Origin of the sequence: Actinomycetospora endophytica (genome assembly GCF_021026375.1) — a bacterium.
GTDB classification, from domain to species: Bacteria; Actinomycetota; Actinomycetes; order Mycobacteriales; family Pseudonocardiaceae; genus Actinomycetospora; species Actinomycetospora endophytica.
Genome location: NZ_JAJNDB010000005.1, coordinates 455039 through 509811, shown reverse-complemented (window position 1 = coordinate 509811; position 54773 = coordinate 455039). Strand labels below are relative to the sequence as shown.

General features: G+C 72.4%; 60 protein-coding genes and 2 tRNA genes (1 of these 62 cut by a window edge). 34 read left to right on the top strand and 28 right to left on the bottom strand.

Annotated elements, in window-relative coordinates; translation table 11 throughout:
- Both LQ327_RS23395 and LQ327_RS23390 read left to right on the top strand, forming a co-directional pair.
- Nucleotides 1–447, top strand: partial view of a hypothetical protein gene (locus LQ327_RS23395; RefSeq protein WP_230738172.1) — the 3' portion only. The gene continues 282 nt to the left of window position 1, outside the view; 447 of the gene's 729 nt are visible here — the last part of the coding sequence; its start codon lies off the left edge, out of view; it ends in the stop codon at nucleotides 445–447.
- 50 nt (nucleotides 448–497) lie between these two features.
- Nucleotides 498–1025 (top strand): gamma carbonic anhydrase family protein, encoded by a 528-nt coding sequence (locus LQ327_RS23390; RefSeq protein WP_230738171.1) that lies wholly within the window; start codon nucleotides 498–500, stop codon nucleotides 1023–1025.
- Here the strand turns inward: LQ327_RS23390 and LQ327_RS23385 are convergent.
- Nucleotides 1022–1675, bottom strand: coding sequence for a GntR family transcriptional regulator (locus LQ327_RS23385; RefSeq protein WP_230738170.1), 654 nt, complete (start codon nucleotides 1673–1675; stop codon nucleotides 1022–1024). The two genes, LQ327_RS23390 and LQ327_RS23385, sit on opposite strands and share 4 nt — an antisense overlap.
- 253 nt (nucleotides 1676–1928) lie before the next feature.
- Here LQ327_RS23385 and LQ327_RS23380 point away from each other — a divergent pair, with 253 nt between their 5' ends.
- From LQ327_RS23380 to LQ327_RS23355, 6 genes are all read left to right on the top strand, one after another.
- Nucleotides 1929–3683 carry a 2-hydroxyacyl-CoA lyase gene (locus tag LQ327_RS23380; protein WP_230738169.1) on the top strand — a complete coding sequence of 585 codons (1755 nt, stop codon included), beginning with the start codon at nucleotides 1929–1931 and terminating at the stop codon, nucleotides 3681–3683.
- Nucleotides 3683–5080, top strand: coding sequence for a phenylacetate--CoA ligase family protein (locus LQ327_RS23375; RefSeq protein WP_230738168.1), 1398 nt, complete (start codon nucleotides 3683–3685; stop codon nucleotides 5078–5080). The genes LQ327_RS23380 and LQ327_RS23375 overlap by 1 nt, the downstream gene beginning before the upstream one ends.
- A gap of 130 nt (nucleotides 5081–5210) precedes the next feature.
- The gene (locus tag LQ327_RS23370) at nucleotides 5211–6716 is read left to right on the top strand and encodes an aldehyde dehydrogenase family protein (RefSeq protein ID WP_230738167.1); all 1506 of its coding nucleotides are present in this window, start codon (nucleotides 5211–5213) and stop codon (nucleotides 6714–6716) included.
- 84 nt (nucleotides 6717–6800) lie between these two features.
- Nucleotides 6801–7442, top strand: coding sequence for a gluconate 2-dehydrogenase subunit 3 family protein (locus LQ327_RS23365; RefSeq protein WP_230738166.1), 642 nt, complete (start codon nucleotides 6801–6803; stop codon nucleotides 7440–7442).
- 10 nt (nucleotides 7443–7452) lie between these two features.
- On the top strand, nucleotides 7453–9105 hold the full coding sequence (locus LQ327_RS23360; protein WP_230738165.1) for a GMC family oxidoreductase: 1653 nt from the start codon (nucleotides 7453–7455) through the stop codon (nucleotides 9103–9105).
- A gap of 90 nt (nucleotides 9106–9195) precedes the next feature.
- Nucleotides 9196–9543 (top strand): thioesterase family protein, encoded by a 348-nt coding sequence (locus LQ327_RS23355; protein WP_230738164.1) that lies wholly within the window; start codon nucleotides 9196–9198, stop codon nucleotides 9541–9543.
- 32 nt (nucleotides 9544–9575) lie between these two features.
- Here the strand turns inward: LQ327_RS23355 and LQ327_RS23350 are convergent, their stop codons facing one another.
- A complete protein-coding gene (locus LQ327_RS23350; protein ID WP_230738163.1) occupies nucleotides 9576–10130 on the bottom strand; it encodes a TetR/AcrR family transcriptional regulator in 555 nt (184 codons plus the stop codon).
- A gap of 116 nt (nucleotides 10131–10246) precedes the next feature.
- On the opposite strand from LQ327_RS23350, the gene LQ327_RS23345 reads away from it, so the two are divergent.
- The 3 genes from LQ327_RS23345 (at nucleotide 10247) to LQ327_RS23335 (ending at nucleotide 13998) form a co-directional block, all read left to right on the top strand.
- Nucleotides 10247–11443 carry an alpha/beta fold hydrolase gene (locus LQ327_RS23345; RefSeq protein ID WP_230738162.1) on the top strand — a complete coding sequence of 399 codons (1197 nt, stop codon included), beginning with the start codon at nucleotides 10247–10249 and terminating at the stop codon, nucleotides 11441–11443.
- Nucleotides 11444–11569: 126 nt separating this feature from the next.
- Nucleotides 11570–13486, top strand: coding sequence for a DNA primase (dnaG, locus tag LQ327_RS23340; RefSeq protein ID WP_504766382.1), 1917 nt, complete (start codon nucleotides 11570–11572; stop codon nucleotides 13484–13486).
- On the top strand, nucleotides 13474–13998 hold the full coding sequence (locus LQ327_RS23335; RefSeq protein ID WP_230738160.1) for a hypothetical protein: 525 nt from the start codon (nucleotides 13474–13476) through the stop codon (nucleotides 13996–13998). Before dnaG ends, LQ327_RS23335 begins: the two co-directional genes overlap by 13 nt.
- 138 nt (nucleotides 13999–14136) lie before the next feature.
- On the opposite strand, the gene LQ327_RS23330 is transcribed toward LQ327_RS23335, so the two are convergent.
- The 3 genes from LQ327_RS23330 to LQ327_RS23320 all read right to left on the bottom strand — a co-directional run bounded on the left by LQ327_RS23330 (nucleotide 14137) and on the right by LQ327_RS23320 (nucleotide 15980).
- Nucleotides 14137–14367 carry a hypothetical protein gene (locus tag LQ327_RS23330; protein ID WP_230738159.1) on the bottom strand — a complete coding sequence of 77 codons (231 nt, stop codon included), beginning with the start codon at nucleotides 14365–14367 and terminating at the stop codon, nucleotides 14137–14139.
- Nucleotides 14364–15515, bottom strand: a complete 1152-nt coding sequence (locus LQ327_RS23325; protein ID WP_230738158.1) for an inorganic phosphate transporter — start codon at nucleotides 15513–15515, stop codon at nucleotides 14364–14366. Before LQ327_RS23325 ends, LQ327_RS23330 begins: the two co-directional genes overlap by 4 nt.
- A 192-nt stretch (nucleotides 15516–15707) precedes the next feature.
- Entirely contained in the window at nucleotides 15708–15980 is a 273-nt protein-coding gene (locus tag LQ327_RS23320) for a hypothetical protein (protein WP_372460727.1), read from the bottom strand.
- 103 nt (nucleotides 15981–16083) lie between these two features.
- On the opposite strand from LQ327_RS23320, the gene LQ327_RS23315 reads away from it, so the two are divergent.
- Nucleotides 16084–16156 (top strand) — tRNA-Asn (locus tag LQ327_RS23315).
- 80 nt (nucleotides 16157–16236) lie between these two features.
- Here LQ327_RS23315 and LQ327_RS23310 read toward each other — a convergent pair.
- Nucleotides 16237–17238 carry a helix-turn-helix domain-containing protein gene (locus LQ327_RS23310; RefSeq protein WP_230738157.1) on the bottom strand — a complete coding sequence of 334 codons (1002 nt, stop codon included), beginning with the start codon at nucleotides 17236–17238 and terminating at the stop codon, nucleotides 16237–16239.
- Between the two features lie 148 nt (nucleotides 17239–17386).
- Here LQ327_RS23310 and LQ327_RS23305 point away from each other — a divergent pair, with 148 nt between their 5' ends.
- Nucleotides 17387–17950 (top strand): dihydrofolate reductase family protein, encoded by a 564-nt coding sequence (locus LQ327_RS23305; RefSeq protein ID WP_230738156.1) that lies wholly within the window; start codon nucleotides 17387–17389, stop codon nucleotides 17948–17950.
- Nucleotides 17951–17999: 49 nt separating this feature from the next.
- Here LQ327_RS23305 and LQ327_RS23300 read toward each other — a convergent pair whose 3' ends face one another.
- From LQ327_RS23300 to LQ327_RS35300, 6 genes are all read right to left on the bottom strand, one after another.
- A complete protein-coding gene (locus LQ327_RS23300) occupies nucleotides 18000–18494 on the bottom strand; it encodes an SRPBCC family protein (protein ID WP_230738155.1) in 495 nt (164 codons plus the stop codon).
- A complete protein-coding gene (locus tag LQ327_RS23295; protein ID WP_230738154.1) occupies nucleotides 18491–18847 on the bottom strand; it encodes an ArsR/SmtB family transcription factor in 357 nt (118 codons plus the stop codon). The genes LQ327_RS23300 and LQ327_RS23295 overlap by 4 nt, the downstream gene beginning before the upstream one ends.
- A 66-nt stretch (nucleotides 18848–18913) precedes the next feature.
- A complete protein-coding gene (locus LQ327_RS35305; RefSeq protein WP_504766379.1) occupies nucleotides 18914–19729 on the bottom strand; it encodes an AraC family transcriptional regulator in 816 nt (271 codons plus the stop codon).
- 26 nt (nucleotides 19730–19755) lie between these two features.
- Nucleotides 19756–19899 carry a hypothetical protein gene (locus LQ327_RS23280; protein WP_230738252.1) on the bottom strand — a complete coding sequence of 48 codons (144 nt, stop codon included), beginning with the start codon at nucleotides 19897–19899 and terminating at the stop codon, nucleotides 19756–19758.
- A gap of 96 nt (nucleotides 19900–19995) precedes the next feature.
- Nucleotides 19996–20997, bottom strand: a complete 1002-nt coding sequence (locus LQ327_RS23275) for a helix-turn-helix domain-containing protein (RefSeq protein WP_230738153.1) — start codon at nucleotides 20995–20997, stop codon at nucleotides 19996–19998.
- Between the two features lie 6 nt (nucleotides 20998–21003).
- A complete protein-coding gene (locus LQ327_RS35300; RefSeq protein WP_372460725.1) occupies nucleotides 21004–21162 on the bottom strand; it encodes a helix-turn-helix domain-containing protein in 159 nt (52 codons plus the stop codon).
- A 132-nt stretch (nucleotides 21163–21294) separates the two neighbouring features.
- Here LQ327_RS35300 and LQ327_RS35295 point away from each other — a divergent pair, with 132 nt between their 5' ends.
- Nucleotides 21295–21714: a hypothetical protein gene (locus LQ327_RS35295; protein WP_372460724.1), complete on the top strand. Its 420-nt coding sequence runs from the start codon at nucleotides 21295–21297 to the stop codon at nucleotides 21712–21714.
- Between the two features lie 574 nt (nucleotides 21715–22288).
- Here the strand turns inward: LQ327_RS35295 and LQ327_RS23265 are convergent.
- On the bottom strand, nucleotides 22289–23269 hold the full coding sequence (locus LQ327_RS23265; protein WP_230738151.1) for an AraC family transcriptional regulator: 981 nt from the start codon (nucleotides 23267–23269) through the stop codon (nucleotides 22289–22291).
- A 188-nt stretch (nucleotides 23270–23457) separates the two neighbouring features.
- Between LQ327_RS23265 and LQ327_RS23260 the strand changes: the two genes are divergently transcribed.
- Nucleotides 23458–23637, top strand: a complete 180-nt coding sequence (locus tag LQ327_RS23260; protein WP_230738150.1) for a hypothetical protein — start codon at nucleotides 23458–23460, stop codon at nucleotides 23635–23637.
- A gap of 229 nt (nucleotides 23638–23866) precedes the next feature.
- Here LQ327_RS23260 and LQ327_RS23255 read toward each other — a convergent pair whose 3' ends face one another.
- Nucleotides 23867–24325, bottom strand: a complete 459-nt coding sequence (locus LQ327_RS23255) for an SRPBCC family protein (RefSeq protein WP_230738149.1) — start codon at nucleotides 24323–24325, stop codon at nucleotides 23867–23869.
- Nucleotides 24326–24414: 89 nt separating this feature from the next.
- On the opposite strand from LQ327_RS23255, the gene LQ327_RS23250 reads away from it, so the two are divergent.
- Nucleotides 24415–25584 (top strand): SGNH/GDSL hydrolase family protein, encoded by a 1170-nt coding sequence (locus tag LQ327_RS23250; RefSeq protein ID WP_372460730.1) that lies wholly within the window; start codon nucleotides 24415–24417, stop codon nucleotides 25582–25584.
- A gap of 28 nt (nucleotides 25585–25612) precedes the next feature.
- Here LQ327_RS23250 and LQ327_RS23245 read toward each other — a convergent pair whose 3' ends face one another.
- From LQ327_RS23245 to LQ327_RS23235, 3 genes are all read right to left on the bottom strand, one after another.
- A complete protein-coding gene (locus tag LQ327_RS23245) occupies nucleotides 25613–26014 on the bottom strand; it encodes an STAS domain-containing protein (protein WP_230738147.1) in 402 nt (133 codons plus the stop codon).
- Nucleotides 26011–26196 carry a hypothetical protein gene (locus LQ327_RS23240; protein WP_230738146.1) on the bottom strand — a complete coding sequence of 62 codons (186 nt, stop codon included), beginning with the start codon at nucleotides 26194–26196 and terminating at the stop codon, nucleotides 26011–26013. The genes LQ327_RS23245 and LQ327_RS23240 overlap by 4 nt, the downstream gene beginning before the upstream one ends.
- Before the next feature lie 291 nt (nucleotides 26197–26487).
- Complete coding sequence (locus tag LQ327_RS23235; protein ID WP_230738145.1) at nucleotides 26488–26976, bottom strand: Clp protease N-terminal domain-containing protein; 489 nt, start codon at nucleotides 26974–26976, stop codon at nucleotides 26488–26490.
- Between the two features lie 142 nt (nucleotides 26977–27118).
- Here LQ327_RS23235 and LQ327_RS23230 point away from each other — a divergent pair, with 142 nt between their 5' ends.
- Entirely contained in the window at nucleotides 27119–27892 is a 774-nt protein-coding gene (locus LQ327_RS23230) for a DUF1097 domain-containing protein (protein ID WP_230738144.1), read from the top strand.
- A 46-nt stretch (nucleotides 27893–27938) separates the two neighbouring features.
- Here LQ327_RS23230 and LQ327_RS23225 read toward each other — a convergent pair whose 3' ends face one another.
- Together LQ327_RS23225 and LQ327_RS23220 are read right to left on the bottom strand one after the other, a co-directional pair.
- Nucleotides 27939–28832, bottom strand: a complete 894-nt coding sequence (locus tag LQ327_RS23225) for a hypothetical protein (RefSeq protein ID WP_230738143.1) — start codon at nucleotides 28830–28832, stop codon at nucleotides 27939–27941.
- A 27-nt stretch (nucleotides 28833–28859) separates the two neighbouring features.
- Nucleotides 28860–29507 (bottom strand): class II aldolase/adducin family protein, encoded by a 648-nt coding sequence (locus LQ327_RS23220; RefSeq protein ID WP_230738142.1) that lies wholly within the window; start codon nucleotides 29505–29507, stop codon nucleotides 28860–28862.
- A 197-nt stretch (nucleotides 29508–29704) separates the two neighbouring features.
- Between LQ327_RS23220 and LQ327_RS23215 the strand changes: the two genes are divergently transcribed.
- The 3 genes from LQ327_RS23215 (at nucleotide 29705) to LQ327_RS23205 (ending at nucleotide 31889) form a co-directional block, all read left to right on the top strand.
- A complete protein-coding gene (locus LQ327_RS23215; RefSeq protein WP_230738141.1) occupies nucleotides 29705–31063 on the top strand; it encodes a hypothetical protein in 1359 nt (452 codons plus the stop codon).
- Between the two features lie 86 nt (nucleotides 31064–31149).
- Nucleotides 31150–31611, top strand: coding sequence for an SRPBCC family protein (locus tag LQ327_RS23210; RefSeq protein WP_230738140.1), 462 nt, complete (start codon nucleotides 31150–31152; stop codon nucleotides 31609–31611).
- A gap of 50 nt (nucleotides 31612–31661) precedes the next feature.
- On the top strand, nucleotides 31662–31889 hold the full coding sequence (locus tag LQ327_RS23205) for a hypothetical protein (RefSeq protein WP_230738139.1): 228 nt from the start codon (nucleotides 31662–31664) through the stop codon (nucleotides 31887–31889).
- A 209-nt stretch (nucleotides 31890–32098) separates the two neighbouring features.
- Here the strand turns inward: LQ327_RS23205 and LQ327_RS23200 are convergent, their stop codons facing one another.
- On the bottom strand, nucleotides 32099–33283 hold the full coding sequence (locus LQ327_RS23200; protein WP_230738138.1) for an adenylate/guanylate cyclase domain-containing protein: 1185 nt from the start codon (nucleotides 33281–33283) through the stop codon (nucleotides 32099–32101).
- An 83-nt stretch (nucleotides 33284–33366) separates the two neighbouring features.
- Here LQ327_RS23200 and LQ327_RS23195 point away from each other — a divergent pair, with 83 nt between their 5' ends.
- A complete protein-coding gene (locus LQ327_RS23195) occupies nucleotides 33367–34269 on the top strand; it encodes a metallophosphoesterase family protein (RefSeq protein WP_230738245.1) in 903 nt (300 codons plus the stop codon).
- A complete protein-coding gene (locus LQ327_RS23190; RefSeq protein ID WP_230738137.1) occupies nucleotides 34257–34928 on the top strand; it encodes a 4'-phosphopantetheinyl transferase family protein in 672 nt (223 codons plus the stop codon). The genes LQ327_RS23195 and LQ327_RS23190 overlap by 13 nt, the downstream gene beginning before the upstream one ends.
- A gap of 115 nt (nucleotides 34929–35043) precedes the next feature.
- Here LQ327_RS23190 and LQ327_RS23185 read toward each other — a convergent pair whose 3' ends face one another.
- Nucleotides 35044–37908, bottom strand: coding sequence for an AAA family ATPase (locus LQ327_RS23185; protein WP_230738136.1), 2865 nt, complete (start codon nucleotides 37906–37908; stop codon nucleotides 35044–35046).
- The gene (locus tag LQ327_RS23180) at nucleotides 37905–39047 is read right to left on the bottom strand and encodes a metallophosphoesterase family protein (protein WP_230738135.1); all 1143 of its coding nucleotides are present in this window, start codon (nucleotides 39045–39047) and stop codon (nucleotides 37905–37907) included. The genes LQ327_RS23185 and LQ327_RS23180 overlap by 4 nt, the downstream gene beginning before the upstream one ends.
- Nucleotides 39048–39241: 194 nt before the next feature.
- Between LQ327_RS23180 and LQ327_RS23175 the strand changes: the two genes are divergently transcribed.
- Nucleotides 39242–40042, top strand: a complete 801-nt coding sequence (locus tag LQ327_RS23175) for an enoyl-CoA hydratase/isomerase family protein (RefSeq protein WP_230738134.1) — start codon at nucleotides 39242–39244, stop codon at nucleotides 40040–40042.
- A 94-nt stretch (nucleotides 40043–40136) separates the two neighbouring features.
- Here the strand turns inward: LQ327_RS23175 and LQ327_RS23170 are convergent, their stop codons facing one another.
- The 5 genes from LQ327_RS23170 to LQ327_RS23150 form a co-directional block, all read right to left on the bottom strand.
- Nucleotides 40137–40433 (bottom strand): nitroreductase family protein, encoded by a 297-nt coding sequence (locus tag LQ327_RS23170; RefSeq protein WP_230738133.1) that lies wholly within the window; start codon nucleotides 40431–40433, stop codon nucleotides 40137–40139.
- Nucleotides 40434–40529: 96 nt separating this feature from the next.
- The gene (locus tag LQ327_RS23165; protein WP_443611919.1) at nucleotides 40530–42167 is read right to left on the bottom strand and encodes an alkaline phosphatase D family protein; all 1638 of its coding nucleotides are present in this window, start codon (nucleotides 42165–42167) and stop codon (nucleotides 40530–40532) included.
- A 70-nt stretch (nucleotides 42168–42237) separates the two neighbouring features.
- Nucleotides 42238–42897: a hypothetical protein gene (locus tag LQ327_RS23160; protein WP_230738131.1), complete on the bottom strand. Its 660-nt coding sequence runs from the start codon at nucleotides 42895–42897 to the stop codon at nucleotides 42238–42240.
- A gap of 109 nt (nucleotides 42898–43006) precedes the next feature.
- Complete coding sequence (locus LQ327_RS23155) at nucleotides 43007–43165, bottom strand: hypothetical protein (protein ID WP_230738130.1); 159 nt, start codon at nucleotides 43163–43165, stop codon at nucleotides 43007–43009.
- A gap of 226 nt (nucleotides 43166–43391) precedes the next feature.
- Nucleotides 43392–43592 carry a hypothetical protein gene (locus tag LQ327_RS23150; protein WP_230738129.1) on the bottom strand — a complete coding sequence of 67 codons (201 nt, stop codon included), beginning with the start codon at nucleotides 43590–43592 and terminating at the stop codon, nucleotides 43392–43394.
- Nucleotides 43593–43953: 361 nt separating this feature from the next.
- On the opposite strand from LQ327_RS23150, the gene LQ327_RS23145 reads away from it, so the two are divergent.
- The 6 genes from LQ327_RS23145 to LQ327_RS23120 all read left to right on the top strand — a co-directional run bounded on the left by LQ327_RS23145 (nucleotide 43954) and on the right by LQ327_RS23120 (nucleotide 49808).
- Nucleotides 43954–44340 carry a VOC family protein gene (locus LQ327_RS23145; RefSeq protein ID WP_230738128.1) on the top strand — a complete coding sequence of 129 codons (387 nt, stop codon included), beginning with the start codon at nucleotides 43954–43956 and terminating at the stop codon, nucleotides 44338–44340.
- A 92-nt stretch (nucleotides 44341–44432) separates the two neighbouring features.
- A tRNA-Ile gene (locus tag LQ327_RS23140) sits at nucleotides 44433–44510 on the top strand.
- Nucleotides 44511–44950: 440 nt separating this feature from the next.
- Nucleotides 44951–45307, top strand: coding sequence for a hypothetical protein (locus LQ327_RS23135; RefSeq protein WP_230738127.1), 357 nt, complete (start codon nucleotides 44951–44953; stop codon nucleotides 45305–45307).
- 637 nt (nucleotides 45308–45944) lie between these two features.
- Nucleotides 45945–46214: a hypothetical protein gene (locus LQ327_RS23130; protein ID WP_230738126.1), complete on the top strand. Its 270-nt coding sequence runs from the start codon at nucleotides 45945–45947 to the stop codon at nucleotides 46212–46214.
- A gap of 562 nt (nucleotides 46215–46776) precedes the next feature.
- Nucleotides 46777–47190, top strand: a complete 414-nt coding sequence (locus LQ327_RS23125; RefSeq protein WP_230738125.1) for an ANTAR domain-containing protein — start codon at nucleotides 46777–46779, stop codon at nucleotides 47188–47190.
- Between the two features lie 1649 nt (nucleotides 47191–48839).
- A complete protein-coding gene (locus tag LQ327_RS23120; protein WP_230738124.1) occupies nucleotides 48840–49808 on the top strand; it encodes a helix-turn-helix transcriptional regulator in 969 nt (322 codons plus the stop codon).
- Nucleotides 49809–49839: 31 nt separating this feature from the next.
- Here LQ327_RS23120 and LQ327_RS23115 read toward each other — a convergent pair whose 3' ends face one another.
- Nucleotides 49840–50151 carry a hypothetical protein gene (locus LQ327_RS23115; RefSeq protein WP_230738123.1) on the bottom strand — a complete coding sequence of 104 codons (312 nt, stop codon included), beginning with the start codon at nucleotides 50149–50151 and terminating at the stop codon, nucleotides 49840–49842.
- A gap of 459 nt (nucleotides 50152–50610) precedes the next feature.
- Between LQ327_RS23115 and LQ327_RS23110 the strand changes: the two genes are divergently transcribed.
- The 5 genes from LQ327_RS23110 to LQ327_RS23090 all read left to right on the top strand — a co-directional run bounded on the left by LQ327_RS23110 (nucleotide 50611) and on the right by LQ327_RS23090 (nucleotide 54690).
- A complete protein-coding gene (locus LQ327_RS23110) occupies nucleotides 50611–51417 on the top strand; it encodes a hypothetical protein (protein ID WP_230738122.1) in 807 nt (268 codons plus the stop codon).
- A 232-nt stretch (nucleotides 51418–51649) separates the two neighbouring features.
- Nucleotides 51650–52264: a hypothetical protein gene (locus LQ327_RS23105; RefSeq protein ID WP_230738121.1), complete on the top strand. Its 615-nt coding sequence runs from the start codon at nucleotides 51650–51652 to the stop codon at nucleotides 52262–52264.
- Between the two features lie 518 nt (nucleotides 52265–52782).
- Nucleotides 52783–53166: a hypothetical protein gene (locus LQ327_RS23100; RefSeq protein WP_230738120.1), complete on the top strand. Its 384-nt coding sequence runs from the start codon at nucleotides 52783–52785 to the stop codon at nucleotides 53164–53166.
- 120 nt (nucleotides 53167–53286) lie between these two features.
- Nucleotides 53287–53985 (top strand): hypothetical protein, encoded by a 699-nt coding sequence (locus LQ327_RS23095; protein ID WP_230738119.1) that lies wholly within the window; start codon nucleotides 53287–53289, stop codon nucleotides 53983–53985.
- A 219-nt stretch (nucleotides 53986–54204) separates the two neighbouring features.
- Nucleotides 54205–54690, top strand: coding sequence for an ANTAR domain-containing protein (locus tag LQ327_RS23090; protein ID WP_230738118.1), 486 nt, complete (start codon nucleotides 54205–54207; stop codon nucleotides 54688–54690).
- The last annotated feature ends 83 nt before the right edge of the window (nucleotides 54691–54773 follow it).

The window sequence follows — 54773 nt, the reverse complement described above, 5'->3', positions numbered from 1 at the left end:
CGCGAGATTCCGGATCCCCACGGCGACCGCCTCGTCCTGGCGGCCGTCGTGGCCGGGAGCCCGCGGGCCGTAGCGCGGGCGCGGCTGCGGCTCGCGGAGGTCCCGGTCGAGGAGCTCACCGCGGGCCCGACCCTCCAGCGCCGTCCCGTCGACGGGCGCTGGTTGGTCGGTCCCGTCCAGCCGATCGCGCCCGCCGTCGTGCCGGAGGGCCTGCCGGGCCTCGAACCGGTCGTCCCGACGGCGGGTGCGGTGCCGGAGGCCGTCGAGCCGACGCCGGGGGACGAACCCGCGCCTCCGCCGGCGATGGTGCCCGTCGTCGTGACCTCGGCTCCCGATCCCGCGCGGTGGGGCGGGGACGTGCCGGAGGCCGAGAGCGGGCCGGACCCGGACGACGACGGCCCGCCGATCCCCTCACCCCGCGAGGAGCCGGCCGCGGCGGACGTCTGACGCGACGGCCGCCCCGGCGGGCCCGGGACCCGGCTGATTCGATGGGCGTCATGGAGCCACTGCTCGTCACCGTCGACGGCCACCACCCGCAGGTCGATCCCACCGCCTGGATCGCCCCGGGCGCGGTCGTCGCCGGCCGCGTGACGCTGGGTGCCGAGGTCGGCATCTGGTACTCGGCGGTGGTGCGTGCCGACAACGACGCGATCTCGGTCGGCGCGGGCTCGAACATCCAGGACGGCTCGGTGCTGCACGCCGACTCGGGCTTCCCCTGCACGGTGGGGGAGAACGTGACCGTCGGGCACAAGGCGGTCGTGCACGGCTGCACCGTCGAGGACGGGGTCCTCGTCGGGATGGGCGCGGTGATCATGAACGGGGCGACGGTGGGGCGGGGCTCCGTCGTGGCCGCGGGTGCGGTGATCTCCCAGGGCGTGACGGTGCCGCCCGGCTCCCTCGTCGCGGGCGTCCCGGGCAAGGTCCGGCGCGAGACCAGCGAGGACGAGCAGGGGTTCAACCAGGTCAGCGCCGCCGCCTACCGCCACCTGCTCGGCGTGCATCGGGACGCCACGACCCAGGGCTAGTCGGACCCGGTCTTCGCGTCGGTCATGGCGTCGAGGATGAGCTGCTCGCCGTGCTCGGCGTGGCGTCGCGAGAGGGCCTCGGCCGCGTCGGCGTCCCGATCCCGGATGGCCTCGAGGATCGCGGTGTGGTCCTCCCACACCCAGGCCGGCGCGCCGCCCTGGAAGAGCACCTCGCCCATCACCCGCTGCACGTTGCGCCACATCACGCCCGCGCTCTCGACCAGCAGCGGGTTGCCGGAGGCGTCGACGACGGCGCGGTGGAACTCGACGTCGCCGCGGATCATCTGCGCGAACGCCCGGTCGGCGAACGCCTGGTTGCCGGTGGCGACGACCTCGGAGGCCTGCTCGAGCCACTCGTCGCTGCGGCGGGTCGCCGCGAGCCGGGCCGCCTGCCCGTCGAGCAGGGAGCGCAGCTCGTAGAGGTGGCTGACGAAGTCCGGCTCGAGGGGCGCCACCTCGAGGCCGCGCCGTCCGAACTCCCGGACCAGGCCCTGGTTGCGGAGCAGGAGCAGCGCCTGCTGGATCGGCTGCCGGGACACGTTGAAGCGCTCGGCGAGCTGCTCCTGGCGCAGCGGCGTGCCGGGGGCGAGCTTCCCGGTGCAGATGTCGTCGACGATGGCCTCGAAGACCTGGTCGGTCCGCGAAGGCATCTGCGGTAGCGCGCTCATCCCACCCCTCAGGGCCGCTCGCGAGCTCGAGAAACCCTCGACCTTTTCCGCACACGTGGCGCGCTTCACACCCGCCGCGGCGGGGTAGACCCACCGTATCGCGCTCCGTGGTCGCCGCCAGTAGCGACTGGATCACTCCCATGTATTGACTTCTGAATTCAGAATGCGCCAAGGTGGCGTGACAGCGGTCACCGGGGGCGTCGTGGCCGCAGTCACTCGACGATGAGGAGGGTCCATGGCGGACGCGGGGCCGGTGCAGGTCGCCGAAGTGGTCGCGAGGTTCCTGCAGGAGCACGGGGTCGATCGCGTGTTCGGCCTGCAGGGCGGTCACATCCAGCCGATCTGGGACCAGCTCGCGCGCTGCGGCGTGCGCATCGTCGACGTCCGCGACGAGGGCTCCGCGGTGCACATGGCGCACGCCCACACCGAACTCACCGGGCAGACCGCTGTCGCGATGGTGACCGCCGGGCCGGGCGTCACCAACACCGTCACCGCCGTCGCGAACGCCTCGGTCTCGCGCATCCCGCTGCTGGTCATCGGCGGCTGCCCGCCCATCCCGCAGTCGAACATGGGCCCGCTGCAGGACATCCCGCACACCGCGATCCTCGAGCCGGTCACCCGCCTGGCCCGCACGCTGCGCAGCGCCGACCAGGTGCTGCGCGAGTTCGACGAGGCCTGGGCGCGGGCCTCCGGCGACCGCGGCGAGCCGGGCCCGGTCTACCTCGAGATCCCCACCGACGTGCTGCGGCAGGAGGTCCCGCCGGCGCTCGTCACCCCCGAGCACCTGCGGGCCAAGCCGAAGCGCCGTCCCCAGCCGCACCCCGAGGATGTCGCCGCCGTCGCGGATCTGATCCGGGCCGCGTCGAAGCCGGCGATCATCTCCGGCCGCGGCGCGCGGCAGGGAGGGGAGCACGCCGATAGGGGCACCGACCTCGTCCGCCTGCTCGACGCCAGCGGCGCCGCCTACCTCGACACCCAGGAGAGCCGGGGCCTCGTCCCGGACTCGCACCCGGCCGCCGTCGGGAGCGCCCGCTCCGCCGTCATGCGCGACACCGACCTGCTGATCACCGTCGGCCGCCAGCTGGACTACCAGCTCGGGATGGGCTCGCCGGCGGTCTTCACGAACGCGAAGATCGTGCGGATCTCCGACACCGCGAGCGAGCTGATCGACAACCGCCGCGGCGAGGTCGAGATCCTGGCCGAGCCGGGGGCGGCGCTCGGCGCGATCGCGGACGCGCTCAAGGACCACACCGCGGACACCAGCTGGCGCGACGAGCTCAAGGCCAAGCACCGGAAGCGCTCCGAGGACTACCGCCAGGCGCTGCACACCACCGAGAACGGCGCCGACGGCCACATCCACCCGAACCGGATCTTCGGGGCGCTGGACTCCTTGGACGGCGATGCGCTCGACCTCGGTGAGGCGGTGATGATCGCCGACGGGGGAGACCTGCTGTCCTTCGCCCGCCTGGGCATCACCCGGTGCGCGCGATACCTCGACGCCGGCGCGTTCGGCTGCCTCGGGGTCGCGACACCGTTCGCGATCGCCGCCTCCCTGGCCTACCCGGACCGGCCGGTCGTCGCGGTCACCGGCGACGGCGCCTTCGGGATCACCGCGACGGACATCGACACCGCGGTCCGGCACGGCGCGAAGATCGTCGTGATCGTCTCGAACAACCGCGCCTGGAACATCGAGCGCTACGACCAGGCCGAGAACTACGGCCTCGTCGTCGGGACGGACCTCGCCGACTCCGACTACGCGGGCCTCGCCCGCGCGTTCGGGGCGCACGGCGAGCGGGTCACCGACGCCGCGGACCTCGAGGGCGCCATCCGCCGCGCCGTCGAGAACGCGCCCGCCGTGGTCGACGTCGTCACCACCCAGGACGCGCCGTCGCCGGACTCCGGCAAGGGCCTCGGCTTCGTCCCCGATTACCAGGCACTCACCCCGTGGAACGACGCCGAGGTCGCGCGTCGCAAGGAAGGGACGAGCTGATGGCAGCCATGGAGGAGTGGGCGTTCCCCACCCGCTACGACCAGGACTACCTGCCCGACCCGTCGTCGCCGTACTGGTTCCCGGTGCGCGAGACGATGGACCCGGCCGAGCGCGACGCCGCCGTGCTCGTGCGGCTGCGCGAGGTCATGGAGTACGCGTACTCCACCTCGAGCTTCTACAAGAACAAGTGGGACGCGGTGGACCTCAAGCCGGCCGACATCACGTCGTGGGAGGCGTTCGAGCAGGTCCCGGTGGTGACGAAGGCCGAGATGCGTCAGTCCCAGGCGGACCACCCGCCGTTCGGCGACTACGTGTGCTGCGACGAGTCCGAGATCCACCACATCCACGGCACGTCCGGGACGACGGGTGCCCCCACGGCGTTCGCGCTGGGGCGCCGCGACTGGGAGGTCATCGCCGACAACCAGGCGCGCATCCTGTGGGGGATGGGCGTGCGGCCCGGGGACACGGTGTTCGTCGCCGCGCTGTTCTCGCTCTACCTCGGCTCGTGGGGCGCGATGACCGCGGCCGAGCGGCTGCGCTGCCGCGTCCTGCCGTTCGGTGCCGGCGCGCAGGGCATGACGGCGCGGGCGGTCACCTGGCTGGCCCGGGTGAAGCCGGCGGCGTTCTACGCGACGCCGTCGTACGCGCTGCGCCTGGCCGAGGTCGCCGAGAAGGAGAAGATCGACCCCCGCGAGTTCGGGCTCAAGGTCATGTTCTTCTCCGGCGAGCCGGGGGCCTCGGTGCCGTCGGTGCGCAAGGCGATCGAGGACTCCTTCGGCGCGACGGTGATCGACTGCGGGACGATGGCCGAGATGACGCCGTTCATGTCGGCGTCGGCCACGAAGGAGACCCCCGAGGGGATGCTCCTGTGGCAGGACATCGTCTGGCACGAGGTGTGCGACCCGGAGACGTTCCGGACGGTGCCCTACGGCAGCGAGGGCACGCCGGTCTACACGCACCTCGAGCGCACATCGCAGCCGATGATCCGGCTCGCATCGAACGACCTCACCCGCTGGGTCATGGAGGACAACCCCTGCGGGCGCACCTACCCGAAGCTGCCGAACGGCGTGTACGGCCGGATCGACGACATGATCCACATCCGCGGGGAGAACGTGTACCCGACGGAGGTCGACAACTACCTGCGCCAGGTGGCCGACTACGGCGGCGAGCACCAGATCATCGTGCGCCGCACGGGCTCGATGGACGAGATGATCGTCCGGGCGGAGACGACGCTCCCGGACGGTCAGCGGGAGGCCTTCGACCGCGACACCGGCTCGGGCCTGCAGTCCTTCCTCGGCGTCCGCGTGACCTTCGAGTCGGTCGACGCCAACACCCTCGAGCGCGCCGAGCACAAGTCGCGGCGTGTGGTCGACGAGCGGGAGCACACGAAGCGCTAGCCGGCTCCCTACCGGCAGCGATGGTCCGTTGCTGACACCTGACGGCAGAGGCAGACCAGCACGCCGATAGGGCTCTCTCACATCCGGCTCCCTACCGGTCCTGACAGCACAGCGAGGTGGAACCGAACTCATGTCCCTGACGCTCGACACGACGGCCCGCAAGGCCGAGCACGCCCAGATGTTCATCGACGGCGGGTGGACCGCCGCCGGTGCGGGCGGCTCCTTCCCGACGGTCGACCCGAACACCGGCGAGACGATCGCCCAGGTGCCGCGCGGCGACTCCGCCGACGTCGACAAGGCGGTGGCCGCGGCGAAGCGGGTCGCCGTCGACTGGCAGTTCACCGACGCGCTCGGCCGCGCGGCCCTGCTGCGCGCGCTCGCCGAGAAGGTCACCGAGAACGCCGACGAGCTGGCCCGCCTCGAGGCCCTCGACTCCGGGCACTACCTGGCGAAGGCCCAGGAACTGGTCGGCGCGATCCCGATCTGGCTCGACTACTTCGCGAGCATCGCCGACAAGGTCGGCGGGCGCACCATCGAGGTGCCGGGCAACAAGCTCTCGTTCACGCTGCTCGAGCCGCTCGGCGTCACCGCGCACATCATCCCGTGGAACTACCCGCTGCTGATCATGGTCCGGTCCACCGCTCCGGCGCTGGCGTTCGGCAACACGGTCGTGGTCAAGCCGGCCGAGGACACGTCGCTCTCGGCGCTGAAGTTCGCCGAGCTGGTCAAGGAGGCCGGGTTCCCGGACGGCGTGTTCAACGTCGTCACCGGCTACGGCGCCGAGGCGGGCGCGGCGCTGGCCGCGCACCCCGACGTCGCGGGCATCACCTTCACCGGCTCCACCGAGACCGGCAAGCAGATCTCCAAGCTGGCCGCCGACCACGTCGCGCAGGTCACCCTGGAGCTCGGCGGTAAGTCGCCGACGGTCGTGTACCCGGACGCCGACCTCGACGAGGCCGTCGAGGTCGCGGTGCAGGGCTTCTGCTCGCACACCGGTCAGGTCTGCGTCGCCGGCACCCGGCTGTTCGTGCACGCGGACGTCAAGGACGAGTTCCTGGGCAAGCTCACCGCGCGTCTCGACCAGACCAAGGTGGGCGACGGGTTCGCGGACGGGACCCAGATGGGCCCGCTGGTGTCGAAGAAGCAGTTCGACCGGGTCAACTCCTACATCGAGCTCGGCAAGAGCGAGGCGACCCTCTTCTACGGCGGCGGACGCCCCGCGGGGACGCCCGAGGGCGGCTACTTCGTCGAGCCGACGGTCTTCACCGACGTCGACAACTCGTCGCGCATCGCCAAGGAGGAGATCTTCGGGCCGGTCGCGTCGGTGCACCCGTGGTCGACCGAGGACGAGCTGGTCGCGGCGGTCAACGACTCGATCTACGGCCTGTTCGCGGTGCTGCTCGGCAAGGACATCACGACGCTGCTCTCGACGGCCCGCCGCCTGCAGGTCGGCGGCGTGATGATCAACGACTGGTTCGGCGAGCTCCCGATGACCCCGCACGGCGGCCACAAGCAGAGCGGCACCGGTCGGGACGAGGGCCTGGAGGCCGTCCACAACTACACGCAGGTCAAGCACGTCGCGATCAACCTCGACCCCTTGCGTGCGGCCACCGACTGGGCCGGCGCCCCGCTGTAGGGCTTCGCCCATGTGAACGGATGTGGTCGCCATGACGACCACATTCGTTCACATGGGCTCCGACGAAGGAGGAGACCTAGACCGATGAACAACGCCCTGGGAGAGAAGCCCGCACCGTTCGGCGCCCCGGAGACCTCCGCGACGCCGGGTCAGGCGGGCGGCTACTTCGAGTCCGGCCGCCCGCGTCTCGGCGGGCTGCAGAACCCGATCCGCTTCAGCGAGCCGCAGGCTGCCGTCATCAATGCGGCCGCCGACACGATCATCCCGCCGAACCCGAACTGGCCGACGGCGAGCGAGCTCGACCTCGTGACGTTCGTGGGCCGCTACGTCACCCCGAGCGGCTACCAGAACAAGCACTTCCCGTTCGCCAGCGAGGACGAGTTCAAGGCCGGCCTCGACCGGCTCGGACAGTCGTTCGTGAGCGCGGACGCCACGGGCCGCGCCGAGGCGATCGCGGCGCTCGAGAAGGCCGAGGACCCGCTGTTCGAGCAGCTGCGGGCGCTCGTCTACTACGGCTACTACTCGCGGCCGGTCGTCACGCAGGCGATCAACCGCAACCTCCCGGCCGGCCGCGACTACCACGGCCCGCCGCTGCCGTACGGCTACCTGCAGACCACGGAGCCCTGGGACGAGGAACTGCTGACGCAGGCGCAGGAGAACGGTTCCTACCTCGAGACCGAGGACGTCGTCCGCGTCGACCTGTCCCAGCTGTCCTGGAAGAAGTGAGGAGCGCACCATGGCCACGTACGAGGAGACCGACGTCCTGATCATCGGCGCGGGCCCGGGCGGTGCGGGCAACGCGCTCAAGCTGGCCAAGGCCGGCATGCGGGTGATCTGCCTGGAGCAGGGCCCGTGGGTCAAGCCGACCGACCACCCGCACTACCACGACGAGTGGGAGCTCGAGAAGCAGCGCGGCTGGGCCTACGACCCGAACGTCCGCCAGCTGCCCGAGGACTATCCGGTCACCGGCACCACGACGCCGTACATGATGAACAACGTCGGCGGTTCGACGGTGCACTACGCCGGCCACTGGCCGCGCTACAAGCCGGTCGACTTCCGCAAGGGCACCGAGCACGGCCTCGAGGGCACGATCGACTGGCCCATCTCCTACGAGGACCTCGCTCCGTTCTACGACGAGAACGACGAGATCTACGGCATCTCCGGCCGGATCGGTGACCCGTCCTACCCGGATCGCAAGCAGGCCGTCCGCGACCCGGAGGTGCTGCCCGGCAAGCTCGGGCTCAAGTACGCCAAGGCCTCCAAGGACCTGGGCTGGCACTGGTGGCCGTCGGACAACGCGGTCATCACCGTCCCGCGGGAGAACCGCGAGGCCGACCAGGCGATGGGCAACGAGCTCTCCGGCAGCCCGACCGGATCGCTGTCCACCCCGGCCAACGCCCACTGGCCCTACGCCATCCGGTACGGCGCGGACCTGCGCACCATGGCGCGCGTCGAGACGATCAACGCCGAGAACGGCAAGGCGACCGGCGCCACCTACATCGACCGCAACACCGGTGAGCGGCACGAGGTCCGCGCGAAGATCGTGATCCTCGCGGCCAACGGCATCGGGTCCCCGCGCCTGCTCCTGCAGAGCGCGCAGAAGGGGCACGAGAACGGGCTTGCGAACTCGAACGGGATCGTCGGGAAGTACCTGATGCACCACGTGTTCGCGTTCTGCGACTCGTGGTTCGACGAGCCGATCGAGGGCTTCAAGGGCTCGTTCGGTGCGCCGCTGTACTCGCACGAGTTCTATCACACGGACATGAGCCGCGGATTCGTCAACGGTTTCGGTATGCAGGTGGCGCGCTCGTTCGGACCGGCCTACGCCGCGATGGGCACCCACACCGGCTACACCGCGCCGTGGGGCGAGAAGCATCGCGACTTCTTCGACGGTCACTTCGCGAACCACCTCATGGTGTTCATGTTCGGCGAGGACCTGCCCGTGGAGACCAACGCGGTGACGCTCGACCCGAGCGTCAAGGACTCGTCGGGCCTGCCGGCCGCGCACGTGAACTACGAACTGCACCCCAACGACATCGCACTCTCGAAGTACGGTATCGAGAAGATCTTCGAGGCCACGCGCGCGGTCGGGGCGACCGAGACCAACGACACGGGCGTGCTCTACCCGCCGCCGGCCTGGCACCTCATGGGCACCTGCCGGATGGGCAACAACCCCGGTGACTCGGTGCTCAACAAGTGGTGCCAGACCTGGGATCTGCCCAACCTGTTCGTGGTCGACGGCAGCACCCTCACGACCGGTGGTGCGGTGAACCCGACCTCCACGATCGGGGCGCTCGCCTGTCGGTCCGCCGAGTACATCACGCGGAACTTCCACGACATCACGTCGCAGAAGACGACGCCGAGCAACACGGATGCGCCCTCGATGTAGGTGCGCTTCGCGCTCGTGAGCACTAATTGTCGCCCGAGCGACAGTTAGTGCTCACGAGCGCTCCGGTGCACCTGCTCTAGGATCGCCGCGATGATCCATGACGTGACCGACGAGGACACCGCCATCGCGCTGGGCAGCGGCGACGTGGCGGTGCTGGGCACCCCGCGCCTCGTGGCCTGGCTGGAGGCCGCGACGGTGGCCACCGCCGCGCCGCTGCTCGCCGACGGTCGCACGACCGTCGGGACGGCGGTCCGCGTCAAGCACCGCAAGCCGACCCCGGTGGGCGGCACCCTCGGGTGCACCGCCGAGGTCTCCGCCGGGCCCGACGACAAGGGCCGGATGACGTTCACCGTGCGCGCCGTCGACGGCAACGGGGACGTCGCGGGCGAGGGCGAGATCGACCGGGTCGTCGTCGACCGGGGTGCCTTCGGCTCGTGAGCACTAATTGATGCCATAGCGTCAATTACTGCTCACAGGCGCGTAGCGCACCTCTGAGCCGTCTCCACCAGACTCTCCGTCGCCTCCTCGGGGGCCAACCCGCACAGGTCGAGCAGCGTGAACAACGCCTCGGCGCTGATCACCACCGCGAGCGCGCGCACCGTCGCCTCCTTGGCCGTGCCGTCCGGAACCGGCCCCAACGCATAGTCGATCACCTCGAAGCGGTGCGCCGGGCGCTTCTCGCTCGCCCCGGTCAGCGACGCCGCCACGATCGCCCGCACCGCCCGCTCGTGGCGCAGCGTGCGCCCGCAGAAGACCCGCGCCGCCCGGGCGACCCGCTCGCCCACGTCGTCGACCCCGGCCAGCTCCGCCCCCAGCAGATCGTCCGGCGTCGGCCAGGTGTCCTGGACCGCGTCGCGCAGCAGCGTCACCAGGTCGGGGAAGTACCGGTACGCGGTGGCCTCCGAGACGCCGGCCCGGGAGGCGACGGCGGGCATCGTCACCTCGCCGCCGGCCTCCACGAGTGCCCGCGCGGCCTCGGCGATCGCCCGCCGCGTGCGCTCCTTCTGCTTGACCCGCCCCACCATCGTGCCTCCTGAGATACGACCCTCGTCGTGAGAGTTTACTTGCACGAAGATGCCGGACGCGACTACCGTCCTTCGTGACAGCACACTCTCACAAAGCGCAGCGAGGAGGGGTCACGATGACCCTGGTGTCGATCGTCGGAGCGCAGGACGGCGAGGTCATGGTCGGCGGCGCGGTGACCATGCGGATCCTCGAGGACGGCTCCACCACCGGGCACCGTCTCGGGATCGGCGAGATCACCATCGCGCCGCACACCGACGGCCCGCCCCAGCACCGTCACGCCCAGCACGACGAGGGCTTCTACGTCGTCTCCGGCACGGCCCGGTTCACCGTCGGGACCGACGTCCACGACGCGTCGGCGGGCTCGCTCGTCATGGTCCCGCCCGGCGCCCCGCACACCTTCGCGAACCCCGGTGACGAGCCCGCGGTCCTGCTCAACACGTTCACGCCCGACCTCTACGTGCAGTACTTCCGCGACCTGCGCGCCATGGTCGAGGGCGGCGGAGCGATGACCGCCGAGAACGTCACCGGCGTGATGGCCCGCTACGCCACGACGCCCTCGACGGAGTACGCCCCCGCGCTCGACGACCGCGGCTCCGGCAGCCCCGTCATGGTGCTGCACGGCGGCGGTGGCCCGGCCTCGGTGCTCGGGCTCTCGGCCGCCCTGGCCGCCGACCACCGCGTCCTCACCCCGACGATCCCCGGCTTCGAGGGCACCCCGCGTCCCGACGACTGCCGCACCGTCGCCGACATCGCCCGCCGCTACCTCGACGTCCTCGCCGAGCAGGACCTGCACGACGTCGTCGTCGTCGGCAGTTCGGTCGGTGGCTGGATCGCCGCGGAGATGGCGCTGCAGGACTCCACGGCCGGCCTCGCCGGTCTCGTCCTCGTCAACGCGGTCGGCATCGAGGTGCCCGATCACCCGATCACCGACATCTCGGGGCTGACGATCGACCGCATCGCCGACTATTCCTACGCCGACCCGGACCGCTTCCGCCTCGACCCGACGACGCTGCCCGCCGAGCGCCAGGAGGCCATGGCCGCCAACGCGGCGGTGTTCGCCGACTACGCGGGCGACCCGTACATGGAGGACCCGACGCTGCTGGGGCGCCTCTCGAGCATCAACGTCCCGGCCGCGGTCCTCTGGGGCGAGGCGGACGGGATCGTCGACGTCGGGTACGGCAAGGCCTACGCGGACGCCCTCCACGCCCCGTTCACCGTCATCGAGAAGGCCGGCCACCTGCCGCATCTCGAGCAGCCGGAAGCCACGCTCGCCGCGATCGAGGACGTCCTCACGGCCCACCCCGGAGCATGATCACCGGGTATCTGGGTGGCTCGACGAGCGAGGGCGAGCCCGACAGGTGCCCGTTGATCACTCCTTGTCGGCCGACTTGCCGCACGCACCCCCGGCGCCCACACCCGGCGTCGTAAACTCATGCCCGTGGCGGGACGGATCCGGGACTCCGACATCGCGGAGGTGCGCGACCGGAACCGGGTCGACGAGGTGGTCGGCGACTACGTGGCGCTGCGCCCCGCCGGCCCGGGCTCGATGAAGGGGCTCTGCCCGTTCCACGACGAGAAGTCGCCGTCGTTCAACGTCCGCCCCAGCCACGGCACGTACCACTGCTTCGGCTGCGGGGCGCACGGCAGCGTCATCGACTTCCTCATGCAGATCGACCAGCTGGGGTTCGTCGAGGCCGTCGAGAAGCTGGCCGACCGCGTCGGGTTCCGGCTGACCTACGAGGGCGGCGGGTCGAGCGTCCAGCGCGACCGCGGCACCCGCTCGCGGCTCCTGGCCGCCAACAAGCTCGCCGCCGAGTTCTACGCCGCCGAGCTGGCCAAGCCCGGTGAGGCCAACACCGCGCGGCAGTTCCTCGCCGAGCGCGGGTTCGACCAGGCGGCCGCCGAGTCGTTCGGCTGCGGCTTCGCGCCCGGCGGCTGGGAGAAGCTGACCAAGCACCTCCTCGCCCAGGGCTTCACCCTCGACGAGCTGGAGAAGGCCGGGCTCTCGGTCCCCGGCCAGCGGGGCCACCGCGACCGGTTCCAGCGCCGGCTGCTGTGGCCGATCCGGGACCTGGGCGGCGACGTCGTCGGGTTCGGCGCGCGGCGGCTGTTCGACGACGACCGCATCGAGGCCAAGTACCTCAACACCCCCGAGACGCCCGTCTACCACAAGTCGAAGGTGCTCTTCGGGCTCGACAAGGCCAAGCGGGAGATCGCGAAGACCCGCCAGGCGGTCATCGTCGAGGGCTACACCGACGTCATGGCGATGCACCTCGCGGGCGTCCCGACGGCCGTCGCGAGCTGCGGCACCGCGTTCGGGGACGAGCACGTCGCGGTGCTGCGCCGCCTGCTCATGGACGACTCGTTCGACCGCGGCGAGGTCATCTACGTCTTCGACGGCGACGCGGCGGGCCAGGCCGCGGCGCTCAAGGCCTTCGACGGCGACCAGCAGTTCTCCGCGCAGACCTACATCGCGACCGCGCCCGAGGGCATGGACCCGTGCGAGCTGCGCCAGGCCCGAGGCGACGTCGCGGTGCGCGACCTCGTGGCCCAGCGCTCGCCGCTGTTCACCTTCGCGATCCGCTCGATCCTCGACGACCACGACCTCGGCACCGTCGAGGGCCAGACCGCCGCGCTGCAGCGCTGCGTCCCGCTCGTCGCCCAGATCCGCCGCGACGACCTGCGCGACGGCTACGCCCGCCGCCTCGCCGGCTGGACCGGGTGGGCGGACGAGGCGCAGGTCGTGCGCCGGGTGCGCGAGACGGCGGGCCGGCCCGCGGACGCTCGCCAGCAAGGGTCCCGACGACGGCAGGTGCGGCCGGTCGCGCCGTCGTCCGGTGGTTCGCCGGAGGGCCCCTCGATGCCCGCCCGGGACGACCCGCGGCTGCGCGTGCAGCGCGAGGTGCTCAAGGCGGCCCTGCAGGTCCCGGGGCTCGCCGGGCCGGTCTACGACACGCTGCCCGAGGACGCCTTCAGCCACGACGGCTACCTGGCGGTGCACCGCGCGATCCTCGCCGCGGGCGGGACGTCGAGCGGCCACTCCGGGTCGGGCTGGGTGTCGGTGGTGACCGAGCAGGTGACCCCGCCCGGGTACGGCCGGCTGGTGGCGGAGCTCGCGGTCGAGCCGATGCAGTCGCGCGAGGCCGACGACGCCCGCTACGTCTCCTCGATGCTCACCGCGTTGCAGGGGGCGCTGGTCGAGCGGCAGGTCGCCGAGATCAAGTCGCGGCTGCAGCGGATCTCGCCGGTCACCGACGCCGACGAGTACCACGAGCTCTTCGGCGACCTCGTCGCGCTCGAGCAGTACAAGAAGGCGCTGCGCGACCAGGCGATCGGCGGCCAGTGGTCGGCCTGACCGGCCGGCTCGCGGCGCTGCTCACCGGCCGGGAGATCACGCCCGAGGGGTTCACCGGCACGCTGCAGCCCGACGAGCGGGTGCTGGCCGACTCCCGGACCCGACGCGGCGAGGTCGTGCTCGCCACCGACCGCGGGCTCTGGATCGACGACCACCACGTGCCCTGGCACCTCGTCTCGAAGGCGACCTGGGCCTCGGGGACGCTCGAGGTGATCGAGGCGAGCGAGGCCGAGCACCTCGAGGGCGGCGTGGTCCTGCTGGCCGACGCGTCGCCGCAGAAGCTGCCGCTGCCCGAGCCGGGCAAGATCCCCGAGACGGTGCACCGCCGCGTCACCGGCGTCATCCACTCCCGCCAGCACCACGACCTGCCCAGCGGGGGAGCGTGGTTCGTCCAGCGCCGGACCCGCGACGGCGTCGTGCTGCACGTGCGCCCCGACCCCGGCACCGACCCGGACGAGATCCGCACCCTCGCGGCCGGGGTGGGGGAGAAGCTGGGCCGGGCGCGGGGCTAGCCCCTTTTGTCATCGATGCGGCATGGCTGACGCTCAACGTCAGCAGCTCCACATCCTCGATCAGCCCCCTAACGACGAAACGCGGCGCCGCGGACCGAGGGAGGGTCCGCGACGCCGCGCGCCGCACTGCTCGAGTGCTCAGGCCACGATGATGTACAGCCCGTAGATCACGATCGCGGCGGCGGCCACCAGGGACACCACTCCGACCGCGGTGCCCGTCGACGGCGAGAGCGCCGGCTCGGGCCCGTCGGGTCGCGGTGCCCGCGCGGCGAGCCCGACGATCCCGAACGACACCAGCGCCGTCACCACGACCGCTGCCGCGAAGGACACGATCGCCACCAGACCCAGCGAACCCCACGCGATGCTCATGCCTGCGCCACCCCGCTCTCGGTACGGACCTCGTCCGGCGCGAGCGGCGCCGGGACGTCGTTGACGTTCTCCGCCGTGACCGGCGTGCGGCGCGAGGCCGCGTAGATGCCCGCGGCGACGCCGATGGCGACGATCGCGACGAGGACGGTCCCGATGACGCCCTGCGAGGCCGCGAACGCGGCGACCGCCCCGACGATGGCCGCGGCGGGCAGCGTCAGGATCCAGGCGACGGCCATCTGGCCCGCGACGCCCCACTGCACGCCGGCGATCCGGCGGCCGGCGCCCGCACCGAAGATGGAGCCGGTGGCGACCTGCGTCGTCGAGAGCGCGAAGCCCAGGTGCGACGAGGCGAGGATGACCGCCGTCGTCGCGGTCTCCGCCGCGAAGCCCTGCGGGGTCTCGATCTCGCTGACCCGCTTGCCGAGCGTGCGGATGATGCGCCAGCCGCCGAGGTAGGTCCCGAGGCCGATCGCGAGGCCCGCCGCGAGGATCACCCAGACGGGCGGGCCGGCGTTGGGGGCCAGCACGCCGGAGGCGATCAGGGTCAGCGTGATGACGCCCATCGTCTTCTGCGCGTCCGAGGTGCCGTGCGCCAGCGAGACCATCGACGCCGAGGCGATCTGGCCCAGCTTGAAGCCGCGCTTGGTGCTCTCGTTGTCGGACTTCGCGGTGCTGCGGTAGGCGATGATCGTGCCGACCATCGCGATGATCCCGGCCAGGATCGGCGAGATCACCGCCGGCAGGATGATCTTCGAGATCAACGTGTTGAAGTGCACCGCACCCGCGCCCGCCGCGACGACGACGGCGCCGATGAGCCCGCCGAACAGCGCGTGCGACGAGCTCGACGGCAGACCGAGCAGCCAGGTCAGCAGGTTCCAGAGGATGGCGCCGACCAGGCCCGCGAAGATGATGTACGGGTTGATCTTCGTCTCGTCGACGAGCCCGCTGGAGATCGTCTTGGCGACCTCGACCGAGAGGAAGGCGCCGACGATGTTCAGGACGCCGGAGATGAGGACCGCGATCTTGGGCTTCAGCGCCCCGGTCGCGATCGACGTCGCCATGGCGTTCGCGGTGTCGTGAAAGCCGTTGGTGAAGTCGAACGCCAACGCCGTCACGATGACGACGATGACGATCAGGGAGATTCCCATGGACCGTCCGATTCCCTCCGTCGGGCGCGCACGCCGAGTGACGGCGCGGCCCGCACTGTCGTGTCAGGACGGCGGGGACGCTACGGAGCGCCCGCGTCCTGGCCCGCCACACGGAGTGGAACATGAGGTGAACAGCGATCATCCGGACCGTGAAGTCGGCCCGAATGATCCTGTTCGTCCGTTACGCCGGGATCAGCGACCGGCCCCGTTGGTCCCGGCGGCGCGGCCCGGCGCCGTCGGCTGGTGTCCCGACGACGTCGGGGCGACCTTGTCCTTCGCGACGGCCACGCCGGCCTGCACCGCCTCGCCCGCCTTGGCTCGGGCCACGCCGGCCGCGGCCTGGACCTGCGGGTTGTCGGCGACCCGTCGGTAGGCCTGCGAGAGCTGCTCGTAGCGCTCGCGTCCCGCCCTCGTCCCGAGGACGTACCCCACGCCCATACCCAGCAGGAACGGCAGCATCTTCATGATCGAACCTTCCGACGACGGCGTTGACCCATCCTGCCGCACGACGCTTCGGGTCGGTCAGGTACGGTCTTCTCCGAACCCGGCGCCGACGGGTTCGTGACGGTCCTCCGTAGCTCAATCGGCAGAGCATGCGACTGTTAATCGCAGGGTTACTGGTTCGAGTCCAGTCGGAGGAGCTCCCGCCGCAGGTCAGCGACTTACGGCCTCCTTCTCCTCGAGATCACGCCACTTTCGCGTGGCCGAGCTCTGCTCTTGATCATCGGCGCAGGGTGTCCTCCGGCGATTCACCGCCGGTTGCGTCGGTGTAGGCGATCCGGAACGAGTGCCTACTGACGAACCCCCACCGGGCAGCGACCGCCGCGATGGTCTCGGTGGCGGGATCGGCGTTCAGAAGATCGCTGAATGCCCCACGGAGCCGGGCAGCCCAGAGCGTCTGAGCAGGGTGGAGGCCGTCGCGGCGACGCAGGCCTTCGACGACCTCGCGGTAGGGCGTGCCGGCGAGGTCGGCGATGTCCTCGGGCCCGATCGGTCGGTCGGCGAAGGCATCGAGATAGGCGGTGACCTCACGCAAGGTCGCCGCGGACACCTCACCGCGCACCGACGGGGCCTCCGGGTCGGTGGTCCGGGCGAGCGCGGTGTTGGGGAAGGTCGAGAGCAGCGCCGCAGCCAGGGTTCGGAACGCCTGGTCGAGCAGGGTCGGGCTCCGGGCGGCCCAGGGATCGGTGAGCACGTCGTCGCGGACGTGGGTGATGGTGTCGATCCAGTACCGGGCCAGGGTCGGGGTCAGCGGGGTGATCGCGGCGAAGGCCAGTTGGTCGGGATCGAGACCGGTGACAGCCGCGGCATAGGCGGTCACGGCGCTGCGGTCGAGCTGGACCATGGCGAGGTCGAAGCGTTCGCAGACGGTGCGCATCCCGCCCCGCGGTGGGATCAGGACGACGTCACCGGTGTCCACGTGGACGTCGGGGTAGGAGGTGTCGGAGTAGGCGAAGCGGCCACCCACAGGTTGGACCACCGAGAGCGGGTCGTCCGGTCCGGCCGCGCCGTCGAAGATGAGGTCGACCGCCACCTGCACGCGGCCGAGGGAGAACCGGGGGGCAGTGAGAGCCTGGAGATCGAGCCGGAAGTCGTCGGCGAACCCGGTGATGGTGGCCCTGGTCTCGGAGGTGTAGCCGCGGCCCAGGAAGTCCTCGGCGATGTCGGTGTCGGTCGTGGAGAACTCGCTACGGACCACCCTGCAGTCGACGTCGTCGGCCATGTCACTCCATGCGGTACTGCCGAGTGAGGGCCTCGGACGATACTCCCGCCGCGACACACCTGGACACCCAGCGAAAGCAGCGAGGCGGAGTCGGGCGTGCTGATCCGAGGATGAGGCTTCCGGGACCGACTGACGGAAGACTGGCGCCGTGCGGAGACTCTGCTACGGCATGAACCTGTCCGTCGACGGCTACATCGCCGCGCCCGGCGACGACCTCGGGTGGAGCGCGCCCAGCGACGAGCTGTTCGAGTGGTGGCTCGACGAGGAGCGGGCGATCAGCCTGTTCCTGTACGGGCGCAGGCTGTGGGAGACGATGAGCGCCTACTGGCCGACCGGCGACCAGCAGCCGGGCGCCACCCCGGCGCAGATCGAGTTCGCGCGGAACTGGCGGGACACCCCGAAGGTGGTGTTCTCCTCGACCGTCGACGAGGTCGACTGGAACGCCCACCTGGTCGCCGGCGACGCGGTCGCGGAGATCGCCCGGCTCAGGTCCGGGGACGGTGGGCCGATGAGGGTCGGTGGCGCGGCGCTCGCCGGGGCGGCGATGCGGGCCGGGCTGATCGACGAGTACGCGATCGTCACCCATCCGGTCCTGGTCGGTGGCGGCGCCCCGTTCTTCCACCCGCTGGACGGCTGGGCGAACCTGGACCTGGTGGAGACACGGACGTTTCCCGGCGGCGTGACCCTGGCCAGGTACGAGACGCGGCGCTGACCCCGACTCCTCCCCGCGACGGGGAAAGGTCAGCTCGTCCGGAACACGGTCACGGCTGGGCCTGGGCGATCCGGGTGGCCACCATCTGCGAGTAGGCCTGCAGCAGTGCGACCCATCCGCCGCCGCCGTGCTCGATGGCGCCGTAGACGCTCTCGCCGCCGACGAGGCGCTCGAAGTGGCGCTGCTCGACCTCGACGGTGGTCTGCTCGGGCCCGTCGGCGTGGAAGCGGACCTCGATCTCACTGGCGTGGGCGGGGTCGGGGTCGGACTGCCAGTCGCCGCCGATCTGCCAGGTGAACAGCACCCGCTCGGGCGGCTCCCAGGCCAGTACGCGGCCCCAGTCGCACTCGCTGCAGTCGACCCCGCGCTCGAACCAGCGCCCGCCCTCGTGGGGCTCGAGGATGATGTCGGCGACCTCGGCGGCGCCGATGTGGTACTGGCGCGGCCACCACGACCCGATCGATCCGGTGAACAGCTCGAAGGCGCGCTCACGGTTGAGGTTGACGGTGGTCTTGCCCTCGATGGGCGGGATCGGAGTGGTCATGGCTGCTCCTCGTCGGGGTGTTCGATGTCGGCTGCCGTCTCGTCGGCGACGGTCTGCTCGGCGAACTTGTGGAAGCCGGTCAGCGCGTGCTCCCAGAGGCCGTCGAGCCAGGCCCGCAGCGCGGAGACGCCCCGCGGGTCGAGGCTGTAGACCCGCCGGTTGCCCTCGGGACGGGACACGACCAGACCGCCGTCCTTGAGGACCTTGAGGTGCTGGGAGACGGCCGGTCGGCTGATCGGGAGCTGGTCGGCGATCTCGCCCACGGCGCTCGGGCGCCGCGCGAGCAACTCGAAGATGGCGCGCCGGTTCGGGTCACCCAGGAGCCCGATCGCACCATCTATGTTCGACTCCACGAACGGTAAGACTAGACGCACATAGATGGGAGGGCCAGGGCCGGCCGGTGCCGCACGGTCGAAGGCTCAGGAACGCAGTGTCGTGCTCGGCGGACAGCCATACAGGCGCCGGTACTCGACCGAGAACCGGCCAGGGTGGGCGAACCCCCAGCGGGCGGCGATCGTGCTCACGGTGTCGCCGCCGGTGGGGTCGGCGGACTGCAGGTCGCGGTGCGCCCCGGCCATGCGGACCTGGCGGAGGTAGCCGAGCGGGGTCTGGCTGCGGTGCTGGCGGAACAGGTGCTGGAGCCCGCGGGGTCCGATGCGGGCGGCCTGGGCGATGTCGGCGAGGCCGATGTCGCGGTGGGCGTTGCCGTCGATGAAGGTCGTCGCTCGCCGCAGCGCGGCGGACTCGGCCCCGAAGGTGTGTGGCGCGGGCCGGTCGGAGGCGGCCTCGAGTGCGGTGTTGGGGAACGTCGTCAGCAGCGTGGTGGCCGGGTAGCGGAAGGTCTCGGCGCGTACCAGCGGGTTCGTGGCGATCTCGTCATGAGCCAGCACGTCCCGGCTGACGTGCTCCACCGCGGCCTGCCACCGGCGGCCGTGTGCGTCGCTGAGCGGGCGCGACAGATGGAAACGGACGTCGGCGGCGGGCACGCCGGTGATCTCCTCGGCGATCGCGCACGTGGCTGTCAGGTCCATGCGGATCGGCGTCAGGCTCAGGTCGTCCTGCTCGACGCTGACCGGCCGGAGCGGATCGACCAGCAGCACCTCGCCGGGCCCGGCCTGCGCGGTCAAGCCGCCGGAGCTGACCGTCAGCCGCCCGCCGTCGATGCTCACGGCCAATAACAGCTCGTAGGGCTCCAGGTCGGCGTGCAGCAGCAGCGAATGCTTCATGTGGTCCACGCCGAGCCCGCCGAGGGTGTTGACGGCTAGCGGAACCGGTAGTTCTCGGCGTTCCCGGACAGGCGCGGGGTGTGGTCGGCGTAGAGCTGACGCGGCAGGTCGTGCCCCGTTTCGACGTCCCCGGTCTCCAGCAGCAGACGCTCGACCGCCGGGCCGCCGGTCTCCGCCATGACTCCCCTCCCGCCTCCCCGACAGTCCGGACGTGGGCAACAGATTAGCCGTAGAACGCGGCATTGTCCGCAGAGCGCAGCTCTGTCGACACCGGGTCAGCGGAGCAGCGTGTCCTCCGGCGACTCGTCGAACGCCCGGGCGTAGGCGATCCGGAACCGGGCGGGCCGGCCGAACCCCCAGCGGGCGGCCACGTGGGTGACGATGACGCCGGCGTGCGGGTCGGCGTCGAGGAGATCACGGTGCACCCCGTGCAGCCGCGCCCGCCAGAGGAGCTCGGCGGGGTGGCGTCCGTACCGTCGCCGGACCCCCTCGGCGAGCTCGCGGTAGGGCGCGTCCCCGACGGCGGCGATGTCGGCCGGCCCGATCGCCCGGTCGGCGTGGGTGTCGAGATAGTCGGCGAGCTCGCGGACGGTCGCCGCGGAGACGTCACCGCGCACCGGCGGTGCCTGGGGGTCGGTGGTGCGGGCGAGGGCGTTGTTGGCGAAGGTCGACACCAGCGCGGCGGCCAACGTGCGGAACGCCTGGTCGAGCAGGATCGGCTGCTCGCCGGCCCAGGGGTCGGCGAGCACGTCCTCACGGACGTGGGCCACGGCGTCGGTCCAGTACCGGGCCATCGCCGGGGTCAGGGGCGCCAGGCCGTCGAAGGCCAGGGTGCGCGGGTCGAGCCCCGTCAGGCTGGCGGCGTAGTCGGCGACCCGGCCCCGGTCGAGGGTGACGATGGTGATGTCGAGGTTGTCCGACTCCACGTGCACGCGACCGAGCGGCGGACTGAGCACAGCATCCGCGACCACCGTCTGCACATCGTGATACGCGTTGTCGAAGTAGCCGATGTGCCCCCTCGTCGGAGCGGAGACGATCAGGACGTCGGCGGGCACCTCGTCCACGGTGTGTATCAACCCGGCACTCGTCTCGAGCCGGCTCACCGCGAGGTCGGGGGTGCACAGCGAGGACACGGCGGCGGTGAAGCCCTCCCGCGGGCCGGTGAGCTGGAGGCGTTGGTCGACGTACGTGGTGCTGAGGAACTCCTCGGCCTTCCGCGGATCGGCGGTGGCGAATCCGCCGCGGACGACCGCACTGCTCATGGCGTCGTCGCTCATCGAGCCTCACCACCGCAGCGTCTCGCCGGGTGAGCGGCCGTAGGACCGCCGGTAGTCGATCGCGAACCGTCCGGGATGGGCGAAGCCCCACCGGGCGGCGATGGCTCCGACGGTGTCACCGCGGGTCGGGTCGGCGGCCTCCAGGTCGCGGTGGGCGCCCTCCATCCGCACCCGTCGCAGGTACTCCAGGGCGTCTCGTCGCGATACCTGCGGAACGCCTGCTGCAACCCGCGTGGGCCGATCCCGGAGGCCTCGGCGATCCGGGTGATGTCGATGTCCTCCTGGGCGTGTGCATCGATGAACTCCACCGCGCGACGCACCGTGGCGGGCTCGGCGTACCCGGGCGGCGGCGCGCTCGGGTCGGTCAGCTGCTCCAGGGCGGTGTTCGGGAACGTCAGCACCGCTGCGGCGGCCAGCTCTCGGAAGGCCTCGCCGCGCGCGAGCGGGCTCGCCATGACCTCGTCGTTGCTGAGCACGTTCCCCGCGATGTGGTGCACCACCGTGGACACGTGGCGCGCCCGCTCGGCCGTCACCGGCTCCATACCCGTGAAGGTGACCGACCGCTCGTCGAGCCCGGTCACCTCGGCGGCGACCCGACGCGCCCCGTCGAGGTCGAGCACGCCCAGCGCGCAGGACATGTCGTCCCACTCGCACTGGAACTCCGACCAGTACGGCGCCAGGAAGATCGGTCCGGTCTGCTCCCGGCCGACGCGGTAGCTCGCGTAGCCCGAGGTGACCGAGACGATGATCAGCGCCGAGACCGGGTCGCACGGGGCCGTCAGCCGCATGGTGTTGCTCAGGAGGTCCACGCTGAGCCGCCCGTAGCCACTCTCGACCGCCGCCGAGCTCAACTCCAGGCGGTACTGACGGGCGCTGCCCGAGAACGACGGTGCGTGGTCCGTGTAGAGCGACCGGATCTGCTCGGTGCCCTCGTCCGCGTCGGTGGTCGCGTAGTTCAGACGCTGCACCGGAGATGTCATCCGTCGACCCTTCCCGACCGAGCTCGTCGTCCCGCACTCGCTGCGAGATCCTCCGACGCCGGGCGAAGAACTGCCCGACGGGATCGGATCTCTACGCCTTCGCGACGACGGGTCACGGCTTTTTCAGCCGAATGTCGAAAAAGCAGTCCACTGAGCGAACGAAGTGTAGACCCGCCGGTCCTCGGCGCGACGGAACTCGCGGAGATCGTTTCGTGCGCTCTCGCTGTCCTCCTCCGGACGGAATGGCGGCCTGCGGGAACCGTCGTCCACCGAACGGTGGTGAGCAGGAGAGCGGCGGGCGATCGGGTGGCTCACACCCGCAACGTCGTGCTCGGTGGCCGGCCGAACTGGCCCTGGTAGAGGATGGAGAACCGGCCGGCGTGGCTGAAGCCCCACCGCGCGGCGATCGCCGCGACGGTGTCGCCCCGCGTCGGGTCGGCGGCCTGGAGGTCGCGGTGGGCCCGTTCCAGCCGCACCCGCCGCAGGTAGGTCAGCGGCGACTGGCCCCGGTGCTTGCGGAATGCGGCCTGCAGTCCTCGGGGACCGATCCGGGCGGCGGTGGCGATCTCGCTGATGTCGATGCCGCGATGGGCGTTGGCGTCCATGAACTCGACGGCCCGGCGCACCATGGCCGGCTCGCCGTTGCCCGCAGGCGGCGCGGTGGGATCCCGCAGCGAGTCGAGCGCGTTGTTCGGGAACACGACGACGACGGCGGACGCGAGCTGGCGGAACGCCTCGGCCCGCACCAGGGGCTGGGCGATCAGTTCGGCGTCGGCGAGGACGTGTCGCCGCATGTGGTCGACGGTGCGGTTCCAGTACTGCTCGTGGGCCGCGTCGATGGGCACGTCCAGGTGGAACCGCACCCGTTCGGGCATGAGCCCGCTGAGCCCCCCGGCGACGACCTGCGCGGCGTGGAGGTCGAGGGCCACGACCTCGACGTCGAGCAGGTCCCAGGTGGTCCAGCCCGCACTCAGCGGGTCCATCACGGTCAGGTCCCCGGGGCCGGGAGACAGCGATCGGCCGCCCATCTCCATCCGGTAGCGCCCGGAGCGGACCCGGTTGACGATCAGGCGCTGGTACGGCGCGACGGCGGTCTCCACGCTCATCGTGTGCACGAGATCGTCGATCCGGAAGCGGTCGGTCTCCAGGGAAGCCACCCGCATGCGGAAGTCCGCACGGTCGCCGCGGAGGAGCGGGGTGTGTTCGGTGTACGTGTCGGAGATCCATTGATGGGCGAACTCGGGATCGGTGGTGTCGACCTCGGCGTGCGACACCGCTGACACGTCCAGCACGACATCCCCCCGTCAGAATCGGCCCCGGGAAACGCATATATTAGCCATTGACCGCGCACAACCTATCCACCAAGCGGCGCACTGGCCAGCAACAGAACCGGGCGTCTCCGGGTACCGGGCGGTTCGCCGAGCCCGGTGCCAGGAAACCTGCTGGACAAGGGCGGGTGCCCACGACGAGCCTCGATCCCATGACCGCCGTCGAGGAAGCACGAGCCCCGGGTGAGCAGGCCGTCGCGCGAGCCGCCGAGGGCGACGTCGTGCTGCCGCTGACCGTGGACCAGGCCGCCGCGTGGGTGCCGGCCGAGCACCGGGACGCCTACCTCGACGGCGCCGCCAGCGTCCTGGGGTACCGCCCCCGGATCGCGTGAGTTCGCCGCACGCCGCCGTTCGGCGGTCGCACCGCGCAGGAGTCAGCCGCCGCGAGCACCCGACCGTCCGTCCGGCCCAGCAAACTGAGACAAAAACTTCGAGCGCGTAACGCTGTTCGGGCTCGGACGAACCTGCCATCCTCTGCGTCACGTCGTCGTCTCTTGCCCCCCAGGAGACCCGGCGAGGTCCCGCTGCCCGGTCCCCCTCGGGCGGCGGGACCGTCCCGTCTCAGACCTCGATCACACGCTTGATCGCCGCGAGCGTCTCGGGAATCCCCGCGCGGGCGTCGGCGACCCGGATGGCGATCTCTTCCTCGGCCCGGTCGCCGTAGCGCTCCCGGAAGAAGTCGCGGCCCACCTGGGGGAACTCCCACGTCTCGGTCAGGCGGCTGCCCTCGCCGTCGGGGGCGATCTCGAATCCCCAGAACACGCGCCCGCCGCTCACCGTCCACCGGAAGAGCCGGCCCGGCTCGGCGGCGACCACCTCGCTGCGGGTCTCCCACTCCCGGTCGGGCTTGACGTTGAAGCCGGTGAAGTGCGCGCCCACCCGGGGGCCGTCGCCGTCGTCCCACTCGCAGCGCGCGCAGATCGGACTCCATTCGCCGGTGCGCGTGACGTCGGAGACGACGTCGTAGACCGCCTGCGGGGCGGCCGCGACGTGGATCGAGTCGGTGTAGGTGAACTCCACGCGGTCATCATGGGGCGTCGGGAACGCCGTCGCCGACCGGGAATCGGGGATGCGCCGCGCGGGCCGGACGCGCCAGGGTGTGCCCCGTGATCGACTCCGACGGCGGCCCGACCATCACGACGGAGATCGTCCCCGATCTCCTGCGCGGAGCGCTCGACGCCGAGCGCGGTGAGGTCGGGCTGCGGCCGCACCGGCTCCCCGCCCGGGCCCGGGCGCGGGCCGACCAGCAGCTCCGGCTCGCGCAGTCGCAGCCCTCGGGGGTGCGGCTGGTCTTCCGGACCGCCGCCACGTGGATCGAGGTCGACGCGCGCCGGACCACCCTCGCCTTCCACGGCGTGCCGCCGCGGCCCGACGGCCGGTACGACCTGGTCGTCGACGGCGACTTCGTCGCGCAGCAGACCTCGAGCGGCGGCATCGCGCTGGTCACGGACCTCGCCACCGGCGTGACCGAGACCCGGGTCGGGCCGGTCGGCACCGTCCGGTTCGCCGGCCTCGCCGCGGGCGACAAGCTCGTCGAGGTGTGGCTCCCGCACCAGGAGGCGACCGAGCTCGCCGTCGTGCGCACCGATGCTCCGGTCGCGGCCGAGCCGCCCGGAGCGCGTCGGGTGTGGCTGCACCACGGCAGCTCCATCAGCCAGGGCTCGAACGCCGCGAGCCCGACGACGACGTGGGTCGCGCTCGCCGCCGCGCGTGGCGGGGTCGACCTGGTCAACCTCGGGTTCAGCGGCAGCGCGATGCTCGACTCCTCCGTCGCGCGCACCATGCGCGACCAGCCCGCCGACGTCGTGAGCGTCAAGATCGGGATCAATCTGGTCAACGGCAACGTCATGCGCATGCGGGCCTTCACCCCCGCGGTGCACGGGTTCCTCGACACCGTCCGCGACGGCCACCCCACGACGCCGCTGCTGGTGATCACCCCGGTGCTCTGCCCGATCCACGAGGACACCCCGGGGCCGGGCGCCGCCGACTTCGGCGACGGCACGATGCGCTTCCGCGCGACCGGCGACCCCGCGGACGTGGCGGCGGGCCGGCTCACGCTGCGCACGATCCGCGAGGAGCTCACCCGCATCGTCACCGAACGCGCGGCCGACGACCCGCACCTGCACCTGCTCGACGGCCTGACGCTGTACGGCGAGGCCGACGCGGCCGAGCACCCGCTGCCCGACCGGCTGCACCCCGACGCCGCGACCCACCGGCTGATGGGGGAGCGGTTCGGTGATCATGCGTTCGGGCCGGGCGGTCCGTTCGCGGTCGCGTGAGCGCTCCGGCGGTGAGCCGCGCCGGCGGTCAGTCCGACGCGGCGCTGTCGGCGAGGACGGCGTCGGCGACGTCGTCGTAGAGCTCCACGGCGTCGTCGAGCCCCGCCGCCGTCAGGGCCCGGCGCACCGCCCCCCGCGCGCCCACGACCAGGCGCAGCGGCCGCCCGGAGCCGTCGCGCTCGCGGGCGAGACAGGCCAGCGCGTGGCCCGCGACGAAGGTCGCCTCGCGCAGGTCGACCACCACCGCCGTCGCCAGTTCGCGGCAGCCGTAGTGCTCGTGGAAGTACGGGTTGCCGCGGATGTCCGCGGTCCGGCGGAGCTGTCGCCGCAGCTCGTCGTCGTTGCCGCGGTCGACCTCACCGCTGACGGAGAGCACGAGGACCGGACGCGGCGGGCCGTAGAGCGCCCGCGTCACGAAGGTCGCGGTCACGACGCGGCGGAGTGGACCGGGCACAGGGGATCGACGAAGGCTTCCTCCCCGGGCGCGCCGGCGCGGAACGCGGCGTTCGCGAGCACGGAGCAGGTGCAACCGCGGTCGACGGCGGTGCGACCACCCGGAGCGTCGGTCGGGTCGGGCGCGACCGGCCGCTCCTCGTCGACGTCCTCGGCCATGGCGGCCCCCCCGGCTTGCTGTTCCGGCTTGTACCGTTTACGCCAGGTCACGGTATCGCACAGGTTCACACCACTGCGAGGCCGGTTGTGTACCACCGGTGTGGTGTCCGAGTGGGTGAACGGCCGTCCGGTTGCGTTCGAGGGCTCCGCCGGTGTCTGTCTCGCTAGGCAGATGATCTTGCCGAGTGCGGCCCGGACCCCGCCGCGCTCGCGAAGATCATCTGCCTAGGCAGTGCGGAGGGGTGTCGGTCGGGCGGAGGCGACAGGGCTGCAGGTGACGGCCCAGAGCCCTCACCCCGCGACGAGATCTCCGTCCGAATGGCCGATCCGCGTCGGAGCGACCGCGGTGGCAGCGGTGGCGGACCCGTAGGCGTTCAGGACGCGGCGTCGCGCACCCAGCGAGGTCAGTGCGAGCTGGACGACCGACGGTTCGCCGCCGTCGTCGAGGAGCGCGCCCAGGACGGCCAGGTCGGAGATCTCGCCCAGCGTCCCCTGTGAGGCGCGCCGGATCAGCGCTCCCACCCGTGGTGAGACCGACACCCGCTCGACGGGGATCACGCCCGGCCTGGCTCCGACGCCGGTGATCCCCTGCAGTGCGGCCTGCACCGTGGCGCGGTCGACGCCCGCCCGGCGGAGGACCGCCGCGGCGTCTCCGTCGGTCGCGAGGAGCGCCAGGAGGACGTGCTGGGTCCCCACCGTCCGGGTGCCCGCCGCCGCCGCGCTCGCCCGCGCGAGCACCAGCGCGGGCCACCACGCGCTCCCCGTCCGTCCCCGAGCCACACCTGTCCATCGCGCGAGACGGGCTGATCATGACCCCGGATCCGGACTCGATCCGGTCACGAAACCCGGGGTGGTCGGCCGGGCGCGGGCCGTGACGAGGCCCGGGCGGGTCGACGACGCCGTGCGCCGACACATTCGTCACGTGTTCGCGGTCCGTGTGCAACCACCCTGGAATGGAAACGTCGCCGGCGAGCCGAAGCAGTTACACCGGCCACGACCGATCGGCGGGAAATGTCAGGGCGGTGTCATCCGGAAAACGTTGAATGACGACACCGCGGAGCTGTTGTGGGGAATTCGGACTCCCAGCACTCTGCTGTCCGACCCCTCGTTGTTCCGCCACCCAGCGCACGCGTGGCAGACGTCGGAAGGAACCGTTCCCGTGAAACTGCCTGTTGCCCTCGCGATCGTCATCGGCGTCGTCGGTGGTGTGCTGACCTGGCTCTACGTCGGTCCCCTGGCCGCGCTCGGCCTGTTCGTCCCCGCGACCTTCATGGGGGCTGCGCTGTACTTCGCCGCAGGTGGCGACCTGCCGGCGCTGAAGAAGTCGGTACCCGCGACCGTCTGGGGCGTCGTGATGGGAACCGTCACGCTGATCGTGGTGGGAACGGTCTCCGGCGCGGCGATGACCGGGGTCGTGGTCGGCGCCGGGACACTCGTGCTGATCCTCGGGGCGCTCGTGCCGCTGCTCGAATTCGTTCCCGGCGCGGTCGTCGCATTCGCCATGACCGTCGGATGGGGCCTGCTCAGTTCGGCGTCGGGTACGGATTTCGCGTTCAAGACCGGCCCGTTCACCGTCATGCTGATCTCGTTCGTGATCGGCGGTCTCTACGGCTGGGTGGGCAGCATCCTCGTCGGGAAGCTGATCGGCGCGACGACCAGGACGCCGGCCGCGGCGCCCGCGAAGGCGGTGGCCTGAACGAGGTGGACGCCCGCCGACGGCCGGCCGGTCGTCGGCGGGCGGTTCAGCCCGACGCCGTGGAGCGCCCGGATGCCAGCCGCGCGGCCGCGGCGGGCAGCACCGTCAGCGCCGCCCCGCCGGTCAGGAAGGCCAGGGCGACGAGCAGCGGATCGCCCACGTCGGCGACGAACGGGACGACGGCGAGTGCGACGGCGGGCGTGAGCGGCTCCGCGAGCACCGTCGCGAAGGCCATCACGACGACGACGGCGAGCCCTCCCGTCACCGGTGCCGGCCCGCCCGAGGCGAGGGCGAGCGCGCCGACCGCGCCCGCCACGCCCATGAGCAGGACCCGCCGCGCGGCTCGCCAGGACCACACCGTCCCGCCGGTCACGGTGAACTCGAGGCCCGCGACCAGCAGCGGAGGTGCGACGGCGAGCGCGGGCGCCCCGAGCACCCCGACGCCGAGGATCCAGACGACCGCCCCGGCGAGGAACCCGACGACCCGGCCCGCGGGCCACGTCGTCGGGCGACGCGGTCCCGGGCGGGGCAGCACGGTCAGCGCCAGCACCCCGCACCAGGCGAGGACCGCCAGCGGATAGGTGAGGTCCCGGACGCCGAACACCACCGGGAGCACCGCCGCCGAGACCGCCGGGATCAGCGGGCTGTGCACGCACTGCAGGAGCCCGACCGCGATCGTCAGCGCCACGGCCACCCACACCCAGCGCGGGCCGGGGCCCCAGGCGCACGCGGCCCCCACGACGGCGCACGCGGTGGGGACCGCGACCAGCGGCACCGGTCGCGCCCACGCCTCGCGGCGCAGCGTCCACACGCCGTACCCGAGGGCGACCGCCTCGGGGAAGAGCACGGCCCGCCGGCCGGTCACGCTCGCCGCCAGCAGCATCGCCGCGGCGAGGAGCGGTGGCCCGGCCTGGCGCAGGACGGTTCCGGCACGGCCCACGCGGCGAGCCTGCCACCCGCCGTCGCCTCAGCGCTGGCCGTAGTCCCGGAGGCGCTCGGCGACGTCGTCGACCTGCTCGGTCGAGAGCAGCCGCGGCGAGCCCACGGCCGCGGCGCGCAGCCAGACCTCGCAGAGCCACTCGAGGTGAGCGGCGCCGTCGTAGGCGGCGCGCAGCGAGCCGGCGAGCACGACGGTGCCGTGGTGCCGCATGACGGCGGCGGTACGTCCGGCGAGCGCGGCGGAGACGTTCGCGGCGAGCTCGTCGGTCCCGAACGGCGCGTACTCGGCCACCGCAACGGTGCCGCCGAAGATCGCGGTCTGGTAGTGGACGAGGGGCACATCGTCACGCAGCAGGGACAGCGCGACGGCGGCCCCGGAGTGGGTGTGCACGACCGCGCCCGCGTCGTGGCGGGCGTAGCAGAGCAGGTGCAGCGGCAGTTCGCTGGTCGGCTTCAGGGTCCCGTCGACGACCGACCCGTCGAGATCGACCACGCACACGTCGTCGCCGGTCAGGGTGTCGTAGGCGACGCCCGACGGAGTCACCGCCAGCAGGTCGCCGACGCGCACCGAGAGGTTGCCCGCGGTCCCGGCGACGAGGCGGTCGGCGACCAGTCGTCGGGAATGCTCCGCCACGGTCTGCCGTGCTTCGTCCAGTCGGGTCAGCTCACGCGCCATGGGAGATGCCTATCAGCGGGCGCGGCCGACTGCTCTGCGTGGCCGCGGGGAACACGGTGGGTGACACCTTGGTGTTGCTCGGCCGTTGGTCGCGGGTGATGGACCGTTGGCCGCTGTTCACGCCACGTCGGGTGACAGTGGTTGCGTCAAACGGTCCACTCCGGTGCGACCGAACCGACTACTCGGGGGAGGCCACCGTGACGGCGAGTTCGACGCCGGCGGCGCCGCCGCACCTGTCCACCGGGGCGAGCTCGTTCGTCCCGCGACTCGACCTCACCTCGGGACGCATCGTCGGCTTCCTGGCGGTTCTCCCGGAGCGCCGGCCCGGCCGAGGTGCCGGGGAGGAGGAGCCGTTCCAGGACCGCATCGACCGGGAGATCGGCGACGTCCTCGACGCCGCCCGGGCGGCGGGGACCTCGTCGGCCACCGTCCACCTCCCGGTCGCCGCGGACGCCGTCGCGTGGGCGCCGCACCGGCTCCGGGCCGTCCGGCCCGCGATGCTGCACGGCGCGGGTCGCGGCGCCGGGGTGTCGCTGCTGCTCAGCCCCCGCGCCCGGTCGGCGTCCACGGCGGCGCTGGAGCAGGGGATCGGGCAGGCCCGCCGGGACGGGTTCGGCATCGCCCTGCCGGCCTCGGGGTTCGCGCCGCCCGAGATCGTCCGGCTGGCCCCCGACGAACTGGTGCTCGACCCGGCCTGTCTCGCGGGCGTCGCGGCGGGGGACCCCTGCGCGCTCGCGACGCTGGAGGCGACGACGACGCTCGCCCGCGCCGGGGTCGCGGTGCTCGTCGCCGACGGGGTGCGTGACGAGGGGCTGCTGCGCGAGCTCCGCCGCCGGGGAGCGCAGGTGGGGTCCGGCCCGATCCTGGCCGCCGACCAGTCCTCCGCGCTGCCCGCGCAGGCGACCCTCGCGCCCGGTCTGTCGTCGCGGCTGCGGGCCACCGAGCCGGAGGTCGAGGTCGTCGACGCCGTCGCGGGTGGCCCCGACCGCGAGGTGACCCTCGGCGACGTCGCCCGCACGGCCACCGTCGTGCCGGACACCGCCACCGGCGACGACGTGCGCAACGCGCTGGCCGACGACCAGGACTGCGCGGGCGTCGTGCTCATCGACGGGCAGGGCCGGCCGACCGGCTACGTGGACCGCAACCGGTTCCTGCTCACGATCGCCAGCCCCTACGGGCGCGCGGTGTTCGCCCACCGCACCGCGGCCCGCCTCGCCGACGAGCCGACGCTGCGCCCGACGACGACCCGGGTCCGCGACGCTGTGCGGGAACGGCTCGACGGGGATCCGGGGCGGCGCTACGACGACACCGTGCTCACCGAACCCGACGGGCGCACCGTGCGGGTGGCCCGGTTCGCGGACCTCGTCCGGGCCCTCGACCCGGCGGGCACACCGGACTCGGTTCCGGCCGCCCGCCCGACGACGGCGGTGGCGGAGTCCCGGCCGTCGCCCTCGTCTTCGCCCTCCCCGTCCCCGTCGCCGTCCGCGGCCGGCCGGCGCGGCCGGCACCGTCTCGTCGGGCTGTCTCCGCGACCGGCGGGGATCGCCGCCGGCTGAGCCCGGCCGGTGCGCGGGTCGCCGCGGGGGAGTAGGCAGGGCACCACGACGGGGCCCAGCGGGGAGCCCCCGAGGGAGGAGCCGCCATGGCGCAGGTGAGGGCCACGGTCAGCCGCACGATCGCCGCCGACCCGGAGAAGGTGCTGGGTGCGCTCTCGGACTACCGCGAGACCCGGCCGGCGATCCTGACCGAGCACTACCGGGACTACCGCGTCGAGTCCGGGGGCGGCGGGGAGGGCACCGTCGTCGGGTGGGTGCTGCAGGCGACCTCGAAGCGGCAGCGGGACCAGCTCGTCGACGTCGCCGCCGATCCCGCGGGCGGTCTCGTCGAGACCGACCGCAACTCCAGCATGGTCACGACGTGGCGGGTCCGGCCCGAGGGGCCGAGCGCCGCGACCGTCGAGGTCGACACGCACTGGAACGGCGCGGGCGGGATCGGCGGGTTCTTCGAGCGGATGTTCGCGCCGAAGGGGCTGGCGCGGATCCACGACGGCGTCCTCGAGAACCTCGAGCGCCGGCTCGCCGCCCACGGCCGCAGCCCGGTGTGATGCGCGTTCTCTCCCGGAAAGTGGGCACGGACCTGACGTAGGGTGCATTCATGGTGGAGCGCCTCGCGGCGAGGCTCGGTATCTCGCAGATGCGTCTGTTGCTCGGCGGCTGGGCCCTGGCCGCCGTCCTGCTGGTGGTCGGCCTGCTGCTCGTCCTGAGCAACTCGACCATCGTGGGCGCGGTCGTGTTCATGCTCGGCGTGATCACGTCGATGACCGTCGCCGTCAACCTCTTGCGCCTCCGGGCGGCCGAACACGCGACGAGGCAGCCCGAGTAGCACTCCAGTGGGTGAACTCGTGTGGTGATCGAGGGTATTAGCTGGACGCGGACGTGTTCTGTGCCTCACCGTTGCTTCACCGACGGACGGTTGGTGTCGGCGTTCGGGGAACGCTGACGGGCCGAGGTCGGCGGCGGTCGCTGGGGAGCGGATCGCCGTCGACCTCGGCTCTCTTTCTGTCGGGCCACGTGCGGTCAGGTCGGGCTCTGTCAGGTCGCGGCGGACACCCGGTAGAGGCGCTGCGCCCCCCGGATGCCCTTGAACCGCCGCGGCGCGGCGACCCGCCACCGGAACTCGGTGTCCTCGCCGATGCGCTCGACGACCGCGTCGTGCACCGCCGCCGTCACGACGACCTGGCCCGGCCGCGCCGTCGCCGTCACCCGGGAGGCGAGGTTGACCGGCGGGCCGAACCAGTCGCCGGCATGCGGCACGCCGATGCCCGTCGCGCACCCGACGCGCACGTCCGGGCGCCCGTCGTCGGACTCGGCCCACCGGCGGGCCAGCTCCACCGCCGCCCGGACCAGCGCGACGGTGTCCGAGGAGACCAGCATGACCGCGTCGCCGATCGTCTTGGCGAGCCGCACCGGCCGCGTGACGACCTCGGTCGCGCACGCCGCGAGCTGCTCGGCGACCTCGGAGAGCTCGGTGGCCGAGACGTTCTCGCCGAGGTCGGTGAACCCGACCAGGTCGGCGAAGCACACCGCCACCTCCTGCGCGCCCTGCATCCGGCCCGCCGAGGACTCCTCGACGGCGACGGCGTGCGAGCGGATGCGGTCCGCGAGCGCCACGGCCACGAGGTGGGTCAGGTGCAGCGCGTCCTCCTCGGCGAACCGGCGCGCTTCGATCGCGTAGCGCAGCGCCGACTCCGGCTCGGGCTCGCCGGCCGCGAGCAGCGCCTCCCCGATCATCGAGCCGAGGGCGTCGGCCATGTTGAGCACGCCGCGGCCGATCGCGCGGACCACCGGCATCATGTCCTCGTCGTCGAACCCGAGGGCGCGGTAGTGCTCGATCCGCTGGGCGATCTCGGCGTCCTCGTCGGTGTAGATCGGCTCGTCGGGCTCGGCGGACACCGGACGGCCGAGCGCGCGGAACCACTTCGCGACGACCTCGGGGTCCTGGCCGGTGTGGGCGCAGATCGAGGTCATCGACCAGCCGTCCTCGGGATTCAGGGTGCGCTCGAGCAGCAGCAGCCCCAGCCGGTCGCGCTCGATCGCGTCGCGCATCGTCTCCAGGCCGACCCCGTCCCCGGCCAGCGCGTGCAGCACCTCGACCCGCGTGCGCCGCTGCGCCCCCGACAGGCCCTCGAGCAGACCGGCGCGGTCGTACTCGGTCTCCGCCATCGCCGAGCGCAGGCGTTGCGGGATCGGGAGCGAGGTCGAGTGACGGGGCGGCACCTCGTCATCGTGACAAAGGCGTCGCCCGATGGCTCGCGAAGGCCTCGGTGGTCACCGCCGGGGCGGACTATCGTGATCACTTGATGGCCCCCCGCCTGCTCGCGACCAGCGACCTCCACGTCAACCGCACCGAGAACGAGGCGGTGGTGGAGGACCTGCATCCCACCGACCCGGGCGACTGGCTCATCGTCGCGGGCGACGTCGGCGACCGGGTGGAGCACCTGCGGTGGACGCTCTCGATCCTCGCCGGCCGCTTCGAGCGGGTGATCTGGGTGCCGGGCAACCACGAGCTGTGGACCCCGTCGGACGAGGAGGTCGACGCGGTCGGGCCCGCGCGCTACGCGTATCTGGTGGAGATCTGTCGCTCGCTGGGGGTGCTGACCCCGGAGGACGAGTGGCCGGTCTGGCAGGGCGACGGCGGACCCGCTCTGATCTGCCCGCTGTTCCTGCTCTACGACTACTCGTGGCGCGTCCGCCCGGACATGGTCGGGCTGGACGAGAAGGCGGCGCTCGACGTCGCCCGCGAGGCCGGGGTGGTGTGCACCGACGAGTTCCTCATGTCGTCGGATCCGCATCCGGGCGCGTCCGCCTGGTGCGCCGAGCGGCTCGAGATCTCGCGGGCCCGGCTGGCGGAGCGGCCCGCCGGGATGCCGACGGTGCTGATCAACCACTGGCCGCTCACCGAGTTGCCGCTGCGCATCCTCCGCCACCCGGAGTTCGCCCTGTGGTGCGGCTCCCGGCAGACGGCCCGGTGGCATGTCGAGCACGACGCCTGTTGCGTGGTCTACGGCCACCTCCACCTGCCGCGGACCACCTGGGAGGACGGGGTGCGCTTCGAGGAGGTCTCGGTCGGCTACCCGCGCGAATGGCAGAACCACGAACTGGTGCGCGGGCCGTTGCGCCAGATCCTCCCGGCGCCGCCGGTGGAGGAGCACGATCCGTTCACGGCGTGGGCCATCTCCAAGGGGGCGCCGTGGGGGCGGTAGAGCTGCTGTCGTCGGTGCTCCCGGCGCCCGTGGTCGCGGTGGCGTGCGTGTCGGACGACGACGCCGGGCCACTGCACCCGAGCGAGGAGCCCGCCGTCGAGCGGGCCGTCGAATCGCGGCGCGCGGAGTTCACGACGGGGCGTTCGTGCGCGCGGTCGGCGTTGGCGTCGCTCGGGGCTCCTGTTGCGGCCGTGCCGGTGGGGGAGAAGCGGGCGCCCGTCTGGCCCGACGGGGTGGTCGGCTCGATCACGCACACCCGCGGGTTCCGTGGTGCCGCGGTGGCGTGGCGATCGGTGGTGCGCTCGGTGGGGATCGACGCCGAGGCCCACGACGCCCTGCCCGACGGGGTCCTCGACGCGGTGTCCTCGGAGTCGGAGCGGGCCGGGCTGGCGCGCCTGTCGGCTGCCTCGCCCGAGGTGTCCTGGGATCGGCTGCTGTTCTCGGCGAAGGAGTCCGTCTACAAGACCTGGTTCCCGCTGACCGGCCGCTGGCTCGGGTTCGAGGAGGCCGAGCTCGAGCCGTCGCCGGACGGGACGTTCCTCGCGCGGCTGCTGGTTCAGGGGCCAGTGGTCGACGGGGCGGTGGTGTCGTCGTTCTCCGGGCGGTGGGCCGTGGAGGGCGGGATCCTCGTGACGGCGATCGCGCTGCCGGCTCGCTGAGGGGCTCTCGCGGCTCGCCTCGCTGATCAACAGCACACTGCGCAGGAATTTCGCGGCAGAAGCTGTCAGGTGTGCTCTTGATCAGCTGAGAGTGGGGGTGGGTCGGCGACGAGCGTCAGCCGGCGTCGCGCAGCGGGTCCTCGGCCGACCCGGTCGCCTCATCCGACATGGCGTCCTCCGCCGGCGCGGGCTCGGCCGACGGCACCGCAGCGGGCGGCGGGAGCGAGGGGGACAGCGGGACGGTGCGCGCAGCGCCGATCCCGCGGTAGCGCGCCGGGCTGCAGGTCAGCACGACGACCTGATGGGTGGTCCCCGTGGTCGCGGCGGTGAACACGGCGGCGAGGCGCTCGAGGCGGGCGGGGTCGGAGTGCCCGAGCGCGTCGTCGATCATCACCGGCACGCCGTCCTCGGCGTCGACCAGCGCGGCGACCGCCAGCCGCGCGCACAGTCCGAGCTGCTCCTTCGCGCCGCTGGAGAGCGCCTCGAACGGCACCGTCACCCCGCCGAGCGTCCGGGCGACGATCCGCAGCCCGGGGTCGACTTCCAACGCCAGCGAGGGCCCGAACACGATCCGTGCGAGACGCTCGACCTCCCGGCGGAACGGCGCGACGTAGGCCTGTCGGACCTCGTCGCGGTGCCGCGCCAGCGTCGAGTGCAGCCGGGTCGCGGCGGCCGCGCGCCGGGTGACCGAGGTGTGGTCGCGCTCGGCGGCGGCGAGCTCGTCGCGCGCGGCGGTCAGCCGGTCGTGCCGGCCCTCGCCCCCGGCCATCTGCAGTCGTCCGGTGACCTCGGCGCGTCGCCGCTCGACCTCGCCGCTGCGCTCGGTCATCGCCTCGGTCGCCCGGCGGGCGGAGACGACGAGGGCCTCGACGGTGTCCGGGTCGTCGGCGGCGAGCGCGGCGGCCCGCTGCTCGTGGTCGGCCTCCGTGCGCCGGGCGCGGGCGAGCGTGTCGGTGGCCTCGGCGTCGAGCGCGTCGTCGGGCTGCGCGGTCCGGGCGTCGGCGAGCTCGGCGGCGAGGCGGTCGGCGTCGTTGCGGGCGACGGCCCCGGTGGTGCGGGCCGCGGCGATCTCGGACTCGGCCGCCCGGACCGCGTCGTCGTACCGCCGCCAGGCCTGCTCCGCCTCCTCGGCCGCGCGGCGGGCCTCGCCGGCCGCCTCCCGGGCCTGCGCCGCCTCCCGTCGCAGCGCCTCCAGCTCGGCGGCCCGGGCCGTCCGCGCCTCGGCGTCCGGCCCGTCGGCATCCTCGACGTGCGCCGGGTCGTCGAACAGCGCCGGGCCGTCCGGTGCCTGGCGGCCCTTGCGCTTCGCGGAGCGCGGGTCGGCGGCCGGCTCCGGGCGCAGCCGCTCGACCAGCCGGTCGACCTCGGCGCGGACGTCGGCGGTGGTGCGCCCACCCAGCTCGCGGTCGAGCACCGCGGTCAGCTCGCGGATCCGTCCCGCGGCGTCCTCGGCGGCGTGGCGTGCGGCGCGGGCCGCGGCGAGGTCGGCCACCCCGAGCTCGGCACAGCCCCGGTCGCGCTCCTCGCGGGCCTGCTCCACCCGGCGTCGGGCCTCCGCGCCGTCGAGCCCGGGGCGCACCCGGACCTCGACCACACCCGGCACCCCGACCGTCACCGGTCCGGCGACGGGAACGCTGCGCGTCTCCCCGGGCGCGACCGCCTCACCGTCGGCGGTCACCCCGGAGGCCCCGTCGAGCCCCACGACCTCGACCGTGCCCGCGCCCGCGGCGAGCTCGGCCTCCGCGCGCACCACCCCACGGTCGAGCTCCTCCAACGACTCCACCGCCGCGGCGTCCACCGTGGGACCGGCGGCCGCGCGCTCCACCTCGCGGCGGGCCGACTCGGCGGCCTCGGCGCGACGGAGGCGCTCGGAGAGGTCGGCCAGCTCGGCGCGGTCGCGCGCGGTGGCCAGCGCATCGTCGGCGGTCCGCGACGCGGTGTCGGCCTCGGTGGCGGCGGCGCGCGCGGTCTCCCACGCGGCCTGCTGGTCGTCGCGGTCGGAGCGACGCGCGGCGTCGCGCTCCTCGTGCGTGGCGATGGCGGCGTCGGCGGTCTCCGCGGCCCGCGCGGCATCCCCGGCGCGCTCGACGAGCCGGGCGCGCTCGGCCTGCCGGTCGGTCGCCCGCCGCGAGCGCTCGCGCGCCGCCTTGGCCCGCTCGGCCGCCGCCGTGACCTCGAGCCGGCGGGCCTCGAACGCCGACCAGCGGTCCTCCAGCTCGTGTGCCCGCTCGGAGTGGCTGCGGCGCTCCACGGCGAGTGAGGACGCCTCGCGGTCCAGGTCGGCGCGCAGTGCGACGTCGCGCTCCACCTCGGCGACCGATGCCTCGGCCGCCTCGGCCTCGGCACGGGCCGCCGTGAGCCGCTCGTTCGCCTCGCGCAGCGGACCGACCGGGCGGTTGTTGCCGCCGTGGTAGCGCCGGACCTCGGCGAGGGCCCGTTCGACGAGGTCCTCGGCGGCGGCGTCGGCACCCGGCGGGGCGCCCGCGCCGGAGACTCCGGAGGCCGCCCGGTCGAGCGCCCGCGTGAGCGCGTCCTGGCCGCCGAGGTCGGCCTGCCCGAGCGGGGTGTGCTGCTCCACCCGCAGCGCCCGCCAGAGGCTGCGGTCCATCGTCTCGTCGAGGATCGCCAGCATCCGGTCGTGGGCCTCGCGGCCGGTCAGCTGCTCGGCCGTGGGGGCGAGAACGGTCAGCTCGGTGAGCTTCCGCCGCACCCAGCGCTTGCGGTAGACGACGCGGTACGGCCCGCTGACGATCTCCGCCTCGACCTCGGGCCCCGCGTCGCGCCCCGCCGGAGCGGCCGCGCGGACCTCGGCCGCCGTCGAGGAGTCCCGGAAGTCGACGAGCAGGTCGAGCGCCGAGACGGTGGACGTCTTCCCGACCTCGTTGTCGCCCTCGAGCACCGTGACGCCCTGCTCGGCGAGCTGGACCTCGCGGTCGTGGACCCCGCGGAAGTTCGTCAGGCGGATGCGCAGCAGCCTCACCGCTCACCCCCGGTGGCGGCGAGCCGGTGCAGCAGGGCGAGGGCGTCGAGCGCCTCGGGGTCCTCGACCTCGGACGCCAGCTCGGCCGCGGCGGAGGCGGCGAAACCCGACAGCCCGAGGGCCTCGACGTCCGCGTCGTCCGGGCGGGTGACCAGCTCGGCGGTGTCGACCTCGAGCGAGGCGAGCACCGGCGTGTGGCCGGCGAGAACGTCGTCCAGCCGGGACCGCTGCCGCAGCGTCAGCGTGCCCTCGCAGGTCAGGCGCAGTGCGGTGCGCTCCGGACCGGCGAGCGCGCCCAGGCGGGTGTCCAGCGCCGCCAGGTCCTCGTCGGTGTCGAGCACCGCGCGCTCCCGGGTGAACGCCCACCGGCCCACCCGCACCGGCCGGACGGCGGCCCCACCCGCGTCGGCGTCGACGACGAGCACGTTGCCGGGATCGGTCTCGTCGTGCGCGGTGACCTCGGGTGCGCCGGAGTACCTGATGCGCGACTCCCCGGGCAGCGCCCAGGTGGAGTGCCGGTCGCCCAGCGCCACGTAGTGCACGCGGCCGTCCGCGAGCGCCGCACGGCACTGGTCGGTGTGGATCACCGCGGGATCGTGCGCGTCGGGGGACAGCACGTCGACCGCGCCGTGGCCCGCCAGCACCCGAACGACGCCGGGCCCGGCCGGTTCGAGCGCCCGCAGCTGGTCGGCCACGAGGTCCGAGAGCGGGCGCTTCGACGGCCACGGAGCCGCCACGACCTCGATGCCGGGCGCGACCTCGTGGATCCCCGGCTGGTCGAGCACCGTGACGTGCGACGGAGCGCGGCGCGCGAAGTCCGCCCGGCGCATCACGAGCGCGGCATCCGCCGGATCGTGGTTCCCCGGCAGGAGCAGCACCGGCACGGTGAACGCCCGCAGCGCCTCGCACGCCCGGCCGACGACGTCCGGCCCGACGAGGTTCGACTCGAACACGTCCCCGCACACGACGACGAACGCGGCGCCCTCGTCGGCGGCCACCCGCCCGAGCGCCGCCACCGCGTCCAGGCGCGCCTGCGCGAACCGGGCCTGCGCCTCGCCGGCCGCCTGACCGGGGCGTCCGGCGCCGAGGAAGCGCCGCGTCATGCCCAGTTGCCAGTCGGCCGTGTGGACGAAGCGCATGCTCACCTCCCGAACGCCGGCCCCGACCGTAGGCCGTCCGGACCGACGACCCGACGGCGACACCCCGCCGCCGTCGTGATCAGGAGAGCACGGCCCCCTGACAGCCTTCGCGCTGCCGCGCATGTGCGTGCGTTTCCGTGCTGGGACACGGAAACGCACGCACATGCCGCAGGCGAAGTGGCAGGGTCCGACGGGTGAGCACCCCACCTGTGCGCGTCGAGACCGGCAGCGACCCCGAGCTCGCCGTCGTGACCGTGAACCACCCGCCGCTCAACCTCTACGACCGCGATCTCCACACCTCGCTGAACGAGGCGGTCACGGCGCTGGAGCAGCAGCGTCCGCGCGGGGCGCTGTTCCGCGCGGAGGGGAAGGTCGTCTCGGGCGGGGTCGACGTCCGCGAGACGTTCCTCCCGCTGGCGCAGACGCACGACGTCGAGGGCGGCCGCCGCTACTTCGCCGAGCTGGTCGAGCTGGGGGAGCGAGTGCATCTGCTGCCGTTCCCGACGGTCTTCGCCGCGCACGGACTCACCCTGACCTGGGCGTTCGAGCTGGCGCTGGCGTGCGACCTCATCGTCGCGGGCGAGTCCGCGAGCTTCGGGCTGATCGAGGCGACCGTCGGCCTCACCCCGGCGATGGGCGGCACGCAGCGGCTCGCCGAGCGGGTCGGGCAGGGCCGCGCGAAGTGGTTCGTCATGACGGCGGGACGATTCGGGGCGGCCGAGATGGAGCGCTGGGGCGCGGTGGACCGGATGGTTCCCGACGACGAGGTGGAGACGGTGTCGCGCGAGCTCGCCCGCTCGCTGGCGGCCGGACCGACGCAGGCGCACGCCGCCACGAAGGAAATCCTGCGCGAGCTCGCCGTCGGGGGTCTCGGCCAGGCGAACGCCCGTACCGCGGAGATCGCCGGCGCCCTGTTCGGGACCGAGGATCTCCGCGGCGCGATGGACTCGTTCGTCGAGCAGGGCCACGGGAAGGCCACCTTCACCGGCCGCTGAGCCGCCCGGAACGGCGCCGCCCGGAACTGCGCGAGGGGACCCTTCGGTCGCTCTATCCGACCGAAGGGTCCCCTCGCGCAGAACCGGAACGGGATCAGGCCCAGGTGAGGACCTCGTCCGCGTCGAGGCGGGGCAGCCGGCCGAACCACGGGTCCTCGCCGGGGTGCCCGATGTTCACGACGAGGTTGGTGCGGTACCGGCCGTCGGCGAAGAACTCGCGGTCGATCGCCTCGCCGTCGAACCCGGCCATCGGACCCGCGGCGAGGCCCTGCGCGCGCACGCCGAGGATGAAGTACGCGACCTGCAGGGTGGAGCCGTAGGTCGACATGTGCTCACGCATCCCGTCGTTCTCCTCGAGCACCTCGCGCATCTCCGGGCGGAACGGCAGCACCGTCGGGACGTGCTCGTGGAAGCATGGTCAAGGGACCCGGCAAGCTCCTCTGGCGGCGCGCCTTCCTGCTGCGTCAGCGCAAGACCGCCTGACCAGCTACGTCAACGGCAGGTCCGCCACCGGCTCCAACCGCCCGTCCCGCCCGGAGCGCTCCCAGCGCACCCGGGCGGTCCGGCCGGTGATCTCCAGCGTCGCGACCGCGTTGCCGAACCACGGGCCGCCGATCGGATCCCAGGTCACGGGCTCCTCCGGCACGCCCCACCAGCGCCCCAGCCGGCGGACCAGCGCGACGACGGGGCGCACCCACCCGAGCGCGAACACGTACTCCATGAACCACGGGACGCCGTTGCGCACCGGCGAGCAGGTCAGCTGGTAGACCCGCGAGCGCGTCGGCGTCGCGAACCCGGCGCGCGCGGCGTAGCAGTGGTGGACGTCGCCGGAGAGCACGCAGATCGTCTCGGGCGCCGACGACGACGAGGCCACCCGCTCCACGAGCCGGGCCAGCCGGTCGAACGACGCGCGGAACGCCGGCCAGTGCTCGAGGTCCACGGCCTGGCGCAGCCGCTCGGCCACCCCGCTCCCCGCCGCGGCCGAGCGCTCGTTCATCGCCTGCACCTGGGTCGCCGCGGGCGGCATCAGCCACGGGATCGAGGACCCCAGGAGCAGGTGGTCGACCTCGTCCGGTCCCTCGGCGGCCTGCTCCTCGATCCACGTGAACGTGGCGTCGTTGACCATCAGGCGCTCGTCGTCGTTCAGCACCCGCCCGCACCGCGAGTCGATCATGAGCAGCCGCGTCCGGCCGAGGTCCCAGCGGTAGCTCCAGCGGATGCCCTCCGGGTTCCCGACGGCCGCGTCGGCCCGCGCCGCGTACTCCCCGAGCAGCGGCCAGACGTCGCCGTCGGCCGAGATCACCGCCTGGTACAGAGCGTCCGAGGCCAGCGTGTCCGGGTCGAGGTTGCCCAGGTGCTGGTAGACCCAGTACGAGGCCAGCCCGGCCCGGATCCGGGCCGGCCACCAGTCCTGCTGAGCCATCTGCGCGCGCCAGGCCTGCGAGGTGTTCCAGTCGTCGCGGATGTCGTGGTCGTCGAAGATCATCGACGTCGGCACCGTCGAGAGCAGCCAGCGGACCTCGGGATCCGACCAGGTCTCGGAGTAGAGGTGCGCATACTCCGGATAGTCGGCGATCTCCAGCCCCGCCCCGGAGTCCACGCCGCGCCGCGAGCGGATCCACTCCTGGGTGCGCGGCGTGGTCTCGTCCGCGTAGATCTGATCGCCGAGCAGGCAGACCGCGTCGGGCAGCTCCGCGGCGGCGCCGTCGTCGTCGGCCAGGCCTTCCAGACGCGCCAGCAGCCGCGCGGCGTAGGCGTCGAGGGCGTCGACGCCGAGGCCGCGCTCCAGCTCCGGGTCGCCCGTCGGAGGGTAGCGGCACGATCCGAAGACGATCCGCTGCGGCGCCGGGTCGGCGACGACGGACGACGTCGGGCGCGTGCGGATCCGGCTCGGCGGCATCCCGGAGCCCTCGAGGGGCCACACCCGCCGTCCGTCGACGTGTACGTCGTAGGTCCGGCACGTGCCCGGGTCGAGATCCCGCACGACGACGAGCGCGTAGTGCTGCTCCTGCACGGCGAAGGTCGGCGCCCGGTGCCCGAGCACCTCGACCACGCCGGGACCGGCGGTCTCCACCCATACCGTCGCGGTCCTCGTCCCCACGTGCCGCAGAATCGGGCCCAGCACCAGGCCGGGGGATTGCCTACCGGTCGCCGTCACGCCCGCAGATCTACCCCACGACGCCGGGTGTGCCCCGCTACGGGCGGTCGGTGAGTCGCCCGAGTCGTCGCTGCAGCTCGTCGAGCCGGGCCTGGAGGAGGGTGACCTCCGCGGTCAGGAGCGGGATCTCGGCGTCGGGGGAGAGATCGGGGACGGCACTCTCGTGCGGCTCGAGATCCGCACGGTCCGCCTCGTCGAGCGGGGCGAGCGGAGCCATCGGGGCGTGCCCGGTGCCGTGGTCGACCCGCACCGGCACGCCGGACAGCGCGCCGAAGGTCTCCAGCGACAGCACCGCGCGGCGCCCGGCGCACTCCCGGCACACCGGCTCGAGCCGCCGCCATCCGACGATGCCACCCCCGACGTCGTCGAGCGCGGCCGACGTCCGTCCGCACCGGCAGCGCCCGATCCGCACCGAGCGCACCGTCTGGCGCTGGTAGCGCAGCCCGAGCTCGTAGGAGACGTAGCGCCCGGACGCGAGGATCTCGAGCAGGACGCTGCGGTCGTACTGCTCGTCGCAGGCCAGGGCGCGCGCCTGGTCGGCGTCGTGGAAGCAGTAGAACCCGCAGTCGCACCACGTCGACGGGCAGCGGTGCCGCGTGGACTGCACGCACACCGCCTCCGCGACGGCGCCGTAGACCTGGCTGCGGCCCAGCGCGACGCCGTTGAAGCCGACGGCGCCGCCGTCGGCCGAGAGCATGGGGTACGCGATCTTCCACCCGGGCAGGGCGGGACGGTCGGCCGGGACGTCCGGCTCGGGCCGGTCGGCCCGGCGGCCGAAGAGAGCGCGTCCTCCGAACGCGCTCAGCTCAGTTCCCGGAGACGGCCGGGTCCGGGACGCGGTCGGACGTCGCCCGGGCCTCGACGACCGGCGTCGGCGCGTCGTCGTCCGCGACGGCGGGCGTGACGGGAGTCGGGGCGGGCGGGTCTTCGGCGATCCCGGACGTGAGTCGGCGGCCCAGTCGCATGTCTGCCTCCCGTGGCGGTGCGTGGCGGTGACGCGGATCCGATGGTCGGCGCCGGTCACGTCCGTGTCCAGAGGGCGGGACGGGTCGTCACGAGATCGTCGCGGGCGAATGCGGTGCTCAGATGTGTCCCGGACGGGTACGAGGACCCGGCCCGGGCTCCAGGGGAGCGGTCCGGGTCGGGTCCTCGTGGGGTCGGCGGTGTCCGAGTCCGCCGGCCCCGTGGGTGCTACTTCGCGGCCTCCAGGCCGAGATCGTCGATCGCCGCGCCGACCTCGTGCTCGGTGTCCGAGACGCTGTGGTCGAGGTACTTCGCGACGGGTGTGACCTCCGCGGCGTTGGCGGCCGGCGCCGCGATCCCGATGGCGAGCGCCGGGCCGGCGACGGCCGCGAACGCGAACCGGAGGGAGCGGGCGGAGGGCTTCTGCATGTGGGGGTCCTTCCCGATCAGGACGGTCGGTCCCGGAGCGCCGCTGCTCCGGACGACACCGCGGGGGTGTCATCCGGCGCAACGAACCGTCACCAACCGGGATCACGCAGATCGGACATCCGTAACACGAAGATCATCCGTACTCGGACCGGACGTGCTCGTGATCGCCGCCTGCGCCCAGCTCATGACCGGATACGGACGATTCCGGCGCTCCGCACGCGCGGTGATCTCCGCCTGATGTCCGGGAAACGTGTCGTTCACGCGCGGCCTCCCGGCGCTTGCGCGTGGATGGCGCCGTCCGCTCGTCAGATGACAGCAACGGCCCATCGCTGACCGGCCCGCCCCGGCTACGCTCACCGCAGTGCCCGCCAGCTTCAACCACACGATCGTCGCCTCCCGCGACCGCGACGCCTCGGCCCGCTTCTACCGCTGGCTCGTCGAGGCCGACGAGGCACCCGGCTGGGGTCCGTTCACCAACATCACCCTCGACGGCGGCGTGCTCTTCCAGTTCGCGACGCTGTCGCCCGAGGCGTTCCCCGAGATTCAGCCGCAGCACTACGCGTTCCTGGTCGACGAGGAGCTGTTCGACCGCGCGCTCACCCGGATCCGGGACACCGACCTCGCGCACTGGGCCGACCCGCAGCGCACCCGTCCGGGGGAGACCAACACCGAGCACGGCGGCCGCGGCGTGTACCTGCTCGACCCGTCGGGCCACTACCTGGAACTGACGACGCGCCCGTACCTCTGAGCAGCGTCGGGACCGTCGCGGACCGCCCCGAGCGCTCCCGTAGGCTCCCGCTCGCGGCGCACGACCGGGTGAGGCGCAGGGTCGGCCGCATGGGGGCAGTAGCTCAGCCGGTCAGAGCAGCGGACTCATAATCCGTCAGGTCGTCGGTTCGAACCCGACCTGCCCCACCATCTCCGCAGGTCAGCGACTTGCCGGGTGCGGGCGGGGCGGGCCAATGGGCACTGTTCGTTCCCCTCGTCGTGCCTCTGGGTTACGGGGCCGTGCACAACCGGGTGGCTTACGCGTCCGAGAACTGCCAACCCACCCCTTGGCGCCGTCAATGCAGGATCGACGCGATATGTGCGCGCTCCGGGGTGAAGGTCTCATGAGAGAGATCCGCGCTCGATGGACCGGGGCGAGTGATCCACACGAGCGCGTGGAACAGTGACCGGCCTGGCTCCCCAGCGACGGCGGTTGCTCGCCCGCCGGGCAGCCGGCCGGGGAGGGCTCTGTTCCATCGAGGAGCAGAGCCCTCCTTCCTGTTCGGCCCGAACGCGCAGGATCCCGTTTTCGTCCACGATTTCCGGGCAGGAGGCCGTCGTCCCGACCGCGGTTGTATAACGTGCGCCGGATGCGCGACGACAGCCGTGCGGCGGAGCAGGCGCGGGTGGCCGCTCGTTCCGTACTGGCGAACCTGGAGAGCCTGGTCGCCGGCGGCCTGGCCGGTGCCAACCGCGAACAGGTCGTCGGGCTCGCCACCAGGCTCAGCGGCTGGGGCGCACGCGGACCGCACCTCGAAGGTCCGGCGACGCGGTCAACGATCGAGCAGCTGGTCGCGCTCCTTCGGCCGGTCCGCGGCCTGACCGCACGGACGGTGGTCTGGTGGCTGGATGAAGCTCTCGTCGCCGACGCTCGCCATGACCCGTACCAGGGCGACCACCATGTGTGCTGCCTCGAGCGTTCCGGAGACTCCGAGCCTTCATCGTGAGCGTCCGCGCGTCGTGGTGATGGGCGCCTGACGACGACGTCGTCTTCGAGGAAGCGCCCGCCAGGCGGCTGCGTCGCGCGACTTGGGATCCAGTTCCGGTCTCATCGAGGTCCTGAACCGATCTTGCCTCAACCGAGGGGTTTGCGCTGGTCACCGACGAGCCACCCCGGGGCTCACAGGGCACGAGCGCTCTCGGGGGAGCAGCGGCGGGGCCCTTCTCTCGAGCGGTCCCGCTCCTGGTGCTGGGGAGCCCCCAGGAGCGGGACCTGCTCGCGTCAGCGGCGAGGTGGCGGCGGTTTGGGTCGCCCTGCGGCGTGACCGACGGCGCGGGGTCGTGCCTAGCGACCTTCCGGCCAGATGGCGATAGAAGCCCTGCCCGACGAGTTCGACCGGCCGTCCCTCCCGGCAAGGGCCGCAAACCATCTTGTCCGCCAGCACCAGCGGCCAGGCTGCCCGGGGTTCCTTCATCCGGGACCTGGACCGGCAGGAAGCCGTCCGCCCCGGCGCCACCGCGCAGTACCGCGAGGTGCTCTGACCGACGGCGATCTCGTCGACCAGAACCAAATCTACAAAAGTTAGGTTGCGTGCCATGGGCATCGGGTAGCCGCGCCGACACTCGCTCCCCGAAGGGATGACCATGGAATCTCTCGCCCGTGTTCGTGCCGGTATCGCCGGCATCGTGGTCGGCGTCGTCGTGATCGTCGTCGGGCTGCTCACCAGCGGCCTCAGCGACTCGTCCACCAGCTCCGAAGGGCTCGGATGGCCGGTCGTCGTCGGCGCCGTGCTCCTCATCGGAGGGGCGGTGCTCCTGGTCCTCGGGCTGCGGCACAAGCGCGAGGAGGAGCGGGAGCTGGCGTCGCTGCGAGCCGACGAGACCCGCGACAACTCCGACGACAGGCCCCTCTAGCGCCGAGTTCGAGGTCGCGCCGCCGGCCGCACCTACGGGTGGACCAGAGCCTGCGCACCCGCACCAATCACCCGAGCAGTCGGAATGAGGACGGCAATGACACCTTCCGAGCCGAGCGCAGGCGATCCATACGACCCTCTCGGTCGCAGGCTCGACAGACTCATCGAACGGACCGGGGTTCTCGGCCCCGAGGGCTTCGAGCGACTCGTGCTGTGGTCCGACAGGCTCCAGATGACTCTCGTCGATGTCGCCGAGCTGGTCGTCGCCGAAGCAGACGTCATCCGCAGGTGTCAGCGCGGAGACTGACCCCGGAGACGCTGGAAGTAACAACCTGGTCAGTCGAGGCCGGCAGTGTTGACCCCCGACGTCCGATGGTGTTCGTATAGTGGATGTCGGATGCGTCCATCGGATACTCCTACGAGGGTGCTTCCGGGTCATGCCTCGGCGGTTCAAGGGAACGAGGCCGCCCAGGCACCACTTCCAGCAGGAGGGAAGTGCCGTGAACAGCACTTCCAGGTCCGCTACGACAGGCAGCCCCGCCGACGAACTCCCGCTCGCCAGGGTGCACTCGATCATCGCGGCGCGTCACGACGACGGCGTCGGCGACGAGCGAGACCCGCACCGGACCACCTACATCGCCGAGCAACGACGTATCCATGCCGAGCAACGCGCCATCCGAGCCGAGGACCGCGCCGAGGCCGCGGAGCGCCGGATCGCCGACCTCGAGTACGCCCTCGACTCCCGAGCCCCGATCGATCAGGCCAAGGGCGTGCTGATGGGCGTGTTCGACCTCGAGCCGGAGCCGGCCTTCCAGGCACTGGCGTGGGTGTCTCAACACGCCAACATCAAGCTCGCCACCATCGCCGAGCGGTTCCTCGCCGACGTCCGGCACACCGAGTTCGGTGGGCGACTGCGCGAAGAGGTGACCCGCGTCCTGGCGGCCCAAGGACGACGCCGGGGACCCCACCTGCCCTGACCAGGCCCTTCGCCTCCAGCGGCCGGGCGCTCCGCCCTGGATCAGGGCACCCCCCACAGAGGTGGCGGGACCGGCCCAGAGAGAGGGGACCCGCTCCGGATTGATCGAAATCGCGGTGCCATGGACGTGTGCCCCTCGGGGGCGGCTGGGCATCACGAGAGCTGCTCTGCGATCAGAAGGCGGTTCACTCCAGAAGCCGAGGTCGCCACCCCCGAGCCCGTCGGCGGGCAGCCATGTGCCCCGCGCCGGGTGAGTCTGGAGGCACGCCATGTGCCACACGTGCGACCTACTGTCACTTGACCGGTGTCCGCCCGCCAAGGCGGTACCCGAGCCGGACTTCGAAGCGCATCTCGCCGAAGAGCAGGCCGTCAACACGATGCTCCGAGCGATCACCTGGCAGCCGCCGACGCTCGACGGAGTCGCCGAGCTCGTCCTGCGGTCCCGTCTCTGTCGCGACGAATTGCCCACGCTTCGTTGGAGCCCAGCGTGGTGAATTGTGCGAGAGCGAATGGTCCAACAGAGAAAAGCCGAGGACGTCGACAGAGCGCCCGCTGCAATCGTCCGTTTACGGAGCGACACCGCGGGCGTACCGTTCCTTGATTGACCCCAAGACCGCCGGGGCGACGCTCGGCGGGAGGAGACCCCGATGTCCTCCCCCTTGCGACGACGCGAACTCGCCAAACGGGCCTGGTGGGCCTCCGAGCGGGCCGCCGAGCTGAGGCACGCGGCAGAAAGCTTCGACCGGCGCGCATGTGCGGCGAGGCGCGACGCCTGCCGACGCCAGGAGCAGGCGTCCGCGGATGCAGCCGGGCTGCTGGCAGACGAGACCCAACGCAACGACAGGGACGATCTGCGGCCCCGTCGACTCGCTCCATGCGAAGCCCCGAGGTTGTCGCCCACAGCAGTTCCGGACGCGAGTTCGATGGACGCGCCGTCATGAAGACGATCAGAACGTGGCTCGTCCTGCGCGGCGAGGGCCGCGGACTCACCTTGTTCGCCGTCGCCCGTGGTTGGTCCTGACCGCCAGAGCACATGATCGTTTGGGCACTTGACGGACACGAAACGGCGTGAGACTGCCCATCGGGACGGTGGATAGCCGCTGACGACCAAGGGCGGTTTCTGCAGTTCAGCGGTCGATTCCGAAGTCAGGCGCGAGCGCTCCGGACGGCCCCGGCAACGATTCGTCAGGTCGTCGGTTCGAACCCGACCTGCCCTCCATCTGTGCAGGTCACAGGTCTGCAGGGTGCGGGCGGGACGGGCCGATGGGCTGTGTTGGTTGCCCTCGTCGGGCCCCGGGGCGGCGTCGGGTTGGTGAGCGGGCTCGTCCGGCTCCGGATTCGTCGTTGGAGCCGAGCGGGAGAACACCCGGGGGACGTACGGACAGGCCCGTACGTCGTCGTCGAGGAGTGAGAAGACCGACCGACAGGCGCGGTCAAGGCCCCCGTGTGGGACAGTCGCGAACCTGGCTGGCCGGACGTAGCGGTGACCCGCTCGTCCGGGCAGCCGGCGGGGAGACCCGGCCCCTGATCCTGGGGCAGGAACCGACCCCCGCACCCTGGACGCTTCCCGCCCGTGCTCGGGAGAGGAGCCCCGAGCCGAGATCCTCGGCTGGGTGAGCACCGAGCGAACCGAGCGGATCGGGGCGGGGCATGCGGGTCGACCACCACTGGCAGGTGCTCAGCGCCGATCGGCTCGTGGGGACCGAGATTCACCGGTTCGCCGACGAGGTGACCGCCGTGGAGTGGGCCAAGGGCCACGTCCGGAGCGCTCCTGGCGGGTCGACGGCGGTGGTGCTGTGCAAGGACGGCGCCACGGACGAGACCGATCCCGCCGTGCCCGCGTTCATGGTCTGGTCCGGCGCGGAAGGCCTCATGGTCACCGAGTGGCAGGGACGGGACACCCCCGACGACGTCGCGGCGGCCCGCTCCGAGGTCCTGGCCCGGACCGTCCACGCGGCTGATCTCGGCCTCCGAGCCGTGCCGGGCACCGGGAACCACTCGGACCGCGAGAACGGGACCGAGCCCGCCCCTCCGGAACCGCTGCAGTGCGATCCTCTCGAGGACGACCGGTCGCGCGCTGTCTCCCGGGGTGCGGAGGTCGCACTACGAGCGATCCACGATCCGGTGTCCGCGGCGGTCGGTGTCCTGATCGAGCGCTACTCCCAGACCGTGGGCGAGGCGTCGACGATGCTGTTCGACATGGCCGCCGAGCGCGGGGTCGGGATCGACGAGATCGCCCACGGGGTGATCGAGCGGACGCTGGAGGACACCGTCGACGAGTTCGGCCCGCCCGAGCCCGCCATGGTCCGTCGAGCGGTGGCCTTCATCGACGAGCACGCGCGACGGGAGATCTCCGTGGAGGAGATCGCCGAGGCGGCCGGGGCCAGTCGTCGCGCTTTGGAGTACGCATTCCAGAAACATCTCGGACAGACACCGTCGGCCTACCTGCGCGAGGTCCGTCTCGAGGGCGCACACCGCGACCTCGTCGATGCGGACTCGACGAACGGCGCCACCGTGGCCTCGGTGGCTGCGCAGTGGATGTTCAACCACCCCGGACGGTTCTCCGTCGAGTACCGCGCGACCTATGGGAACTCCCCGAGTCACACGCTGCGCAGGTGACCTGCCCGCGCCGCCTGGGTGACGCCGTGAGTCAGGGCCGCGAAGCGGGACGAGGCGCTTCGATGGCCTTCGCCGCCAGCTTCTCGGCGCGCCTGCGGCCGGAGTCGGCCTGAATACCCGCTCGGTCGGCGTTGCGGAGGAGCAGGACGCGATCATCGCTCGATCGACAGTCCTCGGCGCGCTGTCGGAGGCTCGACGCAACGGTATCGAGGATTCCCGCGCTTTCTGACAGCACGTCCACGACCCTGGCCCGGAGCTGGTAGGCGTCCTCGGCGACAGAGTTCTTGAAATTGAGTTCGGTGCACAGCCTGACGAGTGCGCCGACTCTGCCGTCCTCGCGCATGACAGTCAGCCTGCGCCCGACCGATGTCCTGCGCCAGAGTAAACGTTCGGGCCTCCGGTCGAGCCGCACTCCCTTCTGACGCGAGCGGGCAGCGGCGTGCGACGGCTGGTCGGTCGGGTAGGGCCGCGGGCCAGCTCCGAACGGGCACGCTACGTCGTCATGAAGACCCTGCGGATCTGAATGGCGCTCCGACGCGACGGCCGGCGCCTCGGCCTCATGGTCGTCGCCCGTGGCCGGTCCTGACCACGACAGCGCATGATCGTCTGGCACTTCACCGACACGGCACAACGCGAGAGCGGCCGCGAAGACGGTAGGTAGTCGGCAGGCCGTCTTCAGGCCGCCCCTGAGAGGGTTACCCAACCGCGTTCCAGGTGGCGCACACTTGCTCGCGACCCGGCCGCGATGTGGGTGGTTCCTCGTGGCCTGGTGGAGATCATGAGGAAGGGCCCGGAGGTTCCGGTGGCTGACGAGTCGTCCACGCTCGGACCGGTCCCGTCGGACGGTCCCGAGCCCGTCGGCCGGCCGGACGCGGACCCGGAGGCGCGGCAGGCGATAGACGATGCCCGGGCGAGCGCCGCTGACGAGCGGGACCGGGCCGCCGATGAGCGGGACCGGGCCGCCGATGAGCGGGACCGGGCCGCCGATGAGCGGGAGGCGCGCGCGGACGCCCGGGACCGGGCCGCTGATGCCCGGGACCGCGCCGCCGACGAGCGGGAAATGGCGGCCGACGAGCAGGAGGAGGCCGCCGAGCAGCGGCAGGCCGGTGCCGACCGGCGAGAGCACCAGGCCGATGTGCGCGAGGGATGGGCCGACGTGCGCGAGGCGTCCTTGGACGAGCTGGCGCGGGCCAGCGGAGTGCCGACGGCCGATCGCTTCAGTCGAGCGGACGCAGCATTGAAGCGCGCGGCCGAGACGGTGGCCCGGGCCGAGGAGCACCTCAAGCGCTCGCGCGAGGCGCTGCACCGGGACCGTCGGCAGTCCGAGCGCGAGCAGCGCGAGATCGAACGTGAGATCAGGATGACGGCTCGGGGGGTCGACGCGCGGGACGGTGCCCAGGGCGCGGCAGCGAAGCTCGCATCCACCGCCGATGACATCGCTACGACATTCGACCGTGTCGCCGAGACGAGGGAACCACGGGCTGAGCAGGCCGACCTCGCTGATTCCGACTCGAGGCGGGAGGCCGCGCAACGGGCCCGTGACCTGGCGGCTGGTGAGCGCCGTGAGAGCCAGGAGTTGCGGGAGAGCTGGGGCCTGCCACCGGACTGACCCGGCCCCCTCCGCTCCGCAACACGGTGCTCGGGTGGCGCCCGACCGCAATGGCGCAGTCGCCGAACGAGCGCCCCAACCCACGTCCGGGTGGCGCACACTGGTCCGGGACATGGAGACGACCTGAGTTCTCCCCTCTGGCTTGGCGGACATCATGAACAGCGGCCCGATGCATCAGGTACCGACTCTTGGCGCCGGCCTCGAGCCCGGAACGGTCCCCGGCCCTCGTCCCATGCCGACCGGGCGCGGAGAGTCGATCGCTGATCAGCGGGATGCACGTGCGGATGCTCGGGACCGAGCCGCTGATCAGCGCGACTACGAGGCCGACCGGCGGGAGGCCGAAGCCGATCAGCGGGAGCATGACGCCGACGCCCGCGAGTGGCGGGTCGATGCGCGTGAGGCCGCTCTGGACCGGCGGTCTCGGGCTCGGGGCCGGACCCTGGCGGACGTCCTCGGCCGGTCGAGGGCCGCGCGAGACCGCGCCTCCCAAGCGGTGGCTCGAGCTGACAGCCGTGTCGCTCGCCTCGACGCCGCGCTGTACCGGGTCGGCTCGCTGATCGATCGCCAGCACGATGAGATCGTCCGCAAGGCCGACGTGGTGTCTGTGCGAACCGCAGAAGCCGGTGCACATGCTCGACATCTGGCCGGCCGACTTGCTCACATGGCGGACGAGGTCGCCTCGACACTCGACCACGTCGCCGACGCCAGGGAAGCTCGAGCGGATCAAGCCCGTGCGGCTGAATCCGACGACACGCGCGAGTCCGCGCAGCGGGCCCGCGACAAGGCCGACGACGAGCGTCGCGAAGGTCATCGGCTGCGCGAGAAATGGCACTTGCCACCGGCTTGACCCGGCTGTGCGCCCGCCCCAGCGGCGCCGAGCGTCAGTCGAGGCGAAATCTGTTTACGGAGCGAGACAGCGCGAGTACCGTCAGTCGACTGGCCCTGACGCCGCCGGAGCGCTGCCCGGCGGGAGGAGACCGTCATGTACTCCGCCTCCCGGAGACTCGAACTCGCGAGGGAGGTCTGCCAGGTCGTCGCCCGAGCCCGCCACATGCGCCAGACGGCGGAGTTGCACCAGCATCGCGCCCAGGCCGCGAAGGATGACGTCGACCGTCGCCGGCACAACGCCTCGACGGCAGGTGCCCGACTCGCGGACGAGGAGCTTCGGCGCATCGGGGAGACAAGCCAACGGCCTCCATCCGCTCGGAGTGTCTGACGGCCCGGGATCGGTCGAGTTTCTCCCGGGCACGGCCGTCGCGACCCGGTACGGGCGGCGCCGGTGTGGGCGATGAGTCATCAGGCCCGCGTCCTGAGACCGACTGCACGACGCCGGGACGTGCGGCGATGGTTGAGTACGGTCGCGTCATGGCGCTGGGGCTTCACTGGCAGGTGCTCAGCGCCGACCCGTGCGCCGGCACCGAGATTCAGCGCTTCCGCGACCTGGTGACGGCGCTGGAGTGGGCGAAGGGATTCGTCCGGAACTCCCCGGACGGGTCCATGGCCGTCGTGCTCTACAAGGACTACTCGACCGACACGATCCACCCGGGAACGGCGTCGTTCCTGGTGTGGTGCGGCCCGGACGGGCTGATGGTGACCCGATGGGGCGAGGAGGACGACGAGCCCGTCGGCAATGACGGGCCCGCCGACGGATACGGCGACACCGCCCGGGCTGCCGACCTCGGGCTGCGGGCACTGCCGTCGTCCGCCGAGTCGCAGGACGAACCCGGCTGTTGCCGCCGGACCGCCTAATTTCGCTGAATGATCAACCGGTACGTTCCTCGGACAAGCTGCGGCTGAAGCCCGTCTGTCCCGGGAGTTCCGATCACGGTCCGCCCGGTGGCCGCGGCCGAACCTCGCGGGAGGTCCACGATGGCGGCGGACGGCGATGACCCGAGCAGTCTCGACGAGGCTCTGCATCGGGTCCTGGCCGGCGGTGCCGGACACCGCCCCCGGGGTTACGACCCCCTGGAGGCCACCGTCGAGGTGTGCCTGGCCAGCGTGCCGGCGGCCGAGGCGGTGGCGATCTCCTATGTCAGGGCCGGGCGGGTGCGTTCCACGCATCGCACGGACCCGGCGATCGCCGAGTTCGACCGTTGGCACACCGAGCGGGGTCGCGGGCCGTTGCTCGACGCGGCGTTCATCCAGCCGTGGCGACGGTCGTTCTTCGCGGTGGCGGACCTGGCCGCGGACGCCGTCTGGGGCGCCGACACGCCGCTCCCGGCCGCCCCGCTCTTCCGGTCGCTGCACTCGACCACGCTGCGCAGCGCGTGCGGTGAACGCACTGCGCTGGACCTCTACGCCAGGACCCCTCGAGCCTTCGGCGTGGACACGACGGTGCTGGTCGACATGTTCGCCACGCGCGTGAGCACCCTGCTCTACACCCCGGACGACCGGGTCAGCGCCCGCTACGACCTCGCGATCACAACCATCGGCCGACGCCTCGGAATCGAGCCGTCGGCGGCGGAGCGGCTCCTGCTGGTCAACCTCGAATGGTCGGCGGACCCGATGGTCGTGGCGGACCGCCTCACGTGCCACACCGACGACGTCGAGACCCCGGAACCCGACTGACGGGTTCTGCCGCGACCCGTCAGGCGCGGGTTCGTGACGGGCCTGGATTCCTCGTGCCGGTCGGTTGACCACCGCCGAGGCCACGTGCTCGCATAATGGCCTGTCGCATCGTTTTCCGGATCAAGATTGCGACGCGACGGCAGGGAACGAGCAGGCCCCGGCGGCTCACAACACGACGCTGCTCCGGCTCCAACGCGGCAGACCGCACCGGAGAGCGTCATGACCGAGCTGACCCACACCGTCCCGGGCGCCGAACCGCCGTCCGCGCACCGTCACCACGCGACCAGGCCGCGCTCGGCCGAGAACGGCGGAGGCGCCGCGGCGGGGGACGAGCGGGTCCGCGACGCCGAAGACCGCGCGAACCAGGCCGAGGCACGCGCCTCGAGCGCCGAGGGTCGGGCCGAGCAGGCGGAGGAGCGCGCCGAGGCGGGTGAGCGACGCATCGAGGCGCTGCTCCGTGCGCTCGACTCCCGCGCCCAGATCGACCAGGCCAAGGGCGTCATCATGGGCGCCTTCGACATCAGCGCGGAGGCGGCGTTCGACGCCCTGGTCTGGGTCTCCCAACAGGCGAACGTCAAGCTGGCCGTCGTCGCCGACCGCTTCCTGATCGAGTTGCGCGACATCGACACCGGCCAGCCGCACCGCGACGAGCTCACCCGGCTGCTGGCTTCGATGGGCCGTCATCACGGCGAGCACTTCCGCTGATCCGGCGCGCGCGGCGGCCGAACCGGGCTCGAGGACCCTGCCCACATCGCCGACCGGGGTTTGCTGTCGGTGGTCGTCCGGGT

Bases quoted from the DNA above. Each gene is read 5' to 3' on its own strand.
- LQ327_RS35295 (WP_372460724.1), top strand. From the start codon at position 21,295: ATGAACTCCACCGCGCGACGCACCGTGGCGGGCTCGGCGTACCCGGGC.
- LQ327_RS23260 (WP_230738150.1), top strand. From the start codon at position 23,458: ATGACCGCCGTCGAGGAAGCACGAGCCCCGGGTGAGCAGGCCGTCGCG.
- LQ327_RS35300 (WP_372460725.1), bottom strand. From the start codon at position 21,162: ATGGAGGGCGCCCACCGCGACCTGGAGGCCGCCGACCCGACCCGCGGT.
- LQ327_RS23320 (WP_372460727.1), bottom strand. From the start codon at position 15,980: ATGAAGATGCTGCCGTTCCTGCTGGGTATGGGCGTGGGGTACGTCCTC.
- LQ327_RS23105 (WP_230738121.1), top strand. From the start codon at position 51,650: ATGCCGACCGGGCGCGGAGAGTCGATCGCTGATCAGCGGGATGCACGT.
- LQ327_RS23115 (WP_230738123.1), bottom strand. From the start codon at position 50,151: ATGCGCGAGGACGGCAGAGTCGGCGCACTCGTCAGGCTGTGCACCGAA.
- LQ327_RS23210 (WP_230738140.1), top strand. From the start codon at position 31,150: ATGGCGCAGGTGAGGGCCACGGTCAGCCGCACGATCGCCGCCGACCCG.
- LQ327_RS23205 (WP_230738139.1), top strand. From the start codon at position 31,662: ATGGTGGAGCGCCTCGCGGCGAGGCTCGGTATCTCGCAGATGCGTCTG.
- LQ327_RS23345 (WP_230738162.1), top strand. From the start codon at position 10,247: ATGACCCTGGTGTCGATCGTCGGAGCGCAGGACGGCGAGGTCATGGTC.
- LQ327_RS23365 (WP_230738166.1), top strand. From the start codon at position 6,801: ATGAACAACGCCCTGGGAGAGAAGCCCGCACCGTTCGGCGCCCCGGAG.
- LQ327_RS23390 (WP_230738171.1), top strand. From the start codon at position 498: ATGGAGCCACTGCTCGTCACCGTCGACGGCCACCACCCGCAGGTCGAT.
- LQ327_RS23135 (WP_230738127.1), top strand. From the start codon at position 44,951: ATGCGCGACGACAGCCGTGCGGCGGAGCAGGCGCGGGTGGCCGCTCGT.
- LQ327_RS23325 (WP_230738158.1), bottom strand. From the start codon at position 15,515: ATGGGAATCTCCCTGATCGTCATCGTCGTCATCGTGACGGCGTTGGCG.
- LQ327_RS23155 (WP_230738130.1), bottom strand. From the start codon at position 43,165: ATGCGACTGGGCCGCCGACTCACGTCCGGGATCGCCGAAGACCCGCCC.
- LQ327_RS23385 (WP_230738170.1), bottom strand. From the start codon at position 1,675: ATGCCTTCGCGGACCGACCAGGTCTTCGAGGCCATCGTCGACGACATC.
- LQ327_RS23370 (WP_230738167.1), top strand. From the start codon at position 5,211: ATGTCCCTGACGCTCGACACGACGGCCCGCAAGGCCGAGCACGCCCAG.
- LQ327_RS23195 (WP_230738245.1), top strand. From the start codon at position 33,367: ATGGCCCCCCGCCTGCTCGCGACCAGCGACCTCCACGTCAACCGCACC.
- LQ327_RS23375 (WP_230738168.1), top strand. From the start codon at position 3,683: ATGGCAGCCATGGAGGAGTGGGCGTTCCCCACCCGCTACGACCAGGAC.
- LQ327_RS23300 (WP_230738155.1), bottom strand. From the start codon at position 18,494: ATGACCACTCCGATCCCGCCCATCGAGGGCAAGACCACCGTCAACCTC.
- LQ327_RS23150 (WP_230738129.1), bottom strand. From the start codon at position 43,592: ATGCAGAAGCCCTCCGCCCGCTCCCTCCGGTTCGCGTTCGCGGCCGTC.
- LQ327_RS23240 (WP_230738146.1), bottom strand. From the start codon at position 26,196: ATGGCCGAGGACGTCGACGAGGAGCGGCCGGTCGCGCCCGACCCGACC.
- LQ327_RS23220 (WP_230738142.1), bottom strand. From the start codon at position 29,507: ATGGCGCGTGAGCTGACCCGACTGGACGAAGCACGGCAGACCGTGGCG.
- LQ327_RS23120 (WP_230738124.1), top strand. From the start codon at position 48,840: ATGCGGGTCGACCACCACTGGCAGGTGCTCAGCGCCGATCGGCTCGTG.
- LQ327_RS23090 (WP_230738118.1), top strand. From the start codon at position 54,205: ATGACCGAGCTGACCCACACCGTCCCGGGCGCCGAACCGCCGTCCGCG.
- LQ327_RS23180 (WP_230738135.1), bottom strand. From the start codon at position 39,047: ATGCGCTTCGTCCACACGGCCGACTGGCAACTGGGCATGACGCGGCGC.
- LQ327_RS23275 (WP_230738153.1), bottom strand. From the start codon at position 20,997: ATGAGCGACGACGCCATGAGCAGTGCGGTCGTCCGCGGCGGATTCGCC.
- LQ327_RS23280 (WP_230738252.1), bottom strand. From the start codon at position 19,899: ATGGCGGAGACCGGCGGCCCGGCGGTCGAGCGTCTGCTGCTGGAGACC.
- LQ327_RS23310 (WP_230738157.1), bottom strand. From the start codon at position 17,238: ATGGCCGACGACGTCGACTGCAGGGTGGTCCGTAGCGAGTTCTCCACG.
- LQ327_RS23360 (WP_230738165.1), top strand. From the start codon at position 7,453: ATGGCCACGTACGAGGAGACCGACGTCCTGATCATCGGCGCGGGCCCG.
- LQ327_RS23100 (WP_230738120.1), top strand. From the start codon at position 52,783: ATGGCGCTGGGGCTTCACTGGCAGGTGCTCAGCGCCGACCCGTGCGCC.
- LQ327_RS23380 (WP_230738169.1), top strand. From the start codon at position 1,929: ATGGCGGACGCGGGGCCGGTGCAGGTCGCCGAAGTGGTCGCGAGGTTC.
- LQ327_RS23095 (WP_230738119.1), top strand. From the start codon at position 53,287: ATGGCGGCGGACGGCGATGACCCGAGCAGTCTCGACGAGGCTCTGCAT.
- LQ327_RS23330 (WP_230738159.1), bottom strand. From the start codon at position 14,367: ATGAGCATCGCGTGGGGTTCGCTGGGTCTGGTGGCGATCGTGTCCTTC.
- LQ327_RS23160 (WP_230738131.1), bottom strand. From the start codon at position 42,897: ATGCTCTCGGCCGACGGCGGCGCCGTCGGCTTCAACGGCGTCGCGCTG.
- LQ327_RS23130 (WP_230738126.1), top strand. From the start codon at position 45,945: ATGGAATCTCTCGCCCGTGTTCGTGCCGGTATCGCCGGCATCGTGGTC.
- LQ327_RS23355 (WP_230738164.1), top strand. From the start codon at position 9,196: ATGATCCATGACGTGACCGACGAGGACACCGCCATCGCGCTGGGCAGC.
- LQ327_RS23350 (WP_230738163.1), bottom strand. From the start codon at position 10,130: ATGGTGGGGCGGGTCAAGCAGAAGGAGCGCACGCGGCGGGCGATCGCC.